The sequence below is a fragment of the Citrobacter amalonaticus genome, assembly GCF_037053465.1.
In the GTDB taxonomy this organism is placed as follows: domain Bacteria; phylum Pseudomonadota; class Gammaproteobacteria; order Enterobacterales; family Enterobacteriaceae; genus Citrobacter_A; species Citrobacter_A amalonaticus_H.
In genome coordinates, this window is sequence record NZ_JBALIF010000007.1 from 114,713 (window position 1) to 171,255 (window position 56,543).

A 56,543-nucleotide genomic window follows, 5' to 3' on the forward strand; every position below is an offset into this window, starting at 1 on the left:
ATTTCGAGCCAACCGGCATCAGGGTCAGCGCTTCAATCCAGCCCGGAATAACCCCGTTTACCGGGAATTCAGCCGGTTCGCCACGCGCAACAGAGCTGTCAAAAACAGTGCCGTCAATCAGTTTGCCTGTGTAGTGAACACGAACGCGGTCAGTACGAGCCGGAATTGCGCCTTCGCCCTGTGTCAGGACACGGAATTGCAGACCGGATTCCGTGCTGTTCACACCGTCTTTCTCACGGTTCTGTTCCAGATATTTAACGCCATCCGCAGCCATTGCCTGGAAACGCTCGCGACGCGCGGCGTCCGCGCGCTCATGAATTTCACGCAGTGCGCGGTGTACCACATCAACGGGCACAGCAGGCTGTTTGCCTTCCAGCGCGTCAGCAATACCTGCAACCAGCGCTTCAGGCAACAGCCCTTCCAGTCCGGATTCGCTCAGTTGCTGTCCTACCTGCAAACCAATGCCGTAGCTTGCTTGCGCTTCGATAGTGTCAAAAGTCGGGGTTGCCATCGTATTTCCTTTCATCGGATATTAAGTAGCGGGCAGCATAACAGTCACGCCTCTTCCGGTAAAATGTTGTGTCGGGGAGGATGACAAATCACGGCGAAAAAGAAACAATAGAGATATTCCGTATGAATGTGTCAAAAGCGGGTAACATCACGAACATCATAGCGTTAGCTGTCTATACTCTATGATTGAGGAACGAGACGCGGAGCAGGAGGAAAGCCATGCCCGGGCGCTTTGAATTAAAACCAACCCTGGCGAAAATCTGGCATGCACCGGACAATTTTCGCATTATGGATCCGCTTCCCCCGGCGCACCGCCGCGGCATTATTATTGCGGCTGTTGTGCTGATTATCGGCTTCCTGCTTCCCTCAAGCGATACAAACGATGCGCCAGCCGTCACCCGCGACGCGCAGTTGGATCTCCAGTCACAGTCTCAACCACCGACAGAAGCACAGCTTCAGGCGCAGCTTGTCACCCCGCAAAACGATCCGGGACAAGTCGCTCCCGTCGCGCCGGAACCCATTCAGGAAGGCCAGCCAGAGGAACAACCTCAGGCACAGCAGACGCAAACACAAACTCAGCCTTTCCAGCAGGAAAGCGGTATTGAACAGCAGTGGCGCTCCTATCGCGTAGAGTCGGGTAAAACGTTAGCGCAACTGTTCCGTGACCACGGGCTGCCACCGACTGACGTTTACGCTATGGCACAGGTTGAAGGCAGCGGCAAACCGCTCAGCAACCTGCAAAACGGGCAAATGGTGCAGATTCGCCAGAATGCCAACGGCGTGGTGACCGGACTGACTATCGATACCGGAAACAATCAACAGGTCCTGTTTACCCGTCAAGCCAACGGTAGCTTTATACGCGCACGTTAACGCATATTGCCGCAGTCTTGTAGGCCTGATAAGCGCAGTGCCGGATGGCGGCTTTGCTTTCTCCGGCCTACAAATGTGCTGCTGGCATTACCGCTTCACCCGATTAACCCATCCGATCCCCGAACATACCAGTACCAGCGCCAGGGCGTATTTCCATTCGAGGATATTCTCACCGAGGAAAATCGCAGACAGAACCGCGCCAGAAACCGGGATCAGGAAGTTAAACGGCGCGATCATCCCCACGCGATTGTATTTGAGTAAAATACTCCACAGCGCAAACGCCACTGACGAGAGCAGCGTCAGATAACCGAGAATGGCGACAGACGCGAGCCCGTGAACGGTTAGCGAACCGCCAAACGCATAGCCTCCCAGCACTAAAACCACACCGCCAAAGCCTAACTGGTAACCCGTCATGACCGTCGGATCCACCGTCTGCGAAATACGCTTACCGTACAGCGTCGCGGCAGAAAGAATAAACGCGGCCAGCACGATCGAGCCATCGCCTGCCAGATTAAAGCTAAAATCCATCAATCCACTGTTAAAGTTCACCACCATCACGCCAATAAAGCCAAGAATGCAGCCCAGCGTTTTGTTGTAGCTCAGTTTGTCATTCTGGTAGATGAAGTGCGCCAGCAGCACGCTGAAGAAGGTTCCGGTGGCGTTCATGATTGAGCCTTTCACCCCCGTGGTAAACGCCAGCCCAATGTAAAAGAAGATATATTGCAGCGAGGTCTGCGTCAGCCCCAGCATCGACAGTTGTCCGAACTGGCGAGCGCTCAGTCGACCGATGGGTTTGCGTTGTGCGAGCGCCAGCAAGAGCAGTAACAGGCCGGCAAAGAAAAAACGATATCCGGCGAAGACAATTTTAGAGGGGATATCATCGGTGGCAATCTGGAAGATCTCATAACCGCTTTTGATCGCCGGGTAAGCACTGCCCCAAAGCAGACAACAAAACGCAGCACTCATCCAGACAACGTTTTTACGCGCAAACAAAGGTTGCGGGGTATCCATTCATCACCACAGTGAAATTATGTTTCATTTTTGGTGATTATCCCGAAAAGGAAAAAGAATAGCCAGAGCGAATAATGGGGCATCGAGAAAAGCAAAACGCCGACACAAGGCCGGCGTTTCGTACGAGGTTGTCAGAATAAAAACTTATTCTGCAACAACGTTAATGGTCAGCTTAGCGAATACTTCGCTGTGAACCTGGAAGTTCACTTCGTGCTCACCAGTGGTACGCAGAACGCCGTTCGGCAGACGAACTTCGCTCTTAGCCACTTCAACGCCAGCCGCAGTAACAGCGTCAGCGATGTCGCGAGTACCGATGGAACCGAACAGTTTACCTTCGTCGCCTGCTTTAGACGCGATAGTAACGGTTTCCAGTGCGTTGATTTTCTCTGCGCGTGCATTTGCAGCAGCCAGAACGTCAGCCAGTTTAGCTTCCAGTTCAGCGCGACGTGCTTCGAAGTATTCAACGTTTTTCTTGGTAGCAGGAACAGCTTTACCCTGTGGTACCAGGAAGTTACGAGCGTAACCCGCTTTAACGTTAACCTGATCACCCAGGCTACCCAGGTTTGCTACTTTATCAAGCAGAATAACTTGCATTACCTTATCCTCTCAAAGTCGTATTAATGGACCGTGACCGATTACTGATGACGATCAGTGTACGGCAGCAGAGACAGGTAGCGAGCGCGTTTGATAGCGCGAGCCAGCTGACGCTGGTATTTTGCACGGGTACCGGTGATACGGCTTGGGACAATCTTACCGCTTTCGGTGATGTAGTTTTTCAGCGTAGCGATATCTTTATAGTCGATCTCTTGAACGCCTTCCGCGGTGAAACGGCAGAACTTGCGACGACGGAAATAACGTGCCATATGGCTAGTCTCCAGAATCTATCAATTCAATCTGCTCGGCATGCAGAACCATTTTGCTCAGGCCGTTCTTTGCCTTATGGCAAGAGATGAACCCCTGAACGGTCACTGCGCTACCGACCGTTATACTGTGAGTAATGGCCTGGTTTTCGTGTCCGCTAATAATAACGGGCATTTGGCACCACGCCTGCCGGTGAAACCCGGCTTCCTCCTGCACAGAACGGTGCTCAAGCACGAACTGGCAGTGCGGAATTCCTGATGGACTGACCTTTCGAAGGGGGGTCCTGCACACGGTGCCGGACAACACCAGACGGTTGGTCATCAGAAATTACTCTTCAGAATCCCCAGCTTCAGCATCATCTGCGGTTTCGTTTGCGAAATCATCGCGACGCTCACGGCGCTCGTCTTTCGCTTTAACCATCGGAGATGCTTCGGTAACAGCGTGCTTAGTACGCATTACCATGCTGCGGATAACGGCGTCGTTGAAGCGGAAAGTTGTTTCCAGCTCATCGATCACTTCCTGCGGCGCTTCAACGTTCATCAGAACGTAGTGAGCTTTGTGCAGTTTGTTGATCGGGTAAGCCAGCTGACGGCGACCCCAGTCTTCCAGACGGTGGATCTTGCCTTCTGCACCAGTGATGGCAGCAGAGTAACGCTCGATCATGCCCGGAACCTGTTCGCTCTGGTCAGGATGGACCATAAAAACGATTTCGTAATGACGCATCGAATTGCTCCTTACGGATTATTCAGCCTCCTGTCTGGGTCAGCCGCGGCCCGTGGAGGCAAGGAACGTGTTAAAGGGCGGCTGAAAAATGACGCGTCATAATACTGGTGTCAGCCGGTAAACTCAAGGTGATTGTATGAATATTTGTCAGGGCAGCATCAATACATATCCAGCAGCATTTTGACGCTGATACAGATGGAGACAATGACGATCATTGGCCGGATAACTTTCTTACCCCGCGTGATAACAACCGATGCGCCAAGACGTGCGCCGAGCGATTGCCCCACAAACATCACTAACCCCAGCGACCAGATCATCTTGCCGCCAAAAATAAAGAACAGGATAGAGGCAATATTGGAGGCGAGGTTGATGAAGTTCGAGTGAATTTGCGCCTTATCGATGCTGTAACCCCACAGTAAGATGTAGCACAGTGTATAGAAGGAACCGGCCCCCGGGCCGAGAAAACCATCATAAAACCCCACGCATCCACCGCCAACCAACGAAAAAAGAAACAACGAGACCTGCTGTTTCTTTTTGGGCTCACTGAGATTAGGCGCAAAGATAAAATAGATTGCCACCGCAATGATCAGCACCGGCAACAGTTTTTTCAGTAATTCAGGCTCAATGAACTGGATAAGCGTCGTCCCCAGCGCCGACCCGATAAAGGCGGCGAAAAAGACAGACTTATGCTGCTGAACATTAATATGCCCGCGACGCAGAAAGTAGATCCCCGAGGTCAATGAACTGCCCAGAGCCTGAATCTTATTGGTCGCCAGCGCATTGGCTGGCGGCAACCCTGAGAGCAATAGTGCCCCAATCGATAAAAACCCGCCGCCGCCTGAAACCACATTAATAAAACCCGCTATCAGCGCCACCATAAACATAATGGCGAAGTAGCTGAAATCCACGAATGAAGTATCCATATCTTTTTGCCTTATTATCATAAAGTTAACTTTATGTTTCGCCTCACTATAAGCGGCGATGAACGGCAGCGATATTGACGATTCGGTAAGTGTTCTTGCCAGAAAAACAGGTATTTTTAGTCACAACGAAACGGGCTAGCCACTTGTTTACGCTCAGAAAGAACGGATCGCGGTAATTTTTTGAACAACTGCATCAGAAATGGTCGCTATCGACCGGCAAAGTAGCGATTAAAATTAAATCAGACGTTATCGACTAACAGGAGAAATCGCTAGCCAGAATCAGCTGTCGAGGAGGTAGGTATGCGAATTCGTTTTGTCACCCTTCTGGCGGGACTTTTACTCAGTGCGAATGCACTGGCCGCCATAGAAATTGACCACCAGCAAGCCAGAAACATGGATGATGTGCAGAGCTTAGGTGTGATTTATATCAATCATAATTTCGCCACTGAAAGTGATGCAGAAAAGGCACTGAATGAAGAGACTGACGCGCAAGGCGCACAGTACTACCACACAATCCTGATTCGGGAACCCGGTAGCAACGGCAACATTCACGCCAGCGCAGATATTTATCGCTAGCACCAGGAAAGCCCAACGAAAATAAAGCCATCGTTTGACTTGCCCCCTGTTCAGGGGGCTTTTTTACCTCAAAGACTCCATAACCTGAGTAATTTTTCTCATAAATACCAAGCGGATTCTGTTCCGAAAGCATATCCGCTCCTTACCCCCATAGTTCTGCAATGGCGCGTTTGAACTGGCGGGCCGCTTCTACCGGGGATGCGGCGTCTCGGATGCTACGACCAGCAATAAAGACATGAACAGGAATGCCTGTGAACAGCGGCAGATCGTCCAGTGCCAGGCCCCCCGTCACGGTAACTTTAAAGCCCATATCAGACAGACGTTTGATGGCGCTGATATCTGCCTCGCCCCACGCGATGCCAGCGGCCTGCGCATCACGGCTACGATGATAAACAACCTGCTGAATACCGGCTTCACGCCACGCTTGCGCTTGCGCCCAGGTCCAGTGTCCGGTCAGTTCAATCTGTACGTCGCCGTTAAATTCTCTTGCCACTTCCAGTGCGCCTTTGGCAGTGTTGATATCCGCACAGCAAATCACGGTAACCCAGTCCGCATTTGCCTCAAAGCACATCCGGGAGAGGATTTTCCCGGCATCGGCAATCTTAGCGTCTGCCAGCACAATTTTATGTGGATAGAGGGCTTTTAAATCCCGGACCGCACGAACGCCTTCACCAACGCATAAAATTGTGCCCACTTCGATGATATCAACCTCCTCCGCAATCAGACGGGTCGACTTGTAGGCATCAGACAGCGTTTGGTTATCCAGTGCGACTTGCAACATGGGTAATGACATATCCATTTCCTTCTCAGACGTTGACCACATTGGAGCGGTCAATTAAATCAAGGACTTCCTGCTCGGTTCGACAGGCTCGTAAACGTTCAAAATTGGCTTCATCTTCAAACAAATTCACGATCTGCATGATGCCAACTTCCTGGTGGGTGCTGGCATCTACCGCTGCCATAGTGATAAGAATATCGACCGGATCGTTATCCTCATGGTTAAACGCCAGCGGTGTTTTCAGCGTCACCAGCGCAAACCCCGTTTTTTTGACGCCCTCCTCCGGGCGACCATGCGGCATGGCCAACCCCGGCGCGAGGACAAAATATGGGCCATGTTGTTCTACCGCATCCAGAATGGCCTGGTAGTAGCGAGACTCGACCACATCGGCTGCCACCAACATATCGACACCCATTTTCACCGCCTCCTGCCAGGTCTTAGCTTCAGCCTGCAAACGGATGGATTTATTTTCTGCCAACGAATCACGTAATTTCATGGCATATCCTTACTTCACATCCTGCGGAAAATGCGCATTGATCACTTCCAGCAGTTTTGGGCCAAAATCAGCAGGCGACAGCATATTGCGCACCCCAACCACATACTTGTTGCCGGTCACACTAATCTCACCGGCGATATGCGTAGAGGCGATAATAATGTCCGCGCCGCCAAGTTCGCTTTTGTACTCACCCACTGCGCAACTGTTTACCGTGTGGTCAATGTTCGATTGCGTCAAAAACTGGTCCACTTTCATTTTCATGATCATGGAGCTTCCCTGTCCGTTGCCACATACAGCCAGAATACGTACGGTCATAGTCAAAACTCCTTATTAAGCAGAACGTTCTGCCAGTTGTTTTTTTGCATCTTCTTCAGCTCGTAGCGTGCGCCCTGCGTAGACCATATACACCAGTGCAATCACAATGATGACGGCCATGAAGGCGATACCAACAGAAAAGAAACCCTGCATCATTGGCGGAGCCAAAATCGACCAATCCGCCATCCCCATCCAGGCGCTCATGCCGGTCAATTTCACCGCCCAGACGCAGCCAAAAATTTCTATCATGCCCATCACCAGGCAGATCTTCAGCGCGGCACGCCAGCCGCCAAAGTGGTTTGCAAAAACACCGATAGTGGCGTTAGAGAAAAACATTGGGATGAAACCAGGAATGATCAGAATGGAAGAACCGCAACCCACCAGAATGCCAACCGCGATCAGTTGACCAATGGTGCCCCACATAAAGCCCCAGACCACTGCATTCGGCGCGAAGCTATAAATCGCCGCGCAGTCAATCGCCAGTACCGCCCCCGGGATCAGGCGTTGTGAAATCCCGTTAAACGCTTCAGACAACTCGGCAACAAACATTCGCACCCCTTGGGTGATAATGAAAATCGCCACGGCGAACGAAAAGCCAGTTTGCAGGATATACACCGTCCAGTGCACTTTACCTGCCATTGCCTGCACTGTATCAATACCAAACGAGAGCAGAATGGCGCCAAAGAAAAGCGTCATGACAATCGCCGTCGAAACGATGTTGTCATGGAAGATATTCAGCCAGCCAGGTAACTTAAGGTCTTCAACGCTTTCTTCTTTTTTCCCCAGATAAGGCGCGATCTTCCAGGCAATCCAGGAGGCAAACTGTTGCTGGTGACCAATTGAGAAACCGCAGCCATCGGTCACCTCCTGCGTTGGCTTATACATCATGTTGGAGGTAATGCCCCAGTACAGAGAGACCAGCACGGCAGTACAGATAATCGTCGTCCACATCGGATAACCGAAGATGTAAAAGGAAACCGCGATCAAGCCGGCCTGCTGAAACATGATGTGACCGGTAAGCATGATGGTGCGAATACCGGTAATTCGCCGCAGCAGGACATAACAAATGTTCAGCGCCAGAGCCAGAAGTACCGCGTATCCCACCCAGCTATAGGCGTCGCCCATCCGATCGATGGTGGCCATCATTGAGGCGTAGGTGTCGGAGATCGCCCCGTTAATGCCATACACTTCCGACATTTTGGCCACCACCGGCTTAAATGTGCTGGTCAAAATGCCCGAGCCTGCCTGTAACAACATGAAACCAATGATGGTTTTGATCGTGCCTTTGATGATCACGCTAACGCTTTTGCGTAGCAGGATATAGCCCAGGCAGGTCACAATGCCCAACAGCAGTGGTGCATTGGTCATTACCTGATTAAAGAAGACGGTAAAGATGTTGTAGAGGATCTCCATAACTCTCTCCAAATAGGGAAAACGCAGAGTCATCCCTGTGTGGTGGGTGACATCACTCTAGTAATCACAAATAATCACGTAAAGATCAAATTTGACTATTTGTGACGCATCACGCAAATTATTTCCCTTCTGTTAATGATGACTTTCATTTTAACCAACACTTAAAATTAAACATTTAAATTCATCAAGTTAAAGAAAGACAAAGAAATTAAACCCGATTTTTTCAGAAAATAAGTCATGAAAAACAGACAAAACACGCTAATCACCCCATTGAAAAATGACAAAAACGGTGCAAACATAAATCACAACAAATCATCATGTGATTAATTATGACTAATACAGGAATAAAACGATGAGCAAAATTGACACGATTACCCGTGAATCATGGATCCTGAGCACCTTTCCTGAATGGGGAAGCTGGCTGAATGAAGAGATCGAACAGGAGCAGGTTGCGCCTGGCACATTTGCAATGTGGTGGCTGGGCTGTACCGGTATCTGGCTAAAATCTGAAGGTGGGACGAATGTGTGCGTCGATTTCTGGTGCGGCACCGGAAAACAAAGCCATGCGAACCCGTTAATGAAAACGGGGCATCAGATGCAACGCATGGCTGGCGTGCAAAAATTGCAGCCGAATCTGCGCACAACTCCATTTGTTCTCGATCCTTTTGCGATTCGACAGATAGACGCAGTCCTGGCGACTCACGATCATAACGATCATATTGACGTCAACGTTGCCGCAGCCGTAATGCAAAACTGCGCTGACGACATACCATTTATTGGCCCACAAACATGTGTGGATCTTTGGATTGGCTGGGGTGTGCCGAAAGAACGCTGCATCGTCGTCAAACCGGGTGATGTAATAAAGGTTAAAGACATTGAAATTCATGCGCTTGATGCCTTTGACAGGACGGCATTGATCACGCTTCCTGCGCAGCAGAAAGCAGAAGGCGTTTTACCTGACGGTATGGATTTACGCGCTGTGAATTATCTGTTCAAAACACCGGGCGGTACGCTGTATCACAGTGGTGACTCGCACTATTCGAACTATTACGCGAAGCATGGCAACGATCATCACATTGACGTAGCGCTGGGTTCTTACGGTGAAAACCCTCGCGGAATCACCGATAAAATGACCAGCGCTGACATACTGCGTATGGCGGAAGCTCTGAATACTAAAGTGGTGATCCCATTCCATCATGATATCTGGTCAAATTTCCAGGCCGATCCGCAGGAAATCCGTGTGCTGTGGGAGATGAAAAAAGATCGTCTGAAATACGGCTTCAAACCCTTTATCTGGCAGGTTGGCGGTAAGTTTACCTGGCCTTTGGATAAAGATAATTTTGAATATCACTACCCACGTGGCTTTGACGACTGCTTCACGATGGAGCCGGACCTGCCGTTTAAATCCTTCCTGTAATCCGCGAAATGCCGGGAAGCTCCTGGCATTTTTGCATTTACCTTAGTATTTCCAGGCTATTTCAAATATCATCTTTTAAAATCATTTTGTATCGGAATAGCTCATGACTGAAGCACAAAGACATCAAATTTTACTGGATATGCTGGTACAGCTGGGCTTTGTCACCGTCGAGAATGTCGTTGACCGTCTGGGGATCTCTCCTGCCACCGCCCGGCGGGATATTAATAAACTCTATGAGAGCGGCAAACTGAAGAAAGTCCGCAACGGAGCGGAAGCTATAAGCCAACAGCGTCCGCGCTGGACACCAATGAATCTGCACCAGGCGCAAAACCACGGTGAAAAGGTACGCATCGCTAAAGCCGCGTCACAACTGGTCAGTCCAGGGGAAAGCGTGGTGATTAACTGTGGCTCCACGGCGTTCCTGCTGGGACGTGAAATGTGTGGTAAACCCGTTCAGATCATTACCAATTATCTTCCACTCGCTAATTTTCTGATCGATCAGGAGCATGAGAGCGTGATCATCATGGGAGGTCAGTACAACAAAAGCCAGTCGATCACGCTAAGCCCACAAGACAGTGAAAATAGCCTCTATGCAGGACACTGGATGTTCACCAGCGGCAAAGGATTAACGGCTGACGGCCTGTATAAAACCGATATGCTGACCGCGATGGCTGAGCAAAAAATGCTGAGCGTGGTGGGTAAGCTGGTGGTGCTGGTCGACAGCAGTAAAGTTGGCGAACGTGCGGGTATGCTGTTCAGCCGTGCGAATCAAATAGACATGCTCATCACAGGGAAAAATGCTAACCCTGACATTCTGAAACAGCTTGAAGCCCAGGGCGTCAGCATTTTGCGCGTCTAAAGATGCTGCTTAAAAAACGACACCGTGGCGGCCAGGGCTTCTGGCGTAATGCGATGGCGCACGCCCGCTTGCCACTGGCAGGTCAGATTCTGGTCCAGACCAGCCTGAATCAGTGCCTGCTGCAAGCGAAAACTTTCCGCCGCCGGGACCACATCATCATCCTGACCATGCCATAACAAAAGCGGTCTGTCGGCCAGCCGCTCAAGCTGCTGCGACACCTCCCATGTTGCCAGTGGCGCGATGATATGACTGAATGCCTCCTCCTGTTCCGGCGTTTCCAGAGGCAAAGGGGGAAATAAGGTACGCGCCAGACGGGTGAAATATCCCGACCCCATCAGGCTGGCAACACATTTCACCTCCCGATGGCGAGTCATGATCCCAAGCGCGGTCATCCCTCCCATTGAGGCCCCCGCAACCGCAAGTCGCTCATCCAACAGCCAGTTTTCAGCGTTGAGGGCCGCACGCAACGCAGCAAATTCCTGCATGTTTTGCTGCAAAATCTGCCAAAAACGACATAATCTCGTTTGCGCATCGCCGTTGAAACGCGCGCCGTGCTCAGCGGCGTCTGGCATAATGACCCGAAAGCCGGCCTGTGCCAGTGCAACAGCAAAATAGCTGTAAACCAGACCTGAAGACGTAAATCCGTGGTAGAAAATAATTGTCGGCAATGGCGTAGTATGCTGACCTGAGGGAAAGGCGTGCAGCACATGATGTTCGGCGAGTTGCTTTGTTTCAATTTCAATCATTGGTGGCCCCTTTTTATTCTGGTATGCCACGGGGTAACTCATTAAGCAAGGTTAAGTGTTCAGCAACGATTCATAATGTTGAGAACTGGATTACGCTTTCGCGACATTTTCATTCGAAAATCGCGCGGAAGATAACATTTCGGGAACATTCCCCCAAAGGGAAATTAATAAGGCACTACACTATGACTATCAGTAAACGAGATAGAGTTATGCGTCGGTTTGCCGCTTTGATGTTGGTAATGCTGTTAAGTGGATGTAGCGTGCTTCAGGGAACGCCGCAACCCGCACCGCCCGTCGCCGATCATCCACAGGAAATTCGTCGCGACCAGACACAAGGGTTGCAGCGAATGGGAACGGTAACCTCTCTGGTCCGGGGTTCACCGGATGATGCAGTAGATGAAGTCAAAGCGAAAGCTGCTGCCGCGAAAGCCGATTATTACGTTATTGTCATGGTGGATGAAACCATTGTGACAGGTCAGTGGTACTCGCAGGCTATCTTATACCGTAAGTAATCATTGATGGAATTTAAGTCAATTTCACGTTGCTTTACACCTCTATACGTTTACTTGTGCACAATAAACCAACAGCAGGAGGCTGGACGTTTATTTCGGCGATGGAATGCCCTGCTCAATGCGGGGAAACGTAAAATGGAGCTGACGATGAAACAATCTCTTGCCTTATCCTCACTGCTGCTTACTGCCGGACTGGTGAGTACGACGGCACAATCTGCCGAATTCGCCAGTGCGGATTGCGTGACGGGCCTTAATGAAATTGGCCTGATCTCTGTCAGTAATATTTGCGGAAATCAACAGGATGTAGAACGTATCGTGGCGTTAAAAGCGGATGAACAAGGGGCGTCATGGTATCGCATTGTTCAGATGTACGAAGAACAGCAGCCCGATAACTGGCGCGTCCAGGCCATACTCTACGCCTGACAGATTGCCGGATGATTTGAGCGCATCCGGCAATTGTTATTAGCGTAATCCTCCCGTCGCCCGTAGCAACACCTCATCCTGTACCCGCTCCGCTAAGCGCAGTCCTCCCCGCGTATCCAGCATCATCTGACACCAGGCTTGTGCGACAGGCGGCGAGGCATGGCGCAGCATTTCCCTGGCGCAACCCAACAAGAAAATCTGCTGGGTGATCTCGCGCCCCAACTCTTCAGAAGGCTTACGAAGTCGCTGCATAAGCTGGCGAACCGCGCGATCAAAATGTCTGTCCTGCCCCCGAACGTCAGAGAAAGCATCACTCAGCATCTCCTCAACACCGGCATGTTTAGTGATAACCCGTAAAACGTCCAGGCACATAACGTTGCCAGAGCCTTCCCAGATACTGTTGACCGGCATTTCACGGTACAGTCGCGGCAGTTCGCTCTCTTCGCAATACCCCACTCCGCCGAGCACTTCCATCGCCTCCGCCACAAAGGGGATACCGCTTTTACAGACGGCGAATTTCGCCGCGGGTGTAAACAGTCGCGCCCAGAGTGTCTCTTTTACATCGTGATGACGATCCCAGGCGCGCGCCAGACGAAACAGCAGTGCGGTCTGACCTTCCAGTTGCAGCGCCATACGGCTCAGTACCTGGCGCATCATCGGTTGCTCGATGAGCGGCTTACCAAAAACCTGGCGCTGATGTGCATGGTAAATCGCGACCGAAAAGGCGCGACGCATCAGTCCATGACTCCCCAACGCGCAGTCAAAACGCGTCATGCCCCCCATTTTCAGGATATGCCGAATCCCTTCCCCTTCTTCGCCTATCAACCAGCCTAACGCATCCTGGAGTTCCACTTCACAACTGGCGTTCGAGCGATTTCCCAACTTATCTTTCAGCCGTTCGAGACGAACCGCATTACGCTGACCGCCAGGCAAAAAGCGCGGCACGAAAAAGCAAGAGAGTCCACCTTTCGCCTGGGCCAGAATCAGATGCGCATCGCTTTGTGGAACGGAGAAAAACCACTTATGCCCAACCAGCCGGTACGAGCCGTCTGATAACCGTTCAGCCCGGGTGGTGTTGCTCAGGACATCGGATCCGCCCTGTTTTTCCGTCATACCCATGCCAATCAGCAAGCCGCGTTTTTGCTCACCCGCCAAGAGATGGGAGTCATAGCGATCGCTGAGCAAGGGAGCAAGCCAGTCAGAAAAAGAAGCGGGCAACATCTGCTGTAACAGCGGTGTGGCGGCAAACGTCATGGTGATGGGGCATAACGTACCCGCTTCCACCTGCGCATGTAAGATAAAGCGCGCGGCACGAGCAACAAACGATCCGGCACGTGCGTCTTCCGTCCAGGGCAGATTGTGCACGCGATTGGCGCACAGCCCCTGCATCAGCAGATGCCACGCGGGATGGAACCGAACATCATCAAGATGTCGCCCCTGCGGATCATAACGCAGTAATTCCGGCGGCCAGGTATTCGCCAGTCGCCCCAGCTCAAGGGATTCCGCAGTGCCAAGCTGTTGCCCGATACTGGCAAGCAGTTCACTGTCCCATCCCGCGCCCTCGCGCGCCACGGCTTCGCATAGCGCGCCATCAGACAGGAACAGGTTACTGTTATTCAAAGGTGCAGGCTGGTTAAAAACGGTGTGGGTTTGCCAGTGCATTGTGTCTCCCTCCTTCAATGGCATTACCCATAAGTATGGTCAGACTGTGCTCAGAATGCCTGGAAAGGCGGTCACAAAAAAGCCATCCGGTTGGATGGCTTTGGGAAGAGGCGAAATAATTAGCTACGCTGGCGAACCGCTTCAAACAGGCAAATGCCTGTCGCCACAGAAACATTGAGTGAGGAAACGCTACCGGCCATTGGAATACTGATCAGTTCATCGCAATGCTCACGCGTCAGGCGGCGCATACCTTCACCTTCTGCGCCCATCACCAGCGCCATACGCCCGGTCATTTTGCTTTGATAGAGCGTATGGTCCGCTTCACCTGCCGTTCCCACAATCCAGATGTTCTCTTCCTGCAGCATACGCATGGTACGCGCCAGATTAGTCACACGGATCAACGGAACGCTTTCCGCCGCGCCACAGGCGACTTTCTTCGCCGTGGCATTCAGTTGTGCGGAGCGATCTTTCGGCACGATGACCGCATTCACCCCTGCGGCATCGGCGCTACGCAGACAGGCGCCGAGGTTGTGCGGATCGGTGACGCCATCAAGGATCAGCAGGAAAGGTTGCTCAAGCGAGGCAATAAGGTCCGGCAGGTCATTTTCCTGATACTGACGACCCGGCTTCACACGGGCGATGATGCCCTGATGCACGGCACCCTCGCTTTTCTCATCCAGAAACTGACGGTTCGCCAACTGGATGACCACACCCTGAGCTTCGAGAGCATGGATCAGCGGCAGCAGGCGTTTATCTTCACGGCCTTTGAGAATAAAGACATCCTGAAAACGTTCAGGAGCACGCTCCAGCAAGGCCTGCACCGCATGGATGCCGTAAATCATTTCACTCATGAAATTACTCGTTAAAAGTTAATCATGCCGGATAACGCCACGCGTTCCCGGCTTACATTGTCTGACTTACTGCGCGTCTTTCTTTTTCGCTGCACGTTTTGCTTTCGTGGCGGCGGCGATTTTAAGCGTTTTCGCCGACGGCTTTTTCGCTTTTTTATCACCTTTTTTCGCAGCCGCAGGTTTCGCCCCGCCCTTGCCTTTCTTCTCGCCGCGGAATGCGCTGTCAGGCTCGAAATTCACTTTTTTGCCGACCTGACGACGACGCCCGGTTTTTTTGCCTGCATCGCCTTTCTTCGCTCTTTCGCGCGCCGTTTTACCTTCGTTACGCGGCGCACGCTCACTGGAGATCAGGCTAAAGTCGATTTTACGCTCATCCATGTTCACGGCTTCGACCTTCACTTCCACGCGATCGCCCAGACGATAAGTCTGACCGCTCGATTCACCGGTCAGGCGTTGCCCCACCTGGTCAAAACGGTAGTAGTCGTTATCCAGCGAGGAGACATGCACCAGGCCATCGATGAACAGTTCGTCCAGACGCACAAAGAAGCCAAAGCCGGTGACGCTGGCAATCACGCCTTTAAAGACGTTGCCGACCTGATCCAGCATGAAGTCGCACTTCAGCCAGTCAGCCACATCGCGGGTTGCTTCATCCGCACGGCGTTCAGTCATCGAACAGTGCTGGCCGAGTTGCAGCATCTCTTCCATGGAATAGTGATAACCGCCCGTCTCGGTGGTGTTGCCTTTATGGCCCTGCTCTTTCGCCAGCAGATACTTAATGGCGCGGTGCAGGGAGAGATCCGGGTAACGACGAATTGGCGAGGTAAAGTGCGCATACGATTGTAACGCCAGGCCAAAGTGGCCCCGGTTTTCCGGATCGTAAATTGCCTGTTTCATCGACCGCAGCAGCATGGTTTGTAGCATTTCAGCATCGGGACGATCGGCGACCGATTCCAGCAGTTCCGCATAGTCACGCGGTTCCGGCTTGTTGCCGCCCGGCAGTTCCAGCCCCAGCTCCGCCAGAACAGAACGGAAAGAGGTGATTGCCTCGGTGGTCGGTTTGTCATGAATACGGAACAGCGCGGGTTCCTGCGCTTTCTCAACAAAACGGGCCGCCGAGATGTTCGCCAGGATCATGCACTCTTCAATCAGCTTGTGCGCATCGTTACGCTGAGTCTGCTCAATACGTTCAATACGGCGCTCAGCATTGAAAATGAACTTCGCTTCTTCACTTTCAAAGGAGATACCGCCGCGCTCTTCACGGGCTTTATCCAGCACTTTGTAGAGGTTATGTAGCTCTTCAATATGCTTAACCAGCGGCGCGTACTGCTCGCGCAGATCCTGATCGCCCTGCAGCATGTGCCAGACTTTGGTATAGGTCAGGCGAGCATGGGAGCTCATCACCGCTTCATAGAATTTATACCCTGTCAGACGCCCCTTGTTGGACACCGTCATTTCGCAGACCATGCACAGGCGGTCAACCTGTGGGTTCAGTGAGCATAAACCGTTGGAGAGCACTTCCGGCAGCATTGGCACGACCTGTGACGGGAAGTACACCGAAGTCCCGCGATTACGCGCCTCCTGATCCAGCGGTGTCGGTGGACGGACGTAGTAACTCACATCGGCAATCGCCACCCACAGACGCCAGCCGCCGCCGCGTTTTTTCTCGCAATAGACCGCATCGTCAAAGTCACGGGCATCTTCGCCATCGATAGTGACCAACGGTAAATCGCGTAAATCAACACGACCGACTTTGGCGTCTTCCGGCACTTCTTCTTTCAATCCGGCGACCTGTTTTTCAACGGCTGCTGGCCAGATATAGGGAATTTCATGGGTCCGCAGCGCCATGTCGACGGCCATCCCGGTGCCCATGTTATCGCCCAGTACTTCTACGATTTTACCCACGGCTTTCGTGCGACGCGTCGGGCGCTGGGTGAGTTCAACCACCACCACGAAGCCCATGCGCGCGCCCATGACGTCCTCAGGCGGGATCAAAATATCAAAGCTCAGGCGGCTGTCATCAGGAACCACAAATCCGACGCCCGCATCGGTAAAGTAACGCCCCACAATCTGGCTGGTTTTGGGGACCAGAATACGCACGATACGCGCTTCACGGCGGCCTTTACGATCCGCGCCCAGCGGTTGCGCCAGAACCTGATCGCCATGGATACAGGTTTTCATCTGCTCACTGGAGAGATACAAATCGTCTTTTCGTCCTTCGACGCGCAGAAAGCCGTAGCCATCACGGTGACCAATAACGGTACCTTTCAGCAGGTCGAGGCGTTCCGGCAGCGCATAGCATTGACGGCGAGTGAAGACCAGTTGACCATCACGCTCCATTGCGCGCAGACGGCGACGCAGCGCTTCCTGCTGCTCTTCGCCTTCAATGTTCAGTTCGGCGGCCAGCTCATCGCGGTTGGCCGGTTTTTCACGCTTTGTTAAATGTTCGAGAATAAATTCCCGGCTCGGGATTGGGTTTGCGTACTTTTCAGCTTCGCGTTCCTGGAAAGGATCTTGTGACATTGAGGTTCCTCCATTGTCAGCTCCGGTGGAATTCCGTCGTCTTTCACGTCGTCTCTTTGTTGGCAGCCTTTGCTCTCCCCAGTCACTTACTTTTGTAAGCTCCCGGGGATTTATGAGAGACATCCCTGTCTCTCACCGAAGGCCAGCCTGCGGCTGTTCAAATTCGTTCCTGACGAATTTGTCACTCAGTTGCCGCCACGATACGAGGCGAAATACTTTGGACTTCATTATTCCACCAGCAATAATTTATAAAGCGGTTGATTCTCTTCAACCAAATCGGCAAGTGTGTAGTTATCCAGTTCCGTGAGAAAACGTTGCACAGCCGTTGAAAGTGCCTGTTTGAGTCGACAGGCAGGGGTGATGTGGCAAAATTCGCTGCTACAGTTCACCAGCGACAGTGGTTCAAGTTCACGCACGACATCGCCGATGCGAATGGTATTTGCAGCTTTGCCTAAGCGAATCCCGCCATTTTTTCCCCGGATAGCAGTGACAAAACCAGCCCGGCTAAGCTGATTGATTATTTTGACCATATGATTACGGGACACGCCGTAGACTTCCGTCACCTCAGAAATACTGGTCATGCGGCCATCCGGTAGCGACGCCATATAGATCAGCGCGCGTAGTCCGTAATCGGTGAAACTCGTTAACTGCACATCAACCTCAAGGAATAGGGGAAAACGGGATACATCTTATTTGTATTGATGATAAACCAGCCACCAGCCAGGCCGCTAATTTATTTCACTTGAGAAGGAAAAAAGCGAGGATATAACGCGATAGTATGCCGGATGGCGACGTCTTACGTCTTATCCGGCCTGGTACACTCTGTAGGCCTGATAAGCGCAGCGCCATCAGGCACTGCGCCACGAACCCAAATTATGCGTCGAACGGATCGCGCAGAATCATGGTTTCAGTACGATCCGGGCCTGTGGAGATAATATCAATCGGCACACCGGTCAATTCTTCAATACGCTTGATGTAGTTCAGCGCAGCCTGTGGCAAACCACTGCGTTCTTTCACCCCGAAGGTGGACTCAGACCAGCCAGGCATCGTTTCGTAGATCGGCTCGATACCTTTCCAGTCGTCTGCTGCCAGCGGTGTTGTGGTCACTTCGCGGCCATCCGGCATACGATAAGCCACACAGATTTTCACCTCTTTCAAACCGTCCAGTACGTCCAGTTTGGTCAGGCAAAAGCCAGACAGGGAGTTGATCTGCACGGCACGGCGCACAGCGACAGAGTCCAGCCAGCCAGTACGACGACGACGACCGGTCGTTGCACCGTATTCATTACCCTGCTTGCACAGGAACTCACCGGTGTCATCAAAGAGCTCAGTCGGGAACGGACCCGCACCTACGCGCGTGGAGTAAGCTTTGATGATACCCAGAACGTAATCCACATAACGCGGCCCCAGGCCAGAGCCGGTCGCCACGCCACCTGCGGTGGTGTTAGAAGACGTTACGTACGGATAGGTGCCGTGATCGATATCCAGCAGCGTACCCTGCGCGCCTTCGAACATGACGAAATCGCCACGCTTGCGCGCCTGGTCCAGCAGATCGGACACATCAACAACCATAGAGGTCAGGATGTCGGCAATCGCCATTACATCATCCAGCACTTTCTGGTAGTCAACCGCTTCCACTTTATAGAAATTAACCAGCTGGAAGTTGTGATATTCCATCACTTCTTTCAGTTTTTCAGCGAAGGTAGCTTTGTCGAACAGATCGCCAACGCGCAGACCACGACGCGCCACTTTGTCTTCATATGCCGGACCGATACCACGACCTGTCGTGCCAATCGCTTTTTCGCCACGCGCTTTCTCACGCGCGTTATCCAGCGCAACGTGGTAATCCAGAATCAGCGGACATGCTTCAGACAGCAGCAGACGCTCACGAACAGGGACGCCACGATCTTCCAGCCCTTTCATCTCTTTCATCAGGGCAGACGGAGACAGTACAACACCGTTACCGATGATGCTGATGACGTTCTCGCGAAGAATACCGGATGGAATAAGATGGAGGACGGTTTTTTCACCGTTGATTACGAGAGTATGGCCTGCGTTGTGACCGCCCTGATAGCGTACAACATATTTAGCCCGTTCAGTCAGAAGATCGACGATCTTTCCTTTACCTTCGTCACCCCATTGGGTGCCCAGTACGACGACGTTGTTACCCATTTTTCAAAATCACCGTTTGCTTAAAAATGGATTCTACCATCGCTTTTTCAGATATACAGCACTTTTTGCATGCAAAAAACAGCTAATTTCGCACGTTTTTTGATCAGCCAATCGTTTTCCTCAACATGTAGTAGACCACAATGCCCGCAACCACAAGTCCGCCGCCAAAACGACGCAATGTATTTTCGGGCAACTGTATCATCGCCGAAATCATTTTTTTCCATGCACGCGGATAGAGCATTGGGCCTAAACCTTCAAGCACCAACACCAGGGCAAGCGCCAGCCAGATTGTTGAGTTCATCGAACGTCCTTATAAAAAGAAAACCACCGCATCCCTGAAGATGCTGGTGGTTTTATACGTCTTACCTAAAACCGTTGGCGCGATATTATCGCGTTGCGGTGTTCGGTGTCTTCATGTAGCGGAAGAAATCGCTGTCCGGGCTCATGACCATCACGTCCTGATTCCCCTCGAAGCTCTTCTCGTAAGCACGCAGGCTACGGATAAAGGCGTAGAAATCAGGATCCTGGCTGAACGCATCGGCAAACAGTTTTGCCGCTTCGGCGTCACCTTCACCGCGCATGATGCGACCCTGACGCTCAGCTTCCGCCAGCGTTTTCGTCACTTCATAGTCGGCTGTTGCGCGCAGTTTTTCTGCTTCTTCCTGACCTTGCGAACGGTGACGACGCGCGACCGCTTCACGCTCGGCGCGCATACGGTTGTAGATCGCTTCAGACACTTCGGTCGGCAGGTTGATCTGCTTGATCCGCACATCCACCACTTCGATCCCCAACGCCGCCATACTGTTCGGGTTGATCACCGGAACGTTGCCATTGGTTTCAGCCTGAACGCGCTCAGCCGCTTCGGCAATCGCGTTATCCGCAGCCGGTGTCGCCACTTCATCTTCTGTACCCGCCGAACCGGAGTTCAGTGCATCACGAACTTCCAGCGTCAGACGACCACGGGAGTCGGTCACGATGTCTTTCACGTCCAGACGACCAATTTCAGAACGCAGGCGGTCAGAGAACTTACGTTTCAACAGCACTTCTGCCTGCGAAATATCGCCACCGCCCGTTGCCAGGAAGTAACGGCTGAAGTCGCTGATACGCCATTTGATGTAAGAGTCGACAATCAGGTCTTTCTTCTCTTTGGTGACAAAGCGATCCGCCTGGTTATCCATCGTCTGGATACGCGCATCAAGCATTTTCACCGACTGAATAAACGGCACCTTGAAGTGCAGACCCGGCTCATAGATCAACGGCTTTTTGTCAGCATCACGCACGACGCTGCTGAACTGGAACTTAATTCCGCGCTCACCTTCTTTCACCACGAAGATTGAGGTGTACAGCACTACCAGCACGATGATGATAATCGCAATAACTGACTTACGCATCGTTATTCCCCCTGACGCTGGTAGTCATTACGCTGCGCGTTAGCGCGGCGTTGGTCCATAATATCGCCCTGACTGGTGGACGAGGTGGTGCTTGCTCCGCTGCTGCTGGAAGAAGACGTGGATGGCAGACGCAGCAGGCTGGAACCGCTATCGCTCTTTGCCGCTGGCGCAGCCGCGCCTTTCAGCATCTGATCCAATGGCAGCACCATCAGATTGCCGCCCTTATCGTTCACCAGAACTTTGCGGGTATGACTCAACACTTTTTCCATCGTCTCGATATACAGACGCTCACGGGTAATCTCCGGTGCGGCTTTATATTCCGGCAGAATTTTCGCGAAGCGCGCCACTTCACCCTGGGCTTCCAGGATGGTTTGCGTTTTGTAAGCACGCGCCTCTTCGAGGATACGCTGTGCCTGACCGTTCGCACGCGGCTGTACTTCGTTGGTGTACGCTTCTGCTTCACGGATGTACTGCTGCTCGTTCTCACGCGCGGCAATCGCATCGTCAAACGCCGCCTTCACCTCTTCCGGCGGACGCGCAGCCTGGAAGTTGACGTCCAGCAGGGTGATCCCCATGTTGTAAGGACGAATGGTTTCTTCCAGTTCACGTTGGGTATCGCTACGAATAACCGTACGTCCTTCGGTCAGGATACGGTCCATCGTGTATTTGCCGATAACACCACGCAGGGCGCTGTCGGTCGCCTGACGCAGACTGTCATCCGCGCTGGTCACGCTAAACAGGTATTTCTGCGGATCGGTGATGCGGTACTGCACGTTCATCTCAACGCGCACCACGTTCTCATCCGAGGTCAGCATGACACCAGAAGCCGCCAGTTCCCGAACAGCTTCCACATTCACCGGTGTTACTTCGTCGATAAACGTCGGTTTCCAGTTCAGACCCGGCTCAACCAAATGGCTGAATTTACCGAAGCGTGTCACCACGCCACGTTCCGCTTCTTTGATGGTGTAGAAACCACTTGCTGCCCAAATAATGACGATCGCTGCCGCCGCGATGGTGACGACACGTCCACCCAGATGCGGGCGTGGGCCTTGCGATGAGCTTCCGCCGCCAGAGCCAGTACCTTTACCGCCCCCCAGGCCACCGAGCTTTTTGCTCAGTTTGCGGAAGATATCATCCAGATCAGGTGGCCCCTGCTCGCGACCACCTTTGTTTCCATTTCCCTCAGAGTTGCCGCCTGGTTTGCTGCTTCCCCACGGGTCGCGGTCTTGTCCGTTATTTCCGGGCTGATTCCACGCCATGTTTGTGCTCCATATTTGTTATGCGATGCTATACCTGTCTCTTTTGCACTACAGATGCGTTGGCTATTTCCTGCCGCGCAAAATCCACAAGGTACAGAGGCGAAAAAATCTTCAGGCCATCTCCGTCAGCTCAGACAACATAGTCTTCCAGTGCCGGTTCTTGTTTACAGAGGCGACGCCAGTCAACGATCGGCAGGCGAACTTGCAGACTTACGCTACCGTCATCCTCCATCCACTCTTTTTCTATTGCCTGAAGCTGATAAAAACGGCTTCTCAGACGCCCTTCCTGCGGCGGCAAACGCAACGTGTGCTGCGCAACCTCACCGGAAAGCCGCTCCGTCAAAGCCTGAAAAAGCTGTGGTATCCCTATCCCTGTCTGTGCCGAAAGCCAGACACGGATCGGTTTGTTCTCGTCATCCCTGTCGATACGCGGCTCAAAATCATCCAGCATATCGATCTTGTTCATCACCATCAGGGAAGGGATCTCGTGAGCATCAATCTCTTCGAGAACCGTATCCACTGCGTCGATGTTTTCCTGCACACGCATATCCGCTGCGTCAACAACATGCAGTAACAGCGTGGCCTGACGTGTTTCCTGGAGGGTCGCTTTAAACGCCGCTACCAGATCGTGCGGAAGATGACGAATAAAGCCAACGGTATCCGCCAGCACGGTTTCACCGACATCCGCCACGTCAATACGGCGCAGCGTCGGATCCAGGGTCGCAAACAGTTGGTCTGCCGCATAAACCCGGGCTTCGGTTATCTGGTTGAAAAGGGTGGATTTTCCGGCGTTGGTATATCCTACCAGCGAGACAGTTGGGACATCCGCTTTGATGCGCGACTGCCGCCCCTGCTCACGTTGCTTTTCAACTTTTTCCAGGCGCGACTGGATTTGCACTATACGGTTACGCAATAAACGACGGTCGGTTTCGAGCTGGGTTTCACCCGGACCGCGCAAACCAATCCCGCCTTTCTGTCTTTCAAGGTGGGTCCAGCCACGGACAAGGCGCGTAGCCAGATGGCGCAACTGCGCCAGCTCAACCTGCAATTTACCCTCATGGGTACGCGCACGTTGCGCAAAAATGTCTAAGATAAGACCGGTGCGATCGATGACACGACACTCGCACAACCGCTCCAGGTTACGTTCCTGGGCAGGACTCAATGCATGATCAAATAGCACGACGGCGGCGCCTGTCGCTTTTACGGCTTCCGCAATTTCAACGGCTTTACCTTCACCAACAAAATACTTCGGGTGCGGTGCTTTACGGCTACCGGTAATCACCTGCATTGCTTCGACACCGGCGGAAGAGACCAGAGATTCAAACTCCTGGAGGTCCTCCATATCTTTGTCTTGCGAAAAATAGATGTGTACCAGTACCGCCTGCTCACCGGCGTCATAACGGTCAAACAAGCGTCAACCCCTCGATATAAATCAGCGGGGAACGCAGAATATCTGGCTCCCCGTGTGTAAAACAGCCAAAAACCTTATTCGGTTTCTTCGCTGTCCTGTTGCGCAGCAGAACCCTGCGCATTGCTACCGTGATGGTAGTTACTGCTGGTACCGCCGCCGGCATTGTTACTGTGATGAGAAACCGGGCGAGACGGGACAACAGTAGAAATCGCGTGCTTATAAACCATCTGGCTAACCGTGTTTTTCAACAGGATCACAAACTGATCAAAAGACTCGATTTGACCTTGCAGCTTAATACCATTCACCAAATAAATAGAAACTGGAACACGTTCCCGACGCAGTGCGTTCAGGAACGGATCTTGTAAAGATTGCCCCTTAGCCATTCTCTCTTTTCCTTATATGCTTATTTGTACTTTGAACCTTTAGGTTCTGAAAATTGCGCACGATACGCCTTAATTGTACACATTCAGTTCGCGATAGCACCAACAACCTGTAATACTTCGTTAAGCGCGTGTTCTGGTTTTTCACTGTCAAGCCAGTGTACGCCTTCCCAACCACGCAGCCAGGTTACCTGCCGCTTTGCCAACTGTCTCGTGGCGCAAACACCTCTATAAACCATTTCATCGTATGATATTTCACCTTCAAGATATGACCACATCTGGCGATATCCCACACAACGAATGGAAGGCAAGTCCGTATGCAAATCTCCACGGGCAAATAGCGCCCGAACTTCTGCTTCAAATCCTGAAGCCAACATCTGATGAAAACGCTGCTCAATGCGTTGATGCAACACTTCACGGCTCGCCGGGGCGATAGCGAACTGATGCACCCGATACGGTAAAGCATCACCTGACGTTTGCGTCAGTTCCGTTAAAGTTTTACCCGAAATGAAAAAAACTTCCAGTGCCCGGGAAAGTCTTTGCGGATCATTTGGATGAATACGCGCAGCCGCAACCGGATCGATTGTCTGAAGCTGTTGGTGCAACGCATCCCACCCAAGCTCAGCCGCCTGTTGCTCAATTCTGGCCCTGACGTCCGGGTCTGCCGATGGTAACGGCGAGAGCCCCTCCAACAACGCCTTGAAATACAACATCGTACCACCCACTAACAGCGGAATACGCCCTGCTGCCGTGATGTCGCGCATTTCCGCTAACGCATCCCGACGAAAATCCGCGGCTGAATAAGCCTGCGACGGATCGCGGATATCCAGCAATCGGTGCGGGGCGGCCTTTAACTCTTCAGCGTCAGGCTTTGCCGTACCGATATCCATCCCTTTGTAAATAAGGGCGGAATCCACGCTTATCAACTCTACTGGCAAAACTTTACGTAGCTCAATCGCTAACGCCGTTTTGCCCGAGGCCGTTGGCCCCATCAAAAAAATTGCCTTCGGCAGGCTCGCCTTACTGATATCACTCATGTTTCAGGGCATTCATCGCCGTTTGTAAATCAACAGGTTGTAACAGACCACCCGGCGGCACCTTCACGAGCTGCGGACAAAGCCGCTCCACATCAGCCAGCAGGGTAATGGCCTGAGCCATTGTCCACCGGGAATGTTCACTCATCAAATTACGCGCAATCCACTGCGCCATATCACCAGTATCCAGTGCTGACTGTTGCGTCAGGTAGCCTATCAGTTCAGGAATCAAGATTTGTAAATTTTGTTGGCGTAAGGGTAAAGGCACTGCCCGAATGGTCACATGCTGGACATCTGACTGAAATTCAATGCCCAGTTCGGCCAGAGCACGCTGTGCTTTTTCCAGCGCGCCTCGTTCCTGTGCCGATATTTTTAAGCGCAGCGGGATCAGCAACGGCTGAGCACAAACCTGCCCTTGCCCCGGAGTGAGCTGCGCCTGACGCAGCCAACGTTCGGCGACCGGAAGCGCCAGCAGGTGGATCTGTCCATCGCGTTCCAGCAATGCACAATCATTGCCCACAATAGTCAGTACGCGCCCAAAGCTGTGGCTGTGCCCCGCCAGTGCCGATGTTGCGGGTTCCGGAGAGGACGATTTTGCCGCCGGAACGGGCGTTTGCAGGAGCTGGCGATACACTTCGCCTTGTTGTTTCTGATATCCCGGCTGCGCATGCGGCCAGGAGGCAGATGTCGGACGCGACGCACTGTTGCCCGTCGACGGCGATGAGGTGTAGCGCGGTGTTGTAGGTTCACGAACCTCTGCTGGCTCGGCAAAATGGTTTCGCCCGGCTGCCACGCGGTTTTCCGGAACCTGGCGTGGCGCGGGTTCACCGTCGGCCTCCAGCGGCAACGGCGATTCAAGCTGCTGTTGCAGCACGCTCAGCACGCCCTGATAGATAAAGTCGTGCACCAGCCGCGACTGATGAAAACGCACTTCGTGCTTGGCCGGATGCACGTTGACATCCACCTGATGCGGGTCAATTTCAAGATAGAGCACAAACGCAGGTTGCTGATCGGCGCCCAGCTTATCTTCACAGGCCTGGCGAATCGCGTGATTAATCAGCCGGTCACGCATCATCCGTCCATTCACGTAGCAGTACTGAATTTCCGCCAGCGCGGTCGTGGTGTGGTTAGGATCGGCCACCCAACCTCGCAGCGTCAGATCGCCATGCTGCCACTCAATTGCCAGCGCGTGTTCGAGAAACGGTGTACCGCAAATCGCGCCCAGACGACGCTCTTTCTGACCGTCTTTTGCCACTGCGCGATACTGACGCACCAGCTTTCCGTTATGCGACAAATTGATCGTCACATCAAAACGGGCCAGCGCAATGCGGCGAATGATCTCATCTATATGGTTGAATTCGGTTTTCTCGGTGCGCATAAACTTGCGCCGCGCAGGAGTGTTGTAAAACAGATCGAGAACTTCAAGCGTAGTGCCGACCGGATGCGCGGCGGGCTTCACCGTGACATCCATATCACGGCCTTCGGCATAAGCCTGCCAGGCTTCCTGCTGATCTTGCGTACGCGACGTCAGGGTCAGGCGCGATACTGAACTGATGCTTGCCAGCGCTTCACCGCGAAAGCCGAGGCTGATAATCGCCTCCAGATCGTCAAGGGAGGCAATTTTACTGGTGGCGTGGCGCGCCAGTGCCAGCGCCAGCTCTTCCTTCCTGATACCACAGCCATTGTCGCGGATACGAATCAACTTCGCGCCACCGCGTTCAATATCAATATCGATACGCGTGGCTCCGGCATCAAGGCTGTTCTCTACCAGTTCCTTGACCACCGATGCAGGCCGCTCCACCACTTCACCTGCAGCAATCTGATTCGCCAGTTGTGGCGGTAACACCTGAATCGGCATGTAAATTCCTTAATTAATCAACGACTCACCAGGCCTTGCTGCACTCGCGGTTTGCGCCGCATTTCCCTGCGGCGCCGACTGCATCGGATGGGCCTGGAAGTAGTTACGCAGTCCTTTGTAAATCGCGTCAGCCAGTTGCTGTTGATACGCCTCACTTGCCAGAAGCTGTTCTTCGCTGCGATTGCTGATAAATCCTGTTTCAACCAGCACTGAAGGGATATCCGGCGAACGCAGAACGCCCAGGCTGGCATGCTCAGGACGTCGTTTATGTAACGAACCGATCCGTTCAAGCTGGCCTAACATGTTGGTGGCCACATCATACCCCACCCGTTGGGAATGGCCGAACTGCAAGTCCAGCACAGCCTGGCTCAGGTAAGGATCAGACTGACTGTTAGCCAGCACATCCCCCGCGCCGCCCAACAACTCCGACTGTTTTTCATGCTCTTCCAGCCAGTTAGCCATTTCACTGTTGGCGCGTCGGTTTGACAACACCCACACGGACGCGCCCGTCGCGCTGCGATTCGGCGCAGCATCAGCGTGAATCGACACCAGGAAGTTGGCATTTTGCTTACGCGCCACGTCTGAACGCCCCATCACGGAGATAAAGTAATCACCGTCGCGGGTTAGCACACCTTTAAACATCGGATCGTCATTGAGCAACGTACGCAATTTACGGGCGACCGCCATGGTGACATTTTTCTCTCGCGTACCGCCGGGCCCAATCGCTCCAGGATCTTGTCCACCGTGACCGGCATCAATGGCGATCACCACTTTATCGCCATTGCTGGACACCGCTCTGGCGGCCGGACGCGTGGTCGTATTGCTGCTCGTGACCGCAGTGGTGCGATCGTTAGCGGATTTAAAGGGATTTCGCGCCGGTTCGCCCGGAGACGGCGTCACGACAGGCGTTTCAACGCGTTTCGCCACGACAGGTGCAGGTGGTGGCGGCGGCGGTGTATCGGCATTAATGGTAAAGACCACCGTATAATTGCCGCCGTTCTGCCGTTTTACCGCTTCGGTTTTTCCGTTTTCGGTTAAGTCCACCACCAGTCGTAACGACTGCGGGTCTTTCGCCGTACCTGAGCGAATCGCTCTCACCAGATTGTTACCGCTAAATTGCAGCGGCAGACCCTGGATCACGCCCGTTTGTTTGATATCCAGCGCAACAGTACGCTTACTTTCATGTGAAAAAGCATATTCCGGATCGCCAATAAAACTAAGCGTAATACGCGCCTGCTGGTTACCGTTGGAAACCTGAATATCGGAGAGGCTGGCGGCTCCGGCCTGCGCGCACAGCAGGACCAGCGCGGTCACCAACCAATTTCTGATGCGATAAATCATCCCGCCACCTTTAAGGTTAACCGGCTAAACGCGCCAGCAACAAATCACCTGACGAGGAGACAGCACTGATGCGCGCCTCTCGACCTTGCGCCTGATAATCTATGTGTATTTCGACATCCGGGTCCGGGAGTACACCTTTCCCCTGTTGTGGCCATTCCACCAGGCAAATGGCATCATTGGCAAAATAATCGCGGATCCCCATAAATTCCAGCTCCTCGGGATCAGCAAGACGATACAAGTCAAAGTGATAGACCATCAGGTTCTCGAGCGAATAGGGTTCGACCAGCGTATAGGTTGGGCTTTTTACATTACCGCAATGGCCTAAGGCCTGAAGAAATCCCCGGCTAAAGGTGGTTTTGCCCGCGCCCAAATCACCGTACAGATAGATAACGGTCGCGCCATCGCAGGCATTGGCTACCCGTTGTCCCAGGTCTAAGGTTGCCTGTTCGTCAGGTAGCGGAATTACTCGATTCATCATGATAAACGTCAATCACATCAGGGTTAACAATACGCTGTAGCGTGGAAAAAAGATCGGTTGCCAGCATGCCGCGCATACCTGTATGCGCCGCCAGTGCATCTGCCGCCGCACCGTGAGCCACACAGCCAGCACAGGCTGCATCATACGGGGTAAGCTTCTGCCCAAGCAATGCGCCAATAATACCGGAAAGCACGTCGCCCATGCCGCCGCTGGCCATACCGGCGTTTCCGACATCAACGATGCCCAACGCATCCGGTTCTGCTGCAACCACCGTTCCCGCCCCTTTCAACACCGCAACGCCTCCGTAACGTTTTACCAGACGCTGTGCAGAATGTAAGCGATCGTTTTCAATTTCTGCGACAGAACAACCCAGTAACCGTGCGGCTTCTCCCGGATGCGGTGTGATGACGCGATTGTGACGTTTATCGGGATTGATTGCCAGCAGGTTCAACGCATCCGCGTCCCAGAGCATCGGTTTACGAAAATTCTCGACTTTTAGCAGAGCCTTTTTGCCCCACTCCGTTTGACCAAGACCAGGGCCAATAATAACGACATCCGCCCACGCAAGGCTTTCCTCAAGGGACTGAGGTGTCAGTTCATGCACCATCAGTTCAGGACGGGCGGTTAGTAATGGGGCGATATTCTCACTGCGGGTCAACACGCGCACCAGACCGGCGCCAGCACGTAGCGCCGCTTCACCGCTCAGCCGAATGGCTCCCGCCGTACCGCAATCGCCGCCAATAACGACCAGTCGTCCGTGATCGCCTTTATGTGACGTCGGGCGACGCGGTGCGAGCCACCCCGCAAGCTGCGCGTTGTCGAAACACTGGACGGGTGCCTCTTGTGTTGCCAGCCAGTCCTCAAGACCCAGCGCATTGAAATGAATACGCCCCGTGACATCCCGGGCTTTCCCCGTCAGCAAACCGGGTTTGAGCGCAACAAACGTGACGGTACGATCGGCATCAATGACCGCGCCAGGCGTTGCGCCCGTTTGTGCCAGCAAACCAGACGGGATATCCAGCGCCAGAACGGGGGCGAGATGCGCATTGGCATGTGCGATTAATTCTGCAAGAGGTTCGCGAGGGGCCTGCGTTAATCCAGTCCCCGGCAGCGCATCGATAATCAGATCCACGTTTTCCGGCCAGACAATCGCCGGAGAATGAATAACCCCTCCGGCATTAAGCCAGGCGTCACGTGCGTGTTCAGCTTCCTCCGGAAGGGGTTTATCACTTTCCAGCGCCAGCAACGTGACATGAATACCCGCGGCCTTCGCCAGCCTCGCGACAACATAACCATCACCGCCGTTATTGCCGTGACCACAGAGCACCAGCCAGTGACGGGCAAAAGGCCAGCTCTCACGCGCAACGTCAAATGCGGCTTCGCCCGCGCGTAGCATGAGTTCAAACAGCGTTAACCCTAAGGCGTCTGCGGCCTCACGTTCCAGCCGTCTGATGTCGTCGGCGGGCCAGATGGAGTGTGGTATACTTGTGAGGTTTTTCTTCATTGTATGGTCCGTCATGTCAGAGCCCCTCGATCTCAATCAGTTAGCGCAAAAAATCAAGCAGTGGGGACTGGAACTGGGCTTTCAGCAAGTGGGCATTACCGATACCGACCTGAGCGAGTCCGAACCCAAACTGCAGGCATGGCTGGACAAACAGTACCACGGCGAAATGGACTGGATGGCGCGCCACGGGATGATGCGTGCGCGCCCCCACGAGCTGTTGCCCGGCACGCTCCGCGTGATCAGCGTGCGGATGAATTATCTTCCCGCCAATGCCGCATTTGCCCGTACGCTGAATAATCCCACACAAGGTTACGTCAGCCGTTATGCGCTTGGCCGCGACTATCATAAGCTTTTACGTAACCGCCTCAAAAAGCTGGGCGAGATGATCCAGCAACACTGCGTCTCGCTGAATTTTAGACCTTTTGTCGACTCCGCGCCCCTTCTTGAACGTCCTCTTGCCGAAAAAGCCGGTCTGGGGTGGACGGGTAAGCACTCACTTATCCTTAATCGCGAAGCGGGATCATTTTTCTTTCTCGGCGAGTTACTGATTGATCTCCCACTGCCGGTTGATTCTCCTGTGGAAGAAAGCTGTGGCAAATGCGTCGCCTGCATGACCACCTGTCCAACAGGCGCAATCGTCGAACCTTACACAGTGGACGCACGTCGCTGCATCTCCTACCTCACCATCGAACTGGAAGGCGCAATCCCTGAAGCGTTACGGCCATTGATGGGTAACCGTATTTACGGCTGTGACGACTGCCAGTTGATTTGTCCCTGGAACCGCTACTCGCAATTGGCTGACGAAGACGATTTCAGCCCACGCAAACAGCTTCATGCGCCGGAGTTGATTGAGCTGTTCGCCTGGAGCGAAGCCTGGTTTTTAAAAGTCACGGAAGGATCGGCTATTCGCCGTATCGGTCATCTGCGCTGGCTGCGTAACATCGCGGTTGCTCTCGGCAATGCGCCCTGGAGCGAAGCCGCCCTGACCGCACTGCAAAGTCGCAGAGGTGAGCACCCACTTCTTGATGAACACATCGAATGGGCGATTGCGCAGCAACTTGCGCGCCGGAATGCGGGTGTTGTTGAGGTGCAGTCCCCCAGGCAAAGGCGTCTGGTCAACGCAATCGAAAAGGGCCTGCCTCGGGATGCCTGATTCGTCCACAGCCTGTGCATAAAAATAAAAACACATTGCTATTCAAGAAGGAAAAAATCGTCAAGTGATCGAAGTAACAATTTGCAATCTTATTTAGGACTTAATTATCAAATAGTTAAGAAGAAATAATTCACATATCGAATTATTAAAATAATCCAAAGAAATATCTTAAACTGTGGATAACTCTGTTCACAAGAATGTTTCAGAAACGAAACAAAATGGCCCCAATGTAAAACGACATTGTGGATAATTTTCTGGAGATAAGAATCTGGAGCGGGAAACGAGACTCGAACTCGCGACCCCGACCTTGGCAAGGTCGTGCTCTACCAACTGAGCTATTCCCGCTTAATCTTCGTCTTTCGAACCATTACTGCGCTGGCTGCTTTCACTCACCTTCGTCACTTACTGTGGTAAGTCTCAAAGGATTTGTTCCTTTGCCGCCTTGTCGCAATTCGAAATCCTGCGATGGGTGGTCTGTGCCTGAGAAGCACTTTCAAATTTTGGAGCGGGAAACGAGACTCGAACTCGCGACCCCGACCTTGGCAAGGTCGTGCTCTACCAACTGAGCTATTCCCGCTTAATCTTCGTCTTCCGAACCGCTACTACGCTGGCTGCTTTCACTCACCTTCGTCACTTACTGTGGTAAGTCTCAAAGGATTCGTTTCTTTGCCGCCTTGTCGCAATTCGAAATCCTGCGATGGGTGGTCTGTGCCTGAAAAGCACTTTCAAATTTTGGAGCGGGAAACGAGACTCGAACTCGCGACCCCGACCTTGGCAAGGTCGTGCTCTACCAACTGAGCTATTCCCGCAAATTTGTTGCTGTTGTAACGCGTAATTCTCTGTCGTTACGGGAGGCGCATTATACGAGAAATCCTTTCCCCTGCAACCCCTTCAAACGCAATTTTTTATGAATTTCGTTTGAATGCTGATTTTATCAGCAAGGCTGAGTAATTTAGCGACAATCCGCCACATACGCAAGCGTCATGGGTGTAATCTGTTGGCCGGGCAAGGCAAAGCCGTCACCCGGCAGAAAGACGACTCAAAGTTTAATAAAGTTCTCACGGTAGTAAGCCAGTTCCGCCACGGATTCGCGGATATCGTCCATCGCCTGATGCGTCCCCTGCTTGGTAAAACCGTCCAGAATTTCAGGTTTCCAACGACGCGCCAGTTCTTTTAGCGTACTGACATCCAGATAACGGTAGTGAAAATACGCTTCAAGTTCTGGCATGTACTTAAACAAAAAGCGGCGATCCTGCCCAATGCTGTTGCCACAGATCGGTGATTTCCCTGCCGGTACCCACTCTTTCAGAAATTCAATGGTCGCCAGTTCCGCTTCGCGATCGCCAAGAGTGCCCGCTTTCACGCGCTCCACCAGTCCGCTCCCTGTATGGGTACGTACGTTCCAGTCATCCATCAACGCCAGTTGTTCATCAGACTGATGGACGGCGATAGTCGGGCCTTCTGCCAGAATATTCAGATTGGCGTCGGTGACCAGCGTGGCGATCTCAATAATGCGATCGCGCTCGGGATCCAGACCAGTCATCTCAAGATCAATCCAAATCAGGTTGTTTTCATTGGCACTCATGCTATTTTCCACCCTTCAGAGGTCACATTCGCTGTGACTATATTCATCTAAAATTGCGTGTATCATAGATGTTTTGCCCAATATGGGCGACCAGGAGTCCGTACGATTGAGTAAAAATAAACTCTCCAAAGGCCAGCAGCGCCGCGTGAACGCTAATCACCAGCGTCGTCTTAAAACGTCTAAGGAGAAGCCTGATTACGATGACAACCTGTTTGGCGAGACTGCTGAAGGCATCGTCATTAGCCGTTTTGGTATGCATGCCGACGTCGAATCTGCTGATGGTGACATTCACCGCTGCAATATTCGCCGGACGATCCGCTCGCTGGTGACCGGCGACCGCGTGGTCTGGCGTCCAGGCAAAGCCGCAGCCGAAGGCGTTAACGTAAAAGGGATTGTCGAAGCGGTACATGAACGGACCTCCGTGCTGACGCGCCCGGACTTTTACGATGGCGTCAAACCGATTGCCGCCAACATCGACCAGATTGTCATTGTCTCCGCGATTTTACCGGAGCTGTCACTCAATATTATCGACAGATATCTGGTTGCTTGTGAAACGCTGCAGGTTGAACCCATCATTGTACTCAACAAAATTGATCTGCTGAATGACGAAAGCATGGCTTTTGTGAACGAGCAGATGGATATCTATCGCCATATCGGGTATCGCGTATTAATGGTTTCCAGCCATACGCAGGACGGACTGAAACCGTTAGAAGAGGCGCTGACCGGACGCATCAGTATCTTTGCTGGTCAGTCGGGGGTTGGCAAATCCAGTCTGCTGAATGCGCTGCTCGGTTTGCAGGAGGCGATCCTGACTAACGATGTCTCGGATAACTCGGGTCTCGGACAGCACACCACAACGGCGGCGCGTCTCTATCACTTCCCCCACGGCGGTGACGTTATCGACTCCCCAGGGGTGCGAGAGTTCGGTCTGTGGCATCTGGAGCCAGAACAAATTACCCACGGCTTTGTCGAATTCCATGACTATCTGGGGCGGTGCAAATATCGTGATTGTAAGCATGACACCGACCCGGGCTGTGCGATTCGCGCCGCAGTAGAAGATGGGAAAATTGCGGAAACCCGTTTTGAAAATTATCACCGCATTCTCGAAAGCATGTCGCAGGTAAAAACGCGTAAAAACTTTTCTGATACCGACGACTGACAACTAAGCTAAGCATCGCTAGAATCGTCCCCTTTTTCAGGATCCGGCTCGAATGCCGGGTCAGGAACGACAAAACAATAGCCTGGAGGCTACCTTGTTAAACTCATTTAAACTTTCGCTACAATACATTCTGCCAAAACTGTGGCTCACTCGCCTGGCGGGCTGGGGCGCGAGCAAACGGGCAGGATGGCTGACTAAACTGGTTATCGATCTGTTCGTGAAGTACTACAAGGTCGATATGAAAGAAGCGCAGAAGCCGGATACCGCCAGCTACCGCACGTTCAACGATTTCTTTGTCCGTCCACTGCGCGACGACGTTCGCCCGCTGAATACCGATCCCAACGTACTGGTGATGCCGGCAGATGGCGTGATCAGCCAGCTTGGCGCCATCGAAGAAGATAAGCTCCTCCAGGCCAAAGGCCATAACTACAGCCTGGAAGCCCTGCTGGCAGGTAACTACCTGATGGCGGATCTCTTCCGCAATGGTTCGTTCGTCACTACTTATCTTTCACCACGCGACTATCACCGCGTGCATATGCCGTGCAACGGTATTCTACGTGAGATGATCTACGTGCCGGGCGATCTGTTCTCGGTTAACCATCTGACCGCACAGAACGTCCCGAACCTGTTTGCCCGTAACGAACGCGTGATTTGCCTGTTCGATACTGAATTTGGCCCAATGGTGCAAATTCTGGTCGGTGCTACGATTGTTGGCAGTATCGAAACCGTCTGGGCGGGTACCATTACTCCGCCGCGTGAAGGCGTGATCAAACGCTGGACCTGGCCTGCCGGAGAAAGCGAAGGCTCCGTAGCGTTACTGAAAGGCCAGGAAATGGGCCGTTTCAAGCTGGGATCTACGGTCATCAACCTGTTTGCGCCGGGTAAAGTCAACCTGGTCGAACAACTCGAAAGCCTTTCTGTCACCAAAATTGGTCAGCCGCTGGCGATGTCCACGGAAACCTTCGTCGTGCCGAATGCAGAACCAGCGCCGTTGCCAGAGGCAGAAATCCAGGCAGAACACGACGCCAGTCCGCTGGTTGACGATAAGAAAGACGAAACCTAATCGTAGAAGGACGATGCTGTGCGCCTGATTATCGCGTTTCTGATGGCCTGGTGCCTCAGCCTGGGGGCGTACGCTGCAACCGCCCCCGATGCCAAACAAATCACTCAGGAACTGGAGCAGGCTAAAGCCGCAAAGCCTGCCCAGCCTGATGTCGTAGAAGCCCTTCAGACTGCGTTAAACGCGCTTGAGGAACGAAAAGGTTCGCTTGAGCGTGCTCAGCAGTATCAGCAGGTTATCGACAACTTCCCGAAAATGTCCGCCAGCCTGCGCGCGCAGTTAACGAATCTGCGTGATGAACCGCGCAGCGTGTCGCCAGGCATGAGCACCGATGCCCTGAATCAGGAAATTCTCCAGGTCAGTAGCCAGTTGCTGGAAAAGAGCCGTCAGGCCCAGCAGGAGCAGGAACGCGCACGTGAGATAGCCGACTCACTGAGCCAGCTTCCTCAACAGCAAACCGATGCGCGCCGACAGCTCAACGAAATTGAACGCCGCATCGGGACCGCCACAGGCAACACACCGCTCAATCAGGCACAAAATTTTAGTATGCAGGCGGAGTCTGCCCGCCTGAAAGCTCAGGTTGATGAGCTGGAGCTGGCGCAGCTTTCGGCCAACAACCGTCAGGAACTGGCGCGTATGCGTTCCGAACTGGCGGAAAAGCAGAGCCAGCAACTGGATGCGTATTTACAGGCACTGCGTAATCAGCTCAACAGCCAGCGCCAGCGTGAAGCCGAACAGGCACTGGAAAGTACTGAGCTGCTGGCGGAGAACAGCGCGGATTTGCCGCCGGATATTGTCGCGCAGTTCAAAGTAAACCGGGAACTGTCGGCAGCGCTGAATCAGCAAGCGCAGCGCATGGACCTTGTGGCATCTCAACAGCGTCAGGCCACCAGCCAGACACAACAAGTGCGTCAGGCATTAACGACGCTTCGCGAACAGTCACAATGGCTTGGCTCCTCTAACCTGTTGGGTGAAGCGTTGCGCGCTCAGGTGGCGCGACTGCCGGAAATGCCAAAACCACAACAACTGGATACCGAAATGGCGCAGCTACGCGTCCAGCGTCTGCGTTATGAGGATCAACTGAATAAACAGCCTCAGCTTCGCCAGTTGCATCAGGCGGACGGGCAACCGCTCACTGCGGAACAAAACCGCATCCTTGAAGCGCAACTGCGTACCCAACGCGAATTGCTGAATTCACTGTTGCAGGGTGGCGACACGCTGATCCTCGAACTAACCAAGCTGAAGGTTTCCAATAGCCAGCTTGAAGATGCCCTGAAAGAGGTGAATGAAGCGACTCACCGTTATCTGTTCTGGACTTCTGACGTTCGCCCGATGTCGTTCTCCTGGCCGATTGATATCGTGCAGGATCTGCGTCGTTTGATCTCGCTTGATACGGTCAGCCAGTTGGGCAAAGCCAGTCTGATGATGCTGACCAGCAGAGATACGCTGCTGCCGCTGTTTGGCGCGTTGATTCTGGTCGGGTTCAGTATCTACTCACGTCGCCATTTCACCCGTTTTCTGGAGCGTTCCGCCGCCCGCGTCGGCAAGGTGACGCAGGATCATTTCTGGCTCACTCTGCGTACCGTCTTCTGGTCAATCCTGGTCGCCTCACCATTGCCAGTACTATGGATGACGCTGGGATACGGATTACGCGAAGCCTGGCCTTATCCCCTTGCCGTTGCGATAGGCGACGGCGTCACCGCGACAGTGCCGCTGCTATGGGTGGTAATGATTTGCGCGGCGTTTGCCCGGCCTAATGGCCTGTTTATCGCCCACTTTGGCTGGCCGCGCGAACGGGTGTCGCGCTCGATGCGCTATTACCTGATGAGTATTGGCCTGATTGTGCCGCTGATTATGGCGCTTATCATGTTCGATAACCTCAACGATCGGGAGTTTTCCGGCTCGCTCGGCCGCCTGTGCTTTATGCTGATTTGCGGCGCGCTGGCGTTGGTCACCCTGAGCCTGAAAAAAGCGGGCATCCCGCTCTATCTCGACAAAGAAGGCAGTGGCGACAATATCGTTAACAGTATGCTGTGGAACCTGATGATCGGCGCCCCGCTGGTGGCAATTCTGGCGGCAGCGGTGGGATATCTGGCGACATCACAGGCGCTGCTGGCGCGGCTGGAAACCTCCGTCGCCATCTGGTTCCTGCTGCTGGTGATTTACCATGTCATTCGCCGCTGGATGCTAATTCAGCGCCGCCGACTAGCCTTTGACCGCGCCAAGCACCGTCGTGCTGAAATGCTGGCTCAACGCGCCCGTGGCGAAGAAGAACCCGCCCATTCGACCAGTCTGGAAGGCACTATTGATGTTGACGAGAGTGAAGTCGACCTCGACGCCATCAGCGCCCAGTCATTACGTCTGGTACGTTCGATCCTGATGCTGATCGCCCTGCTGTCGGTTATCGTGCTGTGGTCGGAAATTCACTCCGCCTTTGGCTTTCTCGAAAATATATCGCTGTGGGACGTCACCTCAACGGTACAGGGGGTCGAAAGCTTAGAACCCATCACGCTGGGTGCCGTGTTGATCGCGATTCTGGTGTTTATCATCACCACACAACTGGTGCGTAATTTGCCTGCGCTGCTCGAACTGGCATTGCTGCAACACCTCGATCTTACGCCGGGTACCGGCTACGCCATTACCACCATTACCAAATACCTGCTGATGCTGATAGGCGGACTGGTTGGTTTCTCGATGATCGGGATTGAGTGGTCGAAATTGCAATGGCTGGTGGCGGCACTTGGTGTCGGTCTGGGCTTTGGCTTGCAGGAGATTTTCGCCAACTTTATCTCCGGTCTGATCATCCTGTTTGAAAAACCGATTCGAATTGGCGATACGGTGACCATTCGCGATCTGACCGGCAGCGTCACGAAGATCAATACCCGTGCCACCACCATTAGCGACTGGGACCGTAAAGAGATCATCGTGCCGAACAAAGCGTTTATCACCGAACAGTTCATCAACTGGTCACTCTCCGATTCGGTCACTCGTGTTGTGCTGACCATTCCAGCGCCATCAGATGTGAACAGCGAAGAAGTAACACAGATCCTGCTTACCGCCGCGCATCGCTGCTCGCTGGTGATCGACAACCCGGCACCGGAAGTCTTCCTGGTGGATCTGCAACAGGGGATCCAGATTTTCGAACTGCGTATCTACGCCGCCGAGATGGGCCACCGTATGCCACTGCGCCATGAAATCCACCAGTTGATTCTGGCGGGCTTCCGCGAGCACGGTATCGAAATGCCGTTCCCACCGTTCCAGATGCGTCTTGAAAGTTTGAACGGCAGACAAACGGGTAGAACGTTAAGTTCTGCAGCCAGAAGCCGTCCGGCGGGGAGTTTGTAAGACCGATCAGAAGCCTTCTTTTGCTGAGGGAGGCTTCTGATTTAAAAACACCAGTGATAGCGAAAATAAAAACGCCATAATCAATAAGCAAAAACACCTGCCAATAATAGTCACAAATACCAGAGGTGTTTTTTTCCAAAAAATAGCGTAAATCATTGGAAGAAAAAGCGGCAAAGTCACTATCACGCCCACATCCCGGATGTCGTCTTCCAGAATTGAGCGAGTCAACTAACAAAAATTTTTTATCTCACCGATACCAATCATCCACTCTTTATCTCGTAGCGAAAATAACATGATATGAACTATCGAAACCCAAAACCAAATAAATCCTAAAGTGAACACCTTCCAGTTCATTTACCTTCCCTCTGATGTTTTTATCACTTTATATCTGTCAGTCAAACAACCATTTCCCCGCCTCAGCCGACTCTGCAAACATCCGAACCGTTAACGGTAAACGTGTTGCTTCTACCTCTTCCTGCTTGAGCTTAAACCATCGTTGGAAGCGTGGCGTGTACTCCCACGGAAAGTAAAGAGGCCAGTTCATACCAACCAGACTAACCCCGAACCGCTCTTGATATTTCTCAATCGCATCTTCTAAATCATCGCGTGGACAGTTGAATAAATCTGAGTCCAGTTCCAACGGAATCTCTTTCCATTGCGAGTCTAAATAACCAGGAATTTCTTCACGGAAAAAAGATAACACATCTTCAGTTATTGTGGTTGCCATTAGAAAGAAGTCCACTGTATACGGTCTTGAGGTTTGGCAATCAGATTGTATTTCTCTTGTGTACGAGTCGAAACCCTGTAGAGACTCATCGAAAGTGAAGCCCATCCTAACCAGGGAACCCATCGAGCGATAACAGCAGCAAGCTTATTAGATTTCTGCATTCTCACGCCAACAGGTGTTGGTAACGAAATACCAAAGGGTAAACGGGCATCCCTCATGATGATTCGTGAATACCTTGAAACAACACTCGTCCCCAGGGTCGCTCCTTTGGGTTTGCCTCTCGTACCTAACCACGGTTGACCAGAGAGGATAGCAGCAGCGGAAACCGAATCTACTCCCAACTCTTTACAGAACTCCTCCAGAAATATGACGTTGAGTAATTCTATTTTGGACAGGTTCGGATGCCCTCTATAGAAATACGTCCCATTAAGTTCTTCGGTAGTATCCATTTCTTAATGTTCCATCGTTAAGCTATTAGGCGATCGTTCCATGCGATAGAGAAAATAATATTACTGCCGTTATACCTCCGCGTTATTTTCTCGTAACGTAGTTCAACGCTTTCCAGATTATTTTTATTCTAGCGAAGTATTGCTGGCGATACCGAAACAACATGCACACCTTACACCTTACACCTTACACCTTACACCTTACACCTTACACCTTACACCTTACACCTTACACCTTACACCTTTTAACAAGAGGTTGAATAATCAACTTCCTGATCGGTGTCACTAATTTTATAGAGTTTCAGCCCTGATTTTCCCAGCGTTAATAAATAAAAACCATATCATTTATAGAATAAGGTTCATCTATAAATAATATGGATAATGGGATTCGCTATTTTTAAATCAGGCTCTGTCCACCGTAAAAGCTATCACTTCCGCGAGGCTTTCCGCGCCCAGCGCCAGCATCACCAGGCGGTCTACGCCCAGCGCAACACCCGAGCAGTCAGGCATGCCGACCTTTAGCGCCTCGATCAGATTGTTGTCGATAGGTTGCTGCGGCAATCCGCGCGCGGCGCGCTTGCGGTTGTCCTGTTCAAAACGTTGCTGCTGTTCACGCGCATCCGTCAGTTCATGGAAACCATTCGCCAGTTCAATACCTTTGAAGTAAACCTCAAAGCGTTCCGCCACGCGGTGATCTTCAGTACTGATTTGTGCCAGTGATGCCTGACTTGCCGGGAAGTGATACACAAACGTCGGTTTCTCTTTGCCAATGTGAGGCTCAACCCCCATGGTAAAGAGCAGTTGTAATAACGTATCGCGATCCTCTTCGGTATCGGCAATATTGCTGAGATCCAATTTCGCTGCCACTTCACGCAGTTGCGTTTTATCCGCCGAAAGGGGATCAATCTCCAGATGGCGCTGAAAAGCCTGCTGATAAGAGAGACTCTCCGCCGCCGGGCATTCCAGCACCTGTTGCAGCAGATCGTCCACTTCGTTCATTAACCGGTACATATCGTAATGTGGACGATACCACTCCAGCATAGTGAATTCAGGGTTGTGGTGACGCCCCATCTCTTCATTACGGAAACTGCGGCACAACTGAAAAACCGGACCACACCCGGCGACCAGCAGCCGTTTCATGTGGTATTCCGGGCTGGTCATTAAGTAGAGGTTCATCCCCTGAGAATGACCGGGGCCGACGAAACGCGTTTCGAACGGAAACAGATGAATGTCTGTAACCGTCGCCTGGCTCATGCAGGGCGTTTCTACCTCCAGTACGCCGCGATCGGCAAAGAAACGACGAATTTCCGTCATAATTGCCGCGCGTTTTAACAGGTTAGGTATGGACGCGCTCGGCTGCCAGGTTGCCGTTTCGCTCATGGCTTTTTCTCCAGTTTAAGACAAGGGCACGAAGTCTACTCGCAACGCGCCAATGAAACAAATTTTGCGCGGGAATACTTCATGCGAGAAAAAAGAGGTTAAAAAACTATAATGTGATGGTTTAGTAATTAAATTAATCAAAATCAATGATAATTCAGGCATCTGATACGCTAAAAAAATCGAACACGTCAAATTTCCCACACCCAGCAAAGACTATACTATTGTACCTATAAAGGAGCAGTGGAAACGCATTCGCTAACCGCCTGATTCAGCCTGATTGTTCGGGACAGGGGGTAGTGAAATTACAATAATCTGGAGGAATGTCGTGCAAACCTTTCAAGCCGATCTTGCCATTATAGGCGCCGGTGGCGCGGGATTACGTGCTGCAATTGCTGCAGCGCAGGCAAATCCTAATGCAAAAATCGCACTGATATCAAAAGTGTACCCTATGCGCAGTCACACCGTTGCTGCCGAAGGGGGCTCAGCTGCTGTCGCCCAGGATCATGACAGCTTCGACTACCATTTTCATGATACGGTAGCGGGCGGAGACTGGCTGTGTGAACAGGATGTCGTGGATTACTTTGTCCACCACTGTCCTACTGAAATGACCCAACTGGAGCAATGGGGTTGCCCGTGGAGCCGTCGTGAAGACGGTAGCGTCAACGTTCGTCGCTTCGGTGGGATGAAAATTGAGCGTACCTGGTTTGCCGCGGATAAAACCGGCTTCCATATGCTGCACACCCTGTTCCAGACCTCTCTGCAGTTCCCACAAATCCAACGTTTTGACGAACACTTTGTCCTGGATATCCTGGTCGATGATGGTCATGCTCGCGGCCTGGTGGCGATGAACATGATGGAAGGTACGCTGGTGCAGATCCGCGCGAACGCAGTGGTGATGGCAACCGGCGGCGCAGGTCGCGTGTATCGCTATAACACCAACGGCGGCATCGTGACCGGTGACGGTATGGGCATGGCCCTGAGCCACGGCGTTCCGCTGCGTGATATGGAATTTGTGCAGTATCACCCGACCGGTCTGCCGGGTTCCGGTATTCTGATGACTGAAGGCTGCCGTGGTGAAGGCGGTATTCTGGTCAACAAAAATGGCTACCGTTATCTGCAGGATTACGGCATGGGTCCGGAAACACCGCTGGGCGAGCCAAAAAATAAATACATGGAACTCGGTCCGCGTGACAAAGTTTCTCAGGCTTTCTGGCACGAATGGCGTAAAGGCAACACTATCTCCACGCCGCGTGGTGATGTGGTCTATCTTGACCTGCGTCACCTGGGTGAGAAGAAACTGCTGGAACGTCTGCCGTTCATTTGCGAACTGGCGAAAGCCTATGTGGGCGTCGATCCAGTTAAAGAACCAATTCCGGTTCGTCCGACCGCGCACTACACCATGGGCGGTATCGAAACCGATCAGAACTGCGAAACCCGCATCAAAGGTCTGTTTGCCGTTGGCGAATGTTCTTCTGTGGGTCTGCATGGCGCGAACCGCCTGGGTTCAAACTCTCTGGCTGAACTGGTGGTCTTTGGCCGTCTGGCAGGTGAGCAAGCGATGGAACGTGCATCAACCGCGGGCACCGCGAATGACGCCGCGCTCGACGCGCAGGTTGCAGGCGTTGAACAGCGTCTGAAAGATCTGGTGAACCAGGAAGGTAATGAGAACTGGTCTAAGATCCGCGACGAAATGGGGATCTCCATGGAAGAAGGTTGCGGTATCTACCGCACGCCTGAACTCATGCAGAAAACCGTCGATAAGCTGGCTGAATTGCAGGAGCGCTTCAAGCGCGTGCGTATTACCGACACCTCCAGCGTCTTCAACACAGACCTGTTGTACACCATCGAACTGGGTCATGGCCTGAACGTTGCTGAATGTATGGCGCACTCTGCGCTGGCACGTAAGGAATCGCGCGGCGCTCACCAACGTCTGGACGAAGGCTGCACCGAACGTGACGACGTCAACTTCCTCAAACATACTCTCGCCTTCCGCGATGCTGATGGCACGACTCGCCTCGACTACAGCGACGTGAAAATCACCACGCTGCCGCCTGCAAAACGTGTTTACGGTGCGGAAGCGGAAGCAGCCGATAAGAAGGAGAAGGCGTAATGGCTGAGATGAAAAACCTGAAAGTTGAGGTGGTGCGCTATAACCCGGAAACCGACACCGCGCCACACAGTGCTTTCTATGAAGTGCCTTATGATGAAACAACGTCACTGTTGGATGCCCTGGGCTATATCAAAGATAACCTGGCGCCGGACCTGAGCTATCGCTGGTCCTGCCGTATGGCGATCTGTGGTTCCTGCGGGATGATGGTCAACAACGTGCCTAAACTGGCGTGCAAGACATTCCTGCGTGATTACACCAACGGCCTGAAGGTTGAAGCGCTGGGTAACTTCCCGATCGAACGCGATCTGGTCGTCGACATGACGCACTTTATTGAAAGTCTGGAAGCGATCAAACCGTACATCATCGGTAACCCGCGCACTCCGGATCAGGGTCCAAACACCCAGACTCCGGCACAGATGGCGAAGTATCACCAGTTCTCTGGTTGCATCAACTGTGGTCTGTGCTATGCCGCCTGCCCGCAGTTCGGCCTGAACCCTGAGTTCATTGGACCGGCTGCGATTACGCTGGCGCATCGTTACAACGAAGACAGCCGCGACCACGGTAAGAAGGAGCGTATGGCGCAGTTGAATAGCCAGAATGGCGTGTGGAGCTGTACTTTCGTGGGCTTCTGCTCCGAAGTTTGTCCGAAACACGTCGATCCGGCTGCTGCCATTCAGCAGGGTAAAGTGGAAAGTTCTAAAGACTTTCTTATCGCCACCCTGAAACCACGCTAAGGAGTGCAACATGACGACTAAACGCAAAGCCTATGTGCGGCCGATGACGTCCACCTGGTGGAAAAAATTGCCGTTTTATCGCTTTTACATGCTGCGCGAAGGCACAGCCGTTCCGGCAGTCTGGTTCAGCATTGAGCTGATTTTCGGTCTGTTCGCGCTGAAGCATGGCGTGGAATCCTGGGCGGGCTTCGTCGGTTTCCTGCAAAACCCGGTCGTGGTGATCCTCAATGTGATCGCCCTGGCGGCAGCACTGCTGCACACCAAAACCTGGTTTGAGCTGGCGCCGAAAGCAGCCAACATTATTGTAAAAGACGAAAAAATGGGGCCAGAGCCGATCATCAAAGGTCTCTGGGCGGTTACTGTGGTAGCGACCATAGTCATACTGTTTGTTGCCCTGTTCTGGTAAGGAGTCCGGGATGATTAATCCAAATCCAAAACGTTCTGACGAACCCGTATTCTGGGGCCTGTTTGGTGCAGGCGGTATGTGGAGCGCAATCATTGCGCCGGTGATGATCCTGCTGGTCGGTATTATGCTGCCGCTGGGCTTTGTTCCTGATGCCTTCAGCTATGAGCGCGTACTGGCCTTTGCTCAGAGCTTTATCGGACGCGCATTTCTGTTCCTGATGATCGTACTGCCGCTGTGGTGTGGTTTACACCGTATGCACCATGCGATGCATGATCTGAAAATCCATGTGCCTGCGGGCAAATGGGTCTTCTACGGTCTGGCGGCGATCCTGACCGTCGTGACGGCGATTGGCATTCTGACGATCTAACGACACTCCGCCCTCTTATCTCATGATAAGGGGGCGATTTTTCTCATTCTTCTCTTTATTTTCTGCACCAGGTTCTACACTTAGGAAAAACATCCTAAGGAAAAGCCTATGCGCCTGCTCCCCATCGTTGCCGCAGTGACCGCGGCGTTTCTGGTTGTCTCTTGCAGTACCCCAACGCCGCCACAGGGCGTCACCGTGGTGAATAACTTCGATGCTAAACGCTACCTCGGCACCTGGTACGAAATTGCGCGTTTTGATCATCGCTTTGAGCGTGGTCTGGACAAAGTGACAGCGACCTACAGCCAGCGTGATGATGGCGGCCTGAATGTGATCAACAAAGGCTGGAACCCGGAGAGAGGCCGGTGGCAGCAAAGCGAGGGGAAAGCGTATTTCACCGGCGACCCCAGTCGTGCTGCACTGAAAGTCTCCTTCTTCGGCCCATTTTACGGTGGGTATAACGTCATCGCACTCGACAGAGAGTATCGACATGCGCTGGTCTGCGGCCCGGATCGCGACTACCTGTGGATACTCTCACGTACACCGTCGATCTCAGATGAAATCAAACAGCAGATGTTGGCCGTCGCGACCCGTGAAGGGTTTGATATCAGTAAACTTATCTGGGTGAAGCAACCCAGCGCTTAGTGGGTGCTTACTTTCAGTCCAATGATGCCAACGACGATTAACGCCAGACTTGCCAGTCGCATCGGGTTAGCGGATTCACCCAACAGCAGTATGCCGGTGATGGCGGCGCCCACGGCGCCAATCCCCGTCCAGACGGCATAGGCTGTGCCCACGGGGAGGGTTTTCATCGCCCACGCGAGAAGCGCCATACTGACGATCATCGCGGCAATCGTAATGATGCTGGGCGTCAGACGACTAAAACCGTGGGTGTATTTCAGGCCAACCGCCCAAACCACTTCAAGCAAACCGGCAATAAGTAAGATTATCCAGGACATATCAGGCTCCAGAGAATTGGGGCCGTCCCCGGTGAAGGAAGCGATTGCAGGTCGTCCTGCAACGCTGAAGATTGAAACCGTATTCTTGCCTGAGCGGCAGCGAATTTCAAGTTTTTTACTCTTCGCTCTCAAAAGGTCGAATTAGACGTATTTCGCAGCGCAATTTACGCATTCAGCACTCATCCGACTTCTCTATGATGGGACGCTTTCTGAAGTCAGGAAGCCATGAGCCTTACTTCTGAATGCGAAAATGCTATGTTGAAAATATTAGTGATTGACCGTTGCCACTTTACCCGCACAGGGCTCGAGGCCTGGCTTAATCATTCCGAACGCTTTAATCGATCGTTTCTGGTCTCGGGACTCAACAATCTCTCTCTGGTTAAAGAGCATATCCTGCAATGGAAGCCCCACCTGGTGATCGCGGATCTCTACGGTTTTCTGAACGACACCCTGTCAGCTCAGTATATTGCACCGTTTTTTCTGGCCTGTGGGGCCAGTCCGTTAATCTTACTGGAGTCCGGAGGGATGATGTCTGAAACACAACGCTATCCGGTTTGTGCCTCAGTCTCAAAACAGATTTCCCTGCCTGACCTGGCAGAACATATTCACAATGCATTGTTAAGCGGCTCAATGTCAGAGTCACCACACAACGCATCGCCGCTCCTCACGCCACAAGAAGAAAAAGTACTGACGATGTGGATGGAAGGGGCGAGTAATAACGCGATAGCTTGCGCGCTCAGCATTCACGGTAAAACGGTTTACACCTATAAACGCAACATCCGCATGAAGCTACATATGGATAATCGCTTTTCGCCGTTTCTCACGCCCATTGCGCTAAAAAGTTAACGGCACGACAACGTAGTCGTACCGTTGCGGGGGTTACTGCTGAGCTTTTGTTGCTGCATTCGAAATAGCGTTGCCGCCATCGGAAATATCCTCACCCATGCCACGCGTGGTATTACATGCAGTTAACACGGACGAAAGTACTAACACAGAAAAGATCGCTGCAATTGTCTTCTTAACCATAATGTCTTCCTTTTCTAGCCTGGGTTATTTGTGTAGTGCTTCATAAGCATAGACAAAATCCCGAAAAATGACGGGAGACAGACGCTTTTTAGGATGATGAGAAGGAATTAGCTGGCAGCGTGGGAAATGGAATTGCCGAGATGCTTAATATCTTCACCAAAACCCCGAGCGGTATTACAGCCCGACAGCAAAGTGGTGGAGAGAAGGATCAGTGTTACAAGACCGAGAAGACGTTTCATCATTCCTGCCCTGGAGAAAGAATGGCGCAGCAAAAACGCTGCACCATACGATAAGAATACGTGGATTATTTCACGCGGGAGACGTATTCGCCTGAACGCGTATCAACTTTAATCACTTCGCCAATCTGAACAAACAGAGGCACTTTAACCACAGCCCCCGTAGACAGCGTTGCCGGCTTGCCGCCTGTACCAGCGGTATCGCCTTTCAGACCTGGATCAGTATCAACGATTTCCAGTTCAACGAAGTTTGGCGGCGTCACGGAAATAGGCTGACCGTTCCACAGGGTCACGATGCACTCAGCCTGATCCAGCAACCATTTTTCGCTGTCGCCAATCGCTTTGGCATCAGCAGAAAGCTGTTCGAAGGTTTCGTTATTCATGAAGTGCCAGAACTCACCGTCGTTGTACAGGTAAGTCAGGTTCATATCTACAACGTCAGCGCCTTCAGCCGAGTCAGTAGACTTGAAGGTTTTCTCAACACGAGTACCGGTCAACAGGCGACGCAGCTTAACGCGCGCGAAAGCCTGACCTTTACCTGGTTTAACGAATTCGCTGGCTTCAACCGCATAAGGTTCGCCGTCCAACATGATTTTAAGACCAGCACGAAAATCGTTGCTATAGTACGTTGCCATAAGGCCCTCTGAAAATTGTTAACTGGTAGCTAAGCCACAAAATGGCGCATATTGTAACCCTAAATACCCCATCCAGAGAAGATTGGTTATCGCAACTTGCCGATGTTGTGACCGATCCCGATGAACTCCTGCATCTTTTGAATATAGACGCAGATGAGAAACTTCTGGCAGGACGCGATGCCAGGCGGCTGTTCGCCCTGCGCGTCCCGCGAGCCTTTATTGCGCGAATGGAAAAAGGCAACCCTGACGATCCGCTTTTGCGTCAGGTACTTACCTCACAAGAGGAGTTTATTGCCGCGCCGGGTTTCTCGACCGATCCACTTGAGGAGCAGCACAGCGTTGTGCCGGGTTTGCTGCATAAATACCGCAACCGAGCGCTACTTTTGGTAAAAGGCGGTTGTGCGGTAAATTGTCGTTATTGCTTCCGTCGCCACTTCCCGTACGCGGAAAATCAGGGAAATAAGCGAAACTGGCAGGCCGCACTCGACTACATTCGCGCCCACCCCGAGCTGGATGAAATTATTTTCTCCGGCGGCGATCCGCTGATGGCGAAAGACCATGAACTGGACTGGCTTCTTACACAACTGGAAGCGATCCCGCATATCAAGCGCCTGCGTATTCACAGTCGTCTTCCCATCGTCATCCCCGCCAGGATCACGGAAGATCTGGTCAGCCGCTTTATACAATCGTCCTTGCAGATCCTGCTGGTTAATCATATTAACCACGCAAACGAAATCGACGACGCGTTTCGTCAGGCGATGGCGAAACTGCGCACGGCAGGCGTTACGCTGCTTAATCAGAGCGTCTTGCTACGTGGTGTTAATGATAACGCCCAAACGCTGGCGACACTGAGTAATGCCCTCTTTGATGCGGGCGTCATGCCCTATTACCTCCATGTACTGGATAAGGTTCAGGGCGCAGCCCATTTCATGGTCACCGACGATAAAGCGCGCCAGATTATGCGCGAACTGCTCACGCTGGTCTCAGGGTATATGGTGCCGAGGCTGGCGCGGGAAATTGGTGGTGAACCCAGTAAAACGCCGCTGGATCTGCAGTTACGTCAGCAATAACCCGCTAATAAGGTGTCCGGAAACAGACACCTTTTAGCAAAACCCCCGAATCCACCCCCTCCACTATGTTATCTTAGCGGCAATATTTAAATATATATTTATAAATCAAATATATAACCAAATACCAATCATCATTTTAATCATTGATCAGGGAGAACCTTGATGGCTATCAGTATTAAAGGGATTAACACGGGCGTTATTCGCAACGCGAATGATTTCGTTGCACTGGCACTCAAAATAGCCGCGCAGGACGACAAGGAATCGTTATTTTTTCTTCCCGCCCTGTCATTGAGGGATCTGTTAATTGCACTGGAAAGCCGGTTACAGCAGAACCAGCAGTTGAATGCCGATGCACGTCAGGACTATGAAAAAGCGCGCGATACAACCAGCAAGCAAATGCTGGAAAACGCGCCTGCGCTCGTGGAAGACGAACTCCGACAGGCCGATATGCATCGCGGTGTCCTTGCCGTGGCTTTAACAAACGTGAGTAAAGATACTCTGACATTGACCTTCACGCTTCACGGCGGCCAAACCTGTGATCTACAGATTCACCAGTTGCAGATTGAACTTCTTGCTCATGCCATCATTCGTGCAATTAATAACGCGGGTATGCGTGAACTGGCGCTGCGAATCTCGTCACTGCTGGATTTTTTGCCGTTATATGATGCGGACTGCATGGACAATAATAAGCTGGAATACGATGCGTACACACAGCCAGAGTGGAAACATTCGCTGTTTACACATTATCTCTCCATACTTTATCGATTTATTGATGAAACAGGAAAAGAGCACTGCAGCGGAGCTGTGGTAAAAGCCCGCGAACCGGCTGGCAGTAAAGCCGCGGAGGCTATTTCACGTCGCTTACTGGATTTTAGCCCAAGGCTGAAAAAAATGGCGGGTAAACCTTGTCAGGTGTTTATCAGGACGCTGACAGCAGACCAGGCGCAAACACTCACACAAGATCAATGCCTGTATTCGTTACATCAATTACGGGTACAGTCCGTAGAAACCGCAAAACAACACGCGTAATAGCGTTGTGCGCTTATCAGGCCTGGCGCTGCATGTCCCGGCCTGATAAGAGAATTATCCCGCTATCACAAAGACGTTCAATTAGGGCACTTATAAACCTGTCCAATCATTTCACTGGCTGTCGGGACAAAGCTGGATAACATGCCCTGAGTCGGGCTGCTTACGCCGTAAATCACGTTGCCACCCATTGCAGCCGCCTGATTGCGCAGGTCATTCGCCGCGCCGCGCATAGAGCCGCCTTCTTCACCATGTTGGCCTGAAAGCCAGTTACTCTGCTTCCCGGTGGCTGTGCCGATCAACTGGCATTCAGCGCCAGGCTTATCTTCAACAAAGCGAACGCTTTGTCCTGCAGAACTCAGTTCGTTGCTGGAGCTACAACCCGCCATCAGTAGCGCGGCACCGACGATCCCTGCTAAATATTTCACGTGCATGTTATTCCCCATTATCAATGAGCTGGACGTTTTGTCCGTCAGTGAATCTTATACTAAAAAGATGACCAAAAGAAAAACCCCCGGACATTTCTGCCCGAGGGTTTCTCATTTCTGGGGGACAAACACCCAAATCATTCTGGTTGCAGGAAGGCGGCAAGTTTATGACAAATTCGTCAGGAACGAATTTGAACAGCCACAGGCTGCCTTCGGTGAGGGACAAGGACGTCCCTCATTTATCCCCAGGAGCTTACATAAGTAAGTGACTGGGGTTCGCGAATGCAGCCAACGCATCTGCAGCCTGAAGGATGCAGGGTGTAGGCGATGTCGGGTAGCAGCAGCGCATTACTGCGCCGCCGCCCCCTAAGAACCGTACATGCGAGTTTCCCCGCATACGGCTCAAGCCTTAATAAGTTCAACCGACGGGTTGAACCGGCTGCGCATCTTTTTCCTCGTTCACGTGCCATTGGATGTGGCAGCCCGGATGCAGCATGACCAGATTCTCAAGCTCGTCACCGCCGCCCAGATGTTTCTGGTACTTATGGTGAACGTGCCAGCCTGTTTCCAGAGTAATTAACTGGTTACAGAGCGGGCAGCGTTTCTCCTGCCTGAGCCAGAGCGCCAGCAACTTCTTCCTGCCCTGCATGGTTTCCTTCCAGCGACGCTCAAGGCGTTGCTCAAAGTACGGTTCCCATTCAGGCAGATAAGGGTTAGCCTCCGCCTTTATCTTGGTATGTCGTTTAATGACGGTGTCTTTCGCATATACTAAAGTCACCGGATTCTCCTTATCCTCCCGCCATTGAAACGTCCAGCGACGGTTATTTACCGTATGAAAGTATTTATCTTTCACCCAGCGTTTATTACGGTTTTTATGCCGCCTGCAACACCAGCGCCAGAGCAGCTTCCAGACACGGTAATCGACATAGCTGAACGTCTCCTTCGCCACCACATGCCGGTGATAGTTCGCCCACCCCCGTAATGCCGGATTGAGCTGGCGTATCAGCCAGTCCTGCGTTTGCGTCGGGTGACGCTTCACAATGTCCCTCACTTTCGCCAGAAATGTTCGCAGGTTCTTACGGGAAGGCTTTATCAGCATTTTCCCGCGATACTTGCGCACGTTCTGACCGAGGAAGTCAAAACCCTGCTCAATATGCGTTATCACCGTTTTCTCCGGCGACAATTGCAGCCCCCGTTCCGCCATAAAGGTCTCAACGAGAGGTTTAACTTCATTCTCCAGCAACTCTTGCGAGATACCGGTGATGATAAAGTCATCTGCATAACGCACATAGTTGACCTTGGTCTTGTAGCTGGCTTTGGTATTCTTCACCCCAAATCGGGATTCAAGTACCGCTTCCAGTCCATCAAGCGCCATATTGGCCAGTACCGGCGAGATGATACCGCCCTGAGGCGTTCCCGCACCGGTTGCATGGTAATGACCAGACTCCATGTAACCTGCCTTCAGCCATTTACCCAGCACCTGCTTATCCATCGGGATATGCGCCAGTAACCAGTCATGACTGATGTTATCGAAGCACCCTTTGATATCGCCCTCCAGCACCCACTGCGCCGAGTTGCCCCGGCTGAGCGCGACAAAGCATTGTTCAATAGCATCCGCCGTTGAACGCATCGGACGAAAACCATAACTGTTGCGGTCGGCTGTTGTTTCCGACACGGGTTCCAGCGCCAGCAGATATAACGCCTGCATGGCTCTGTCTCTCATGGTCGGAATCCCGAGCGGACGCAACTTGCCGTTCGACTTCGGGATATACACCCGCCGCAGTGGTTTAGGGTGATATCCGGTTCTCTTCATATCGAAGATAGCCTCCCATTTGGTTTTCGGGGTATTCCATAACTTTCCATCCACTCCGGGGGTATCCTTGCCCCGGTTTTCCGTGACTCGCCTGACCGCTAATGCCTTAGCCGCCAGCGAACGGGTCAGCATTCGTTGCAGCGCTTTTACCCGCCGCCACTCCTGCTGTTGCGCTGCCTTCGCAATGCGTACCTGTAGCTTTCTCACCGCTTCTGAGGTTTTGCGCCAGTTAATGGCGTGCCACCTTTCCGGGTGGGAAGATGCAGATACCGCCTGCGATTCAACTCGCGTTCCGGTATTCACCTTGCTATCCTCCTGAATGCTCGTGCAGAGCACCCTGAGGACGGACGTGGATTCCCCCGAAGGAGAAATCACGTTTCGCCCCTCGGGGTACATTCAATAAGCTTTACAAGCCTTACTGCGATTTAAGACCAGCCGGAAGTCTGCCCCGTTTCCGGTGAAGCCCTGTTTCATGCTTCTGTCCGCGCCATTACAGCGCGGCATTTGCTTTCTCCGGCCTCCTCTACCCGCATACCCAACAGTTTGCCTTACGGCTCCCCTGCCTCGATGAGGCGGATATACGGGCTTACCGAGTTCCATACAGATGACACGTATCGGTTAGGTTCTGCCTATCCACCGGTGAAACAACATCAGCGTATCCCCAGATGTAAAAGAGATAACCTGTTCACCCACCTTTTGGTCAAAGCGTATCAACGACTTACGCTCAATGCGGCTGACGGTGTTTAACAGCAGTTCACGTACGTTAACCTTACGATACAGCCTGGCCTCTCATGGTCATGTCGTTAGACCAATCCAGATGGCGTCCTCGCGGATACCAGCCGCCGCTTGCGCGGGAGTACGTTGTCAGGAAGCTTCGCACCTCACCGTTACCAGTGACGCACTATCCTTAGGCTACCGTTGGCTGAACAACGGGTTCTTCTTCACTGTTTCTGCTCAAGAAATAGCGACAGAACAATCACCCGTACAGCTTGCGCTGCATTCCTCTTGTGAAGATCGCGAGCAAAACGATCCCGCCCTGTTCATGAATCCATGAAAGGATGAAATGAAGATGTATGACACGAGGTGTCACAATCGTTGAGATGTAACGTCGATTTGGGATTCACCGACGTCTGCCCTGACAGGCACTCCGCGCAGAATTAACCGCTGCAGATAACTGAGTGAAAGTAATGGGCGCGTTACTGCTCATCACTGAAAGGTTACCCAAACTTCGGGGGCGTATTCCACCGTCGAAACGGCTCACCTTCTGCTACGCTAAACGGCTTTCGGGAGCGGGGACTAGCCCCGCTCTCCTGGGGCGCGTAAGCTAACTGTTAGAGAGAATTCTCTGTTTATTCAGTTAGTTACGCAAAGGAATGCGACTCTCGTCGCACTACATCATGCCGCCCATACCACCCATGCCGCCCATACCACCAGCAGCACCTAAGTCAGGCGCATCGCCTTTCGGCAGGTCGGTCACCATGCACTCGGTGGTGATCATCAGGCCAGCCACAGAAGCCGCATACTGCAGAGCAGAACGGGTCACTTTGGTTGGGTCCAGGATACCCATGTCGATCATGTTGCCGTATTCTTCGGTCGCTGCGTTGTAACCGTAGTTACCGTCTCCACCTTTAACGGTGTTAGCGACAACAGAAGGCTCTTCGCCGCAGTTCAGAACGATCTGACGCAGCGGCGCTTCCATTGCGCGCAGCGCAACTTTGATACCAACATTCTGGTCTTCGTTCTGGCCTTTCAGGTCAGCGATTTTGGATGCAACGCGAATCAGCGCCACGCCACCACCAGCAACCACACCTTCTTCTACCGCAGCACGGGTTGCGTGCAGGGCATCTTCAACGCGGGCTTTCTTCTCTTTCATTTCAACTTCGGTCGCTGCACCGACTTTGATAACTGCAACGCCGCCAGCCAGTTTCGCTACGCGTTCCTGCAGTTTTTCACGGTCGTAGTCAGACGTTGCTTCTTCGATCTGCTGACGAATCTGAGTCACACGACCCTGAATTGCCGCTTCGTCACCCACGCCATCAATGATGGTAGTGGTGTCTTTGTTGATCACAACGCGTTTTGCCTGACCCAGATCTTCCAGAGTGGCTTTTTCCAGCTCCATACCGATCTCTTCAGAGATAACGGTACCGCCAGTCAGGGTTGCGATATCCTGCAGCATCGCTTTACGGCGGTCGCCGAAGCCCGGCGCTTTAACCGCAGCCACTTTCACGATGCCACGCATGGTGTTGACCACCAGGGTCGCCAGCGCTTCGCCTTCCACATCTTCAGCGATAATCAGCAGTGGTTTGCCTGCTTTCGCAACGGCTTCCAGAACTGGCAGCATTTCGCGGATGTTGGAGATTTTCTTATCAGCCAGCAGAATGAACGGACTTTCCAGTTCTACTGCGCCGGTTTCCGGTTTGTTGATGAAGTAAGGAGACAGGTAACCACGGTCGAACTGCATACCTTCAACCACGTCCAGTTCGTCCTGCAGACCGGTGCCGTCTTCAACGGTGATCACGCCTTCTTTACCGACTTTGTCCATCGCTTCCGCGATCAGTTTACCTACGGTTTCGTCGGAGTTAGCGGAGATAGTGCCTACCTGAGCGATAGCTTTGGAGTCGGAGCACGGTACGGACAGCGCTTTCAGTTCTTCAACCGCAGCAGCGACCGCTTTGTCGATACCACGTTTCAGGTCCATTGGGTTCATGCCCGCAGCAACGGCTTTCAGACCTTCAGTGATGATAGACTGAGCCAGCACGGTTGCCGTGGTGGTACCGTCGCCTGCCGCGTCGTTTGCTTTAGAGGCGACTTCTTTCACCATCTGCGCGCCCATATTTTCGAACTTGTCTTCCAGCTCGATTTCACGTGCGACGGAAACACCATCTTTGGTGATGGTTGGTGCGCCGAAGGATTTATCCAGAACAACGTTACGGCCTTTCGGACCGAGTGTCACTTTCACTGCGTCTGCCAGTACGTTTACGCCGCGCAGCATTTTCACACGAGCGTCGTTACCGAATTTTACGTCTTTAGCTGCCATTTTCTCTTTCCCTTAAATTCGTATGTTCAGTGTCGTTCGCGGATTACGCTTCAACAATTGCCAGGATGTCGCTTTCAGACATGATCAACACTTCTTCATTGTCGATCTTCTCAGACTTCACGCCGTAGCCATCGTTGAAAATGACGATGTCGCCGACTTTTACGTCCAGCGGTTGTACGGTGCCGTTATCCAGGATGCGACCCTTACCGACAGCGATGATTTCGCCACGAGTTGATTTACCCGCTGCAGAACCGGTCAGTACGATGCCGCCAGCAGATTTAGATTCAACTTCTTTACGCTTAACGATCACGCGATCATGTAACGGACGAATACTCATTGATAGCTCTCCTTTGAGAAAGTCTTTATCAGTCATGGGTGACGCCGACCCATAAAGGTTGCCGGCTAGTGACCAGAGAGATGGGGATGGGGTTTTCCCCCTTCAAGGGGCAATACGAAAAAAATTTCTGTTCAGCGAAAAATCCTGTAAAAAAGCCACTTACCTCACATTTCTCGCCTATTTTCTCGCTGTCGTCATAAGCAAATCTGATTGTGATAACATCGAAATCTGCGCAGTTGCCTGGAATCCAGGCGCAACCGGATAACAACTCATGAGTGGACTGAAACAAGAGCTGGGACTGGCTCAGGGCGTTGGCTTGTTGTCGACCTCTTTATTAGGAACGGGCGTGTTTGCCGTTCCTGCTCTGGCAGCACTGGTCGCCGGTAATAACAGCCTCTGGGCCTGGCCGATTTTGATTGTTCTGGTTTTTCCCGTCGCGATTGTTTTTGCCCTCTTAGGCCGCCACTATCCCAGCGCGGGTGGCGTGGCGCATTTCGTCGGCATGGCGTTTGGTTCGCATCTGGAACGGGTCACCGGCTGGCTGTTCTTATCGGTCATCCCTGTTGGTCTTCCTGCCGCTCTGCATATTGCTGCCGGGTTTGGTCAGGCCATGTTTGGCTGGCACGGCTGGCAACTCCTGCTGGCCGAACTCGGTACGCTGGCGCTGGTGTGGTTCATCGGTTCGCGCGGCGCCAGCTCCAGCGCTAATCTGCAAACTGTTATTGCAGCGCTGATCGTGGCATTGATTATCGCTATATGGTGGGCAGGCGATCTGAAACCGGCAGAAATTCCATTCCCGGCCCCAGGTGATATTGAGATATCAGGGCTGTTTTCCGCGCTGTCAGTGATGTTCTGGTGTTTCGTCGGTCTCGAAGCCTTCGCCCATCTCGCCTCTGAGTTTAAAAACCCGGAGCGGGATTTCCCCCGTGCGCTGATGATTGGACTTCTGTTGGCAGGTTCCGTCTACTGGGGTTGTACGGTGGTAGTTCTGCATTTTGACGCCTATGGTGAAACGATGGCGGCGGCGGCCTCACTGCCAGAGATTGTCGTGCAATTGTTCGGTGTTCAGGCATTGTGGGTGGCTTGTGTGATCGGCTATCTGGCCTGTTTTGCCAGTCTCAACATCTATATACAGAGTTTTGCCCGTCTCGTGTGGTCGCAGGCGCAGTATAAACCGGACCATTATCTGGCCCAGCTCTCCTCTCGCCATATC

At 52.5% G+C, this 56,543-nt stretch carries 58 protein-coding genes, 3 tRNA genes and 2 pseudogenes (2 of these 63 running past the window's edge); 19 read left to right on the top strand and 44 right to left on the bottom strand.

Going from position 1 to position 56,543, the window contains the following annotated elements; genetic code table 11:
- Nucleotides 1–511: the 5' portion of an FKBP-type peptidyl-prolyl cis-trans isomerase gene (gene fklB / locus WB371_RS13605; RefSeq protein ID WP_336220597.1), read on the bottom strand. 110 nt of this gene lie to the left of the window's left edge; only the first 511 of its 621 coding nucleotides appear in the window; its start codon is at nt 509–511; its stop codon lies beyond the left edge, outside the window.
- Nucleotides 512–729: 218 nt separating this feature from the next.
- Here fklB and WB371_RS13610 point away from each other — a divergent pair, with 218 nt between their 5' ends.
- Nucleotides 730–1,380 (top strand): OapA family protein, encoded by a 651-nt coding sequence (locus tag WB371_RS13610; RefSeq protein ID WP_336220598.1) that lies wholly within the window; start codon nt 730–732, stop codon nt 1,378–1,380.
- 87 nt (nt 1,381–1,467) lie between these two features.
- Here WB371_RS13610 and WB371_RS13615 read toward each other — a convergent pair whose 3' ends face one another.
- From WB371_RS13615 to WB371_RS13640, 6 genes are all read right to left on the bottom strand, one after another.
- A complete protein-coding gene (locus WB371_RS13615; RefSeq protein WP_336220599.1) occupies nt 1,468–2,391 on the bottom strand; it encodes a DMT family transporter in 924 nt (307 codons plus the stop codon).
- A gap of 144 nt (nt 2,392–2,535) precedes the next feature.
- A complete protein-coding gene (gene rplI, locus WB371_RS13620) occupies nt 2,536–2,985 on the bottom strand; it encodes a 50S ribosomal protein L9 (protein ID WP_012907347.1) in 450 nt (149 codons plus the stop codon).
- Nucleotides 2,986–3,026: 41 nt separating this feature from the next.
- Nucleotides 3,027–3,254: a 30S ribosomal protein S18 gene (gene rpsR / locus WB371_RS13625; protein ID WP_000135199.1), complete on the bottom strand. Its 228-nt coding sequence runs from the start codon at nt 3,252–3,254 to the stop codon at nt 3,027–3,029.
- 4 nt (nt 3,255–3,258) lie between these two features.
- The gene (gene priB / locus WB371_RS13630) at nt 3,259–3,573 is read right to left on the bottom strand and encodes a primosomal replication protein N (RefSeq protein WP_096758558.1); all 315 of its coding nucleotides are present in this window, start codon (nt 3,571–3,573) and stop codon (nt 3,259–3,261) included.
- 6 nt (nt 3,574–3,579) lie between these two features.
- A complete protein-coding gene (gene rpsF, locus WB371_RS13635; protein ID WP_001216673.1) occupies nt 3,580–3,975 on the bottom strand; it encodes a 30S ribosomal protein S6 in 396 nt (131 codons plus the stop codon).
- A gap of 158 nt (nt 3,976–4,133) precedes the next feature.
- The gene (locus WB371_RS13640; RefSeq protein WP_336220600.1) at nt 4,134–4,898 is read right to left on the bottom strand and encodes a TSUP family transporter; all 765 of its coding nucleotides are present in this window, start codon (nt 4,896–4,898) and stop codon (nt 4,134–4,136) included.
- A gap of 300 nt (nt 4,899–5,198) precedes the next feature.
- Between WB371_RS13640 and yjfY the strand changes: the two genes are divergently transcribed.
- Nucleotides 5,199–5,474, top strand: coding sequence for a DUF1471 family protein YjfY (gene yjfY / locus WB371_RS13645; RefSeq protein ID WP_336220601.1), 276 nt, complete (start codon nt 5,199–5,201; stop codon nt 5,472–5,474).
- 142 nt (nt 5,475–5,616) lie between these two features.
- Here yjfY and WB371_RS13650 read toward each other — a convergent pair whose 3' ends face one another.
- The 4 genes from WB371_RS13650 to ulaA are packed head-to-tail and all read right to left on the bottom strand — an operon-like array spanning nt 5,617 to nt 8,476.
- Nucleotides 5,617–6,267: a 3-keto-L-gulonate-6-phosphate decarboxylase UlaD gene (locus WB371_RS13650; RefSeq protein ID WP_336220602.1), complete on the bottom strand. Its 651-nt coding sequence runs from the start codon at nt 6,265–6,267 to the stop codon at nt 5,617–5,619.
- A gap of 13 nt (nt 6,268–6,280) precedes the next feature.
- Complete coding sequence (ulaC, locus tag WB371_RS13655; protein WP_336220603.1) at nt 6,281–6,748, bottom strand: PTS ascorbate transporter subunit IIA; 468 nt, start codon at nt 6,746–6,748, stop codon at nt 6,281–6,283.
- Between the two features lie 9 nt (nt 6,749–6,757).
- Complete coding sequence (gene ulaB, locus WB371_RS13660) at nt 6,758–7,063, bottom strand: PTS ascorbate transporter subunit IIB (RefSeq protein ID WP_336220604.1); 306 nt, start codon at nt 7,061–7,063, stop codon at nt 6,758–6,760.
- A 15-nt stretch (nt 7,064–7,078) separates the two neighbouring features.
- On the bottom strand, nt 7,079–8,476 hold the full coding sequence (gene ulaA / locus WB371_RS13665; RefSeq protein ID WP_336220605.1) for a PTS ascorbate transporter subunit IIC: 1,398 nt from the start codon (nt 8,474–8,476) through the stop codon (nt 7,079–7,081).
- Nucleotides 8,477–8,828: 352 nt separating this feature from the next.
- On the opposite strand from ulaA, the gene ulaG reads away from it, so the two are divergent.
- Both ulaG and ulaR read left to right on the top strand, forming a co-directional pair.
- Complete coding sequence (ulaG, locus tag WB371_RS13670; RefSeq protein WP_336220606.1) at nt 8,829–9,893, top strand: L-ascorbate 6-phosphate lactonase; 1,065 nt, start codon at nt 8,829–8,831, stop codon at nt 9,891–9,893.
- A gap of 103 nt (nt 9,894–9,996) precedes the next feature.
- Nucleotides 9,997–10,752 (top strand): HTH-type transcriptional regulator UlaR, encoded by a 756-nt coding sequence (gene ulaR / locus WB371_RS13675; RefSeq protein WP_336220607.1) that lies wholly within the window; start codon nt 9,997–9,999, stop codon nt 10,750–10,752.
- Here the strand turns inward: ulaR and yjfP are convergent.
- Complete coding sequence (gene yjfP, locus WB371_RS13680) at nt 10,749–11,498, bottom strand: esterase (protein ID WP_336220608.1); 750 nt, start codon at nt 11,496–11,498, stop codon at nt 10,749–10,751. The two genes, ulaR and yjfP, sit on opposite strands and share 4 nt — an antisense overlap.
- Before the next feature lie 182 nt (nt 11,499–11,680).
- On the opposite strand from yjfP, the gene bsmA reads away from it, so the two are divergent.
- Together bsmA and yjfN are read left to right on the top strand one after the other, a co-directional pair.
- On the top strand, nt 11,681–12,010 hold the full coding sequence (gene bsmA, locus WB371_RS13685) for a biofilm peroxide resistance protein BsmA (protein WP_336220609.1): 330 nt from the start codon (nt 11,681–11,683) through the stop codon (nt 12,008–12,010).
- A 147-nt stretch (nt 12,011–12,157) separates the two neighbouring features.
- Entirely contained in the window at nt 12,158–12,433 is a 276-nt protein-coding gene (gene yjfN, locus WB371_RS13690; protein ID WP_336220610.1) for a DUF1471 family protease activator YjfN, read from the top strand.
- Nucleotides 12,434–12,472: 39 nt separating this feature from the next.
- Here yjfN and WB371_RS13695 read toward each other — a convergent pair whose 3' ends face one another.
- The 15 genes from WB371_RS13695 to nnr form a co-directional block, all read right to left on the bottom strand.
- A complete protein-coding gene (locus tag WB371_RS13695; RefSeq protein ID WP_336220611.1) occupies nt 12,473–14,095 on the bottom strand; it encodes an isovaleryl-CoA dehydrogenase in 1,623 nt (540 codons plus the stop codon).
- Nucleotides 14,096–14,214: 119 nt separating this feature from the next.
- On the bottom strand, nt 14,215–14,946 hold the full coding sequence (gene rlmB / locus WB371_RS13700) for a 23S rRNA (guanosine(2251)-2'-O)-methyltransferase RlmB (protein WP_336220612.1): 732 nt from the start codon (nt 14,944–14,946) through the stop codon (nt 14,215–14,217).
- A gap of 66 nt (nt 14,947–15,012) precedes the next feature.
- A complete protein-coding gene (rnr, locus tag WB371_RS13705; RefSeq protein ID WP_336220613.1) occupies nt 15,013–17,466 on the bottom strand; it encodes a ribonuclease R in 2,454 nt (817 codons plus the stop codon).
- 227 nt (nt 17,467–17,693) lie between these two features.
- A complete protein-coding gene (gene nsrR / locus WB371_RS13710; RefSeq protein WP_336220614.1) occupies nt 17,694–18,119 on the bottom strand; it encodes a nitric oxide-sensing transcriptional repressor NsrR in 426 nt (141 codons plus the stop codon).
- A gap of 220 nt (nt 18,120–18,339) precedes the next feature.
- Entirely contained in the window at nt 18,340–19,638 is a 1,299-nt protein-coding gene (gene purA, locus WB371_RS13715) for an adenylosuccinate synthase (protein ID WP_336220615.1), read from the bottom strand.
- 103 nt (nt 19,639–19,741) lie between these two features.
- Nucleotides 19,742–19,939, bottom strand: coding sequence for a DUF2065 domain-containing protein (locus WB371_RS13720; protein WP_336220616.1), 198 nt, complete (start codon nt 19,937–19,939; stop codon nt 19,742–19,744).
- An 85-nt stretch (nt 19,940–20,024) separates the two neighbouring features.
- Complete coding sequence (gene hflC, locus WB371_RS13725) at nt 20,025–21,029, bottom strand: protease modulator HflC (RefSeq protein WP_042321433.1); 1,005 nt, start codon at nt 21,027–21,029, stop codon at nt 20,025–20,027.
- Between the two features lie 2 nt (nt 21,030–21,031).
- Complete coding sequence (gene hflK, locus WB371_RS13730) at nt 21,032–22,288, bottom strand: FtsH protease activity modulator HflK (RefSeq protein ID WP_336220617.1); 1,257 nt, start codon at nt 22,286–22,288, stop codon at nt 21,032–21,034.
- A gap of 130 nt (nt 22,289–22,418) precedes the next feature.
- Nucleotides 22,419–23,699 (bottom strand): ribosome rescue GTPase HflX, encoded by a 1,281-nt coding sequence (gene hflX, locus WB371_RS13735; protein WP_336220618.1) that lies wholly within the window; start codon nt 23,697–23,699, stop codon nt 22,419–22,421.
- A gap of 74 nt (nt 23,700–23,773) precedes the next feature.
- A complete protein-coding gene (gene hfq / locus WB371_RS13740; RefSeq protein WP_336220619.1) occupies nt 23,774–24,082 on the bottom strand; it encodes an RNA chaperone Hfq in 309 nt (102 codons plus the stop codon).
- 83 nt (nt 24,083–24,165) lie between these two features.
- On the bottom strand, nt 24,166–25,116 hold the full coding sequence (gene miaA, locus WB371_RS13745; RefSeq protein WP_336220620.1) for a tRNA (adenosine(37)-N6)-dimethylallyltransferase MiaA: 951 nt from the start codon (nt 25,114–25,116) through the stop codon (nt 24,166–24,168).
- The gene (gene mutL, locus WB371_RS13750) at nt 25,109–26,971 is read right to left on the bottom strand and encodes a DNA mismatch repair endonuclease MutL (protein WP_336220621.1); all 1,863 of its coding nucleotides are present in this window, start codon (nt 26,969–26,971) and stop codon (nt 25,109–25,111) included. Before mutL ends, miaA begins: the two co-directional genes overlap by 8 nt.
- 9 nt (nt 26,972–26,980) lie before the next feature.
- Nucleotides 26,981–28,312 carry an N-acetylmuramoyl-L-alanine amidase AmiB gene (amiB, locus tag WB371_RS13755; protein WP_336220622.1) on the bottom strand — a complete coding sequence of 444 codons (1,332 nt, stop codon included), beginning with the start codon at nt 28,310–28,312 and terminating at the stop codon, nt 26,981–26,983.
- 16 nt (nt 28,313–28,328) lie between these two features.
- The gene (gene tsaE, locus WB371_RS13760; protein ID WP_336220623.1) at nt 28,329–28,790 is read right to left on the bottom strand and encodes a tRNA (adenosine(37)-N6)-threonylcarbamoyltransferase complex ATPase subunit type 1 TsaE; all 462 of its coding nucleotides are present in this window, start codon (nt 28,788–28,790) and stop codon (nt 28,329–28,331) included.
- Nucleotides 28,762–30,309, bottom strand: coding sequence for a bifunctional ADP-dependent NAD(P)H-hydrate dehydratase/NAD(P)H-hydrate epimerase (gene nnr, locus WB371_RS13765; protein ID WP_336220624.1), 1,548 nt, complete (start codon nt 30,307–30,309; stop codon nt 28,762–28,764). The genes tsaE and nnr overlap by 29 nt, the downstream gene beginning before the upstream one ends.
- On the opposite strand from nnr, the gene queG reads away from it, so the two are divergent.
- Nucleotides 30,308–31,447, top strand: coding sequence for a tRNA epoxyqueuosine(34) reductase QueG (queG, locus tag WB371_RS13770; RefSeq protein WP_336220625.1), 1,140 nt, complete (start codon nt 30,308–30,310; stop codon nt 31,445–31,447). The genes nnr and queG overlap by 2 nt on opposite strands.
- Before the next feature lie 269 nt (nt 31,448–31,716).
- On the opposite strand, the gene WB371_RS13775 is transcribed toward queG, so the two are convergent.
- From WB371_RS13775 to orn, 4 genes are all read right to left on the bottom strand, one after another.
- Nucleotides 31,717–31,792: transfer RNA gene (locus WB371_RS13775), tRNA-Gly, on the bottom strand.
- 156 nt (nt 31,793–31,948) lie between these two features.
- Nucleotides 31,949–32,024: transfer RNA gene (locus WB371_RS13780), tRNA-Gly, on the bottom strand.
- A 156-nt stretch (nt 32,025–32,180) separates the two neighbouring features.
- Nucleotides 32,181–32,256 (bottom strand) — tRNA-Gly (locus WB371_RS13785).
- A gap of 230 nt (nt 32,257–32,486) precedes the next feature.
- A complete protein-coding gene (gene orn / locus WB371_RS13790; protein ID WP_336220626.1) occupies nt 32,487–33,032 on the bottom strand; it encodes an oligoribonuclease in 546 nt (181 codons plus the stop codon).
- A 106-nt stretch (nt 33,033–33,138) separates the two neighbouring features.
- On the opposite strand from orn, the gene rsgA reads away from it, so the two are divergent.
- The 3 genes from rsgA to mscM all read left to right on the top strand — a co-directional run bounded on the left by rsgA (nt 33,139) and on the right by mscM (nt 38,596).
- The gene (rsgA, locus tag WB371_RS13795) at nt 33,139–34,191 is read left to right on the top strand and encodes a small ribosomal subunit biogenesis GTPase RsgA (RefSeq protein ID WP_336220627.1); all 1,053 of its coding nucleotides are present in this window, start codon (nt 33,139–33,141) and stop codon (nt 34,189–34,191) included.
- A 94-nt stretch (nt 34,192–34,285) separates the two neighbouring features.
- Nucleotides 34,286–35,254 (top strand): archaetidylserine decarboxylase, encoded by a 969-nt coding sequence (gene asd / locus WB371_RS13800; protein WP_336220628.1) that lies wholly within the window; start codon nt 34,286–34,288, stop codon nt 35,252–35,254.
- Nucleotides 35,255–35,272: 18 nt separating this feature from the next.
- Nucleotides 35,273–38,596 carry a miniconductance mechanosensitive channel MscM gene (mscM, locus tag WB371_RS13805; protein ID WP_336220629.1) on the top strand — a complete coding sequence of 1,108 codons (3,324 nt, stop codon included), beginning with the start codon at nt 35,273–35,275 and terminating at the stop codon, nt 38,594–38,596.
- A 6-nt stretch (nt 38,597–38,602) separates the two neighbouring features.
- On the opposite strand, the pseudogene WB371_RS13810 reads toward mscM, so the two are convergent.
- From WB371_RS13810 to epmA, 5 genes and pseudogenes are all read right to left on the bottom strand, one after another.
- A pseudogene (locus tag WB371_RS13810) lies at nt 38,603–38,950 on the bottom strand (DUF2645 family protein).
- A 37-nt stretch (nt 38,951–38,987) separates the two neighbouring features.
- Nucleotides 38,988–39,338, bottom strand: a complete 351-nt coding sequence (locus tag WB371_RS13815; RefSeq protein WP_336220630.1) for a DUF1493 family protein — start codon at nt 39,336–39,338, stop codon at nt 38,988–38,990.
- Nucleotides 39,323–39,772: an STM2901 family protein gene (locus WB371_RS13820; RefSeq protein ID WP_336220631.1), complete on the bottom strand. Its 450-nt coding sequence runs from the start codon at nt 39,770–39,772 to the stop codon at nt 39,323–39,325. The genes WB371_RS13815 and WB371_RS13820 overlap by 16 nt, the downstream gene beginning before the upstream one ends.
- A gap of 17 nt (nt 39,773–39,789) precedes the next feature.
- Nucleotides 39,790–39,894, bottom strand: a pseudogene (locus tag WB371_RS23830) (type VI secretion system tube protein Hcp); the annotation flags it as partial.
- 277 nt (nt 39,895–40,171) lie between these two features.
- Entirely contained in the window at nt 40,172–41,149 is a 978-nt protein-coding gene (epmA, locus tag WB371_RS13825) for an elongation factor P--(R)-beta-lysine ligase (protein ID WP_336220632.1), read from the bottom strand.
- A gap of 325 nt (nt 41,150–41,474) precedes the next feature.
- On the opposite strand from epmA, the gene frdA reads away from it, so the two are divergent.
- From frdA to WB371_RS13850, 5 genes are all read left to right on the top strand, one after another.
- A complete protein-coding gene (gene frdA / locus WB371_RS13830; protein WP_206161354.1) occupies nt 41,475–43,259 on the top strand; it encodes a fumarate reductase (quinol) flavoprotein subunit in 1,785 nt (594 codons plus the stop codon).
- Nucleotides 43,259–43,993 (top strand): fumarate reductase iron-sulfur protein, encoded by a 735-nt coding sequence (frdB, locus tag WB371_RS13835; protein ID WP_336220634.1) that lies wholly within the window; start codon nt 43,259–43,261, stop codon nt 43,991–43,993. Before frdA ends, frdB begins: the two co-directional genes overlap by 1 nt.
- A gap of 10 nt (nt 43,994–44,003) precedes the next feature.
- Entirely contained in the window at nt 44,004–44,399 is a 396-nt protein-coding gene (gene frdC, locus WB371_RS13840; protein WP_336220635.1) for a fumarate reductase subunit FrdC, read from the top strand.
- A 10-nt stretch (nt 44,400–44,409) separates the two neighbouring features.
- Nucleotides 44,410–44,766, top strand: coding sequence for a fumarate reductase subunit FrdD (gene frdD, locus WB371_RS13845; RefSeq protein WP_003025535.1), 357 nt, complete (start codon nt 44,410–44,412; stop codon nt 44,764–44,766).
- 108 nt (nt 44,767–44,874) lie between these two features.
- Nucleotides 44,875–45,408 (top strand): lipocalin family protein, encoded by a 534-nt coding sequence (locus tag WB371_RS13850; RefSeq protein ID WP_336220636.1) that lies wholly within the window; start codon nt 44,875–44,877, stop codon nt 45,406–45,408.
- Here the strand turns inward: WB371_RS13850 and sugE are convergent.
- Nucleotides 45,405–45,722 carry a quaternary ammonium compound efflux SMR transporter SugE gene (sugE, locus tag WB371_RS13855; RefSeq protein WP_336220637.1) on the bottom strand — a complete coding sequence of 106 codons (318 nt, stop codon included), beginning with the start codon at nt 45,720–45,722 and terminating at the stop codon, nt 45,405–45,407. The genes WB371_RS13850 and sugE overlap by 4 nt on opposite strands.
- A gap of 255 nt (nt 45,723–45,977) precedes the next feature.
- On the opposite strand from sugE, the gene WB371_RS13860 reads away from it, so the two are divergent.
- A complete protein-coding gene (locus WB371_RS13860; protein WP_336220740.1) occupies nt 45,978–46,568 on the top strand; it encodes a helix-turn-helix transcriptional regulator in 591 nt (196 codons plus the stop codon).
- A gap of 33 nt (nt 46,569–46,601) precedes the next feature.
- Here WB371_RS13860 and ecnB read toward each other — a convergent pair whose 3' ends face one another.
- The 3 genes from ecnB to efp all read right to left on the bottom strand — a co-directional run bounded on the left by ecnB (nt 46,602) and on the right by efp (nt 47,619).
- Entirely contained in the window at nt 46,602–46,748 is a 147-nt protein-coding gene (ecnB, locus tag WB371_RS13865; RefSeq protein WP_336220638.1) for a lipoprotein toxin entericidin B, read from the bottom strand.
- Between the two features lie 107 nt (nt 46,749–46,855).
- A complete protein-coding gene (gene ecnA / locus WB371_RS13870) occupies nt 46,856–46,990 on the bottom strand; it encodes a lipoprotein antitoxin entericidin A (RefSeq protein WP_336220639.1) in 135 nt (44 codons plus the stop codon).
- Nucleotides 46,991–47,052: 62 nt separating this feature from the next.
- A complete protein-coding gene (gene efp, locus WB371_RS13875) occupies nt 47,053–47,619 on the bottom strand; it encodes an elongation factor P (RefSeq protein ID WP_042321361.1) in 567 nt (188 codons plus the stop codon).
- 41 nt (nt 47,620–47,660) lie between these two features.
- On the opposite strand from efp, the gene epmB reads away from it, so the two are divergent.
- Together epmB and yjeJ are read left to right on the top strand one after the other, a co-directional pair.
- On the top strand, nt 47,661–48,689 hold the full coding sequence (gene epmB, locus WB371_RS13880; protein WP_336220640.1) for an EF-P beta-lysylation protein EpmB: 1,029 nt from the start codon (nt 47,661–47,663) through the stop codon (nt 48,687–48,689).
- Between the two features lie 162 nt (nt 48,690–48,851).
- Nucleotides 48,852–49,718: a YjeJ family protein gene (gene yjeJ, locus WB371_RS13885; protein ID WP_336220641.1), complete on the top strand. Its 867-nt coding sequence runs from the start codon at nt 48,852–48,854 to the stop codon at nt 49,716–49,718.
- A gap of 77 nt (nt 49,719–49,795) precedes the next feature.
- On the opposite strand, the gene WB371_RS13890 is transcribed toward yjeJ, so the two are convergent.
- The 4 genes from WB371_RS13890 to WB371_RS13905 form a co-directional block, all read right to left on the bottom strand.
- Entirely contained in the window at nt 49,796–50,149 is a 354-nt protein-coding gene (locus WB371_RS13890; RefSeq protein WP_336220642.1) for a DUF4156 domain-containing protein, read from the bottom strand.
- A gap of 412 nt (nt 50,150–50,561) precedes the next feature.
- On the bottom strand, nt 50,562–52,259 hold the full coding sequence (gene ltrA, locus WB371_RS13895) for a group II intron reverse transcriptase/maturase (protein ID WP_336220643.1): 1,698 nt from the start codon (nt 52,257–52,259) through the stop codon (nt 50,562–50,564).
- Between the two features lie 1,087 nt (nt 52,260–53,346).
- Nucleotides 53,347–54,993, bottom strand: coding sequence for a chaperonin GroEL (gene groL / locus WB371_RS13900; RefSeq protein WP_336220644.1), 1,647 nt, complete (start codon nt 54,991–54,993; stop codon nt 53,347–53,349).
- 43 nt (nt 54,994–55,036) lie between these two features.
- A complete protein-coding gene (locus WB371_RS13905; RefSeq protein WP_000027827.1) occupies nt 55,037–55,330 on the bottom strand; it encodes a co-chaperone GroES in 294 nt (97 codons plus the stop codon).
- 271 nt (nt 55,331–55,601) lie between these two features.
- On the opposite strand from WB371_RS13905, the gene yjeH reads away from it, so the two are divergent.
- Nucleotides 55,602–56,543: the 5' portion of an L-methionine/branched-chain amino acid transporter gene (gene yjeH, locus WB371_RS13910; protein WP_336220645.1), read on the top strand. The gene runs 309 nt beyond the window's last position; the window shows 942 of its 1,251 coding nt (coding positions 1–942); the start codon lies at nt 55,602–55,604; the stop codon falls past the right edge of the window.

Excerpts from the sequence above, each read along its gene's own strand:
- WB371_RS13650 (WP_336220602.1), bottom strand. The coding sequence starts at position 6,267 with ATGTCATTACCCATGTTGCAAGTCGCACTGGATAACCAAACGCTGTCT.
- frdC (WP_336220635.1), top strand. The coding sequence starts at position 44,004 with ATGACGACTAAACGCAAAGCCTATGTGCGGCCGATGACGTCCACCTGG.
- frdD (WP_003025535.1), top strand. The coding sequence starts at position 44,410 with ATGATTAATCCAAATCCAAAACGTTCTGACGAACCCGTATTCTGGGGC.
- ulaC (WP_336220603.1), bottom strand. The coding sequence starts at position 6,748 with ATGAAATTACGTGATTCGTTGGCAGAAAATAAATCCATCCGTTTGCAG.
- hflC (WP_042321433.1), bottom strand. The coding sequence starts at position 21,029 with ATGCGTAAGTCAGTTATTGCGATTATCATCATCGTGCTGGTAGTGCTG.
- ulaR (WP_336220607.1), top strand. The coding sequence starts at position 9,997 with ATGACTGAAGCACAAAGACATCAAATTTTACTGGATATGCTGGTACAG.
- WB371_RS13820 (WP_336220631.1), bottom strand. The coding sequence starts at position 39,772 with ATGGATACTACCGAAGAACTTAATGGGACGTATTTCTATAGAGGGCAT.
- yjfP (WP_336220608.1), bottom strand. The coding sequence starts at position 11,498 with ATGATTGAAATTGAAACAAAGCAACTCGCCGAACATCATGTGCTGCAC.
- epmB (WP_336220640.1), top strand. The coding sequence starts at position 47,661 with ATGGCGCATATTGTAACCCTAAATACCCCATCCAGAGAAGATTGGTTA.
- mutL (WP_336220621.1), bottom strand. The coding sequence starts at position 26,971 with ATGCCGATTCAGGTGTTACCGCCACAACTGGCGAATCAGATTGCTGCA.
- yjeJ (WP_336220641.1), top strand. The coding sequence starts at position 48,852 with ATGGCTATCAGTATTAAAGGGATTAACACGGGCGTTATTCGCAACGCG.
- hflK (WP_336220617.1), bottom strand. The coding sequence starts at position 22,288 with ATGGCGTGGAATCAGCCCGGAAATAACGGACAAGACCGCGACCCGTGG.
- WB371_RS13720 (WP_336220616.1), bottom strand. The coding sequence starts at position 19,939 with ATGAACTCAACAATCTGGCTGGCGCTTGCCCTGGTGTTGGTGCTTGAA.
- miaA (WP_336220620.1), bottom strand. The coding sequence starts at position 25,116 with ATGAGTGATATCAGTAAGGCGAGCCTGCCGAAGGCAATTTTTTTGATG.
- rlmB (WP_336220612.1), bottom strand. The coding sequence starts at position 14,946 with ATGAGTGAAATGATTTACGGCATCCATGCGGTGCAGGCCTTGCTGGAG.
- ulaG (WP_336220606.1), top strand. The coding sequence starts at position 8,829 with ATGAGCAAAATTGACACGATTACCCGTGAATCATGGATCCTGAGCACC.
- epmA (WP_336220632.1), bottom strand. The coding sequence starts at position 41,149 with ATGAGCGAAACGGCAACCTGGCAGCCGAGCGCGTCCATACCTAACCTG.
- WB371_RS13860 (WP_336220740.1), top strand. The coding sequence starts at position 45,978 with ATGTTGAAAATATTAGTGATTGACCGTTGCCACTTTACCCGCACAGGG.
- WB371_RS13615 (WP_336220599.1), bottom strand. The coding sequence starts at position 2,391 with ATGGATACCCCGCAACCTTTGTTTGCGCGTAAAAACGTTGTCTGGATG.
- rpsF (WP_001216673.1), bottom strand. The coding sequence starts at position 3,975 with ATGCGTCATTACGAAATCGTTTTTATGGTCCATCCTGACCAGAGCGAA.
- WB371_RS13640 (WP_336220600.1), bottom strand. The coding sequence starts at position 4,898 with ATGGATACTTCATTCGTGGATTTCAGCTACTTCGCCATTATGTTTATG.
- bsmA (WP_336220609.1), top strand. The coding sequence starts at position 11,681 with ATGACTATCAGTAAACGAGATAGAGTTATGCGTCGGTTTGCCGCTTTG.
- hfq (WP_336220619.1), bottom strand. The coding sequence starts at position 24,082 with ATGGCTAAGGGGCAATCTTTACAAGATCCGTTCCTGAACGCACTGCGT.
- frdB (WP_336220634.1), top strand. The coding sequence starts at position 43,259 with ATGGCTGAGATGAAAAACCTGAAAGTTGAGGTGGTGCGCTATAACCCG.
- WB371_RS13610 (WP_336220598.1), top strand. The coding sequence starts at position 730 with ATGCCCGGGCGCTTTGAATTAAAACCAACCCTGGCGAAAATCTGGCAT.
- WB371_RS13695 (WP_336220611.1), bottom strand. The coding sequence starts at position 14,095 with ATGCACTGGCAAACCCACACCGTTTTTAACCAGCCTGCACCTTTGAAT.
- queG (WP_336220625.1), top strand. The coding sequence starts at position 30,308 with ATGTCAGAGCCCCTCGATCTCAATCAGTTAGCGCAAAAAATCAAGCAG.
- ulaA (WP_336220605.1), bottom strand. The coding sequence starts at position 8,476 with ATGGAGATCCTCTACAACATCTTTACCGTCTTCTTTAATCAGGTAATG.
- rpsR (WP_000135199.1), bottom strand. The coding sequence starts at position 3,254 with ATGGCACGTTATTTCCGTCGTCGCAAGTTCTGCCGTTTCACCGCGGAA.
- rplI (WP_012907347.1), bottom strand. The coding sequence starts at position 2,985 with ATGCAAGTTATTCTGCTTGATAAAGTAGCAAACCTGGGTAGCCTGGGT.
- rnr (WP_336220613.1), bottom strand. The coding sequence starts at position 17,466 with ATGTCACAAGATCCTTTCCAGGAACGCGAAGCTGAAAAGTACGCAAAC.
- WB371_RS13850 (WP_336220636.1), top strand. The coding sequence starts at position 44,875 with ATGCGCCTGCTCCCCATCGTTGCCGCAGTGACCGCGGCGTTTCTGGTT.
- groL (WP_336220644.1), bottom strand. The coding sequence starts at position 54,993 with ATGGCAGCTAAAGACGTAAAATTCGGTAACGACGCTCGTGTGAAAATG.
- WB371_RS13890 (WP_336220642.1), bottom strand. The coding sequence starts at position 50,149 with ATGCACGTGAAATATTTAGCAGGGATCGTCGGTGCCGCGCTACTGATG.
- yjfN (WP_336220610.1), top strand. The coding sequence starts at position 12,158 with ATGAAACAATCTCTTGCCTTATCCTCACTGCTGCTTACTGCCGGACTG.
- amiB (WP_336220622.1), bottom strand. The coding sequence starts at position 28,312 with ATGATTTATCGCATCAGAAATTGGTTGGTGACCGCGCTGGTCCTGCTG.
- sugE (WP_336220637.1), bottom strand. The coding sequence starts at position 45,722 with ATGTCCTGGATAATCTTACTTATTGCCGGTTTGCTTGAAGTGGTTTGG.
- WB371_RS13905 (WP_000027827.1), bottom strand. The coding sequence starts at position 55,330 with ATGAGTATTCGTCCGTTACATGATCGCGTGATCGTTAAGCGTAAAGAA.
- yjfY (WP_336220601.1), top strand. The coding sequence starts at position 5,199 with ATGCGAATTCGTTTTGTCACCCTTCTGGCGGGACTTTTACTCAGTGCG.
- purA (WP_336220615.1), bottom strand. The coding sequence starts at position 19,638 with ATGGGTAACAACGTCGTCGTACTGGGCACCCAATGGGGTGACGAAGGT.
- ecnA (WP_336220639.1), bottom strand. The coding sequence starts at position 46,990 with ATGATGAAACGTCTTCTCGGTCTTGTAACACTGATCCTTCTCTCCACC.
- ulaB (WP_336220604.1), bottom strand. The coding sequence starts at position 7,063 with ATGACCGTACGTATTCTGGCTGTATGTGGCAACGGACAGGGAAGCTCC.
- nnr (WP_336220624.1), bottom strand. The coding sequence starts at position 30,309 with ATGACGGACCATACAATGAAGAAAAACCTCACAAGTATACCACACTCC.
- efp (WP_042321361.1), bottom strand. The coding sequence starts at position 47,619 with ATGGCAACGTACTATAGCAACGATTTTCGTGCTGGTCTTAAAATCATG.
- orn (WP_336220626.1), bottom strand. The coding sequence starts at position 33,032 with ATGAGTGCCAATGAAAACAACCTGATTTGGATTGATCTTGAGATGACT.
- priB (WP_096758558.1), bottom strand. The coding sequence starts at position 3,573 with ATGACCAACCGTCTGGTGTTGTCCGGCACCGTGTGCAGGACCCCCCTT.
- ecnB (WP_336220638.1), bottom strand. The coding sequence starts at position 46,748 with ATGGTTAAGAAGACAATTGCAGCGATCTTTTCTGTGTTAGTACTTTCG.
- tsaE (WP_336220623.1), bottom strand. The coding sequence starts at position 28,790 with ATGATGAATCGAGTAATTCCGCTACCTGACGAACAGGCAACCTTAGAC.